Below are 45,534 nucleotides of genomic sequence, written 5' to 3'. Positions count from 1 at the left end.
AGCTGTGACTCTCGGCCACCGCAAGGTCTGATGTTGTGTCCACAACACACAGACGATCATGCGGTGGCCGTCCTCGTCCCCGCGGGATCCGAGGTCACCTCACGAACGGCGGCTGTCGTACTAGACCAGCAGACGGGCACACCGCTTGCGAGGCGAGGGCTGGGAGCAGAGCGAAGTCGCGACCCACCTGCTTCGGGGCAATGACCACCGCAGACATCCACTCATGCCCCTGACCGCCCGGACGCAGATCGCTAGCGCTTACCTCGGCGCGATCTGCGTCGAGAGTGGCTCGGCTGAAGCAACGATGACCGAACCCTGAGCGCTGTCGACGCGCAATGCTCCCCCATCAGAGTTCGTCCGCCGCCTTCGAGAGCGCCGAGGGTTCGTTGACGAACCGCCCATCGGCATACCTCTCGAACGCCCGCACGACCTCATCCTGAGACGCCCGCAGGGAATCCAGCCCCACCAAGATAATGGACAGTCGACCATCAACCTTGTTCGGATACTCCGCCGCGACACCGACGTCGACGCCGGTTGCCGGCACCAACACGAGGCGCGGAACGCCGGCACCGTCCGCCGTGCTGACCGGCGGCTCAAGGAGCACTGCGTCGATCGACACCCACGGAAGCCGGTGTCCGCGGGGTCGTCCACCGACGGCGATTCCCGTGCCCACCGCCGCTGCCTGTGAAGGCTCAATTTCCTAAAACGGACGTGAGGTGTCCGATTTAGGAGGGCTACTTCAGCCGCAACAACTCGTCCGACACGATCCACGGCGGATGCTCGACGTCACGGCCTCAACGTCGGAAGATCGCTGCGAGCTTGTACGCCCGGGCTCGGGCCAGCAGCTTGAGGAAATCCCGCTTGCGGGGTTCGGTGTAGAGGATGAAGTCGTCGAACCGCCGAACCCCCGGGTGGCCCACGGCGGACGCGGCTGCGTCGCGGATCGCCGTCAAGTGGCCCGCGGTCAGCTGCAGGGCCCGCTCGTCGGGCTGGTACTCCGCCCCGAGTGGGTAGTCGCGGCCGGGCCGGTTCCTCATCTCGATGTGGCAGCCGAGCACGTGCGTCACCGGCCGGGTGGCGGCAAAGGCGACCAGCCGGTTGAGCGTTGCGAGGTACGCCGCGGCGTCGAACGCGTACAGCCGGCCGGGCAGGACCGTGTCGCCGGTGAGCAGGATCCCGGTCCACGGGTCGTAGATGGTGATCGCCGCCTGGTGGTGGCCCGGGGAGCCGAGGATCTCCAGCGCCCGGCCGCCGAGGTCCAGGGTGACGGTCTGCGCGGGCCAGCTGTCGCCGAATCCGAAGAACGACCGGACCGCATCCACCTCCCGCGGCACCACCGTGGTGTTCGGGCGGCCGGCGAACTGCGCATCGGCGGCAACGTGGTCACCGTGCCCGTGCGAGTGCGCCACCACCAGCTCGTACCTCTCGCGCGGGTGCGCATCGAGCCACTCGGCGATGAGCCCGTCGACCGTCGCGCGCAGCGGGAATAGGTCGGAGTCGGCGGTGGCGCCGGTGTCGAGCAGAAGCGCGCGTTCGTTGCCGAACAGCAGGAAGAGGAACGGGGCCTCGTAGCTGGTGGCCTTGCTCTGCCGCAGGATGATCGTGTGCTCGTCGTACGCGTGGACCTGGATCTTCGGGTCGCGGTCGCGCCGCTTCGAGGGCACGCCGTGGTTCCAGCGCACGGCGAGCGACCCCTTCGCGGGGGCGGCGCTCACGAAGTCGATCAGGTCATCAGTCATCGGAATCACTCTCGTTGTCCACTAGGTCGAAGCTCGGCAGCGGTGTGGCCGCCATGAAGTACCGGACGTGCTGCTGGCCGGGCTGGAGCCGGACACCGCCGGCACTGATCCGGGCGATGTACGGCTCGAGGATCGACGTGACCTTCTGCTTGACGTCGGCGGCCTCCTCGGCCGACATGACCGCCACCGCGGTCATGAGACTCTTCTGCCACGCCGAGCTCTCCTCGTCATCGCGATCCACGTAGCCGAGGATCGCCTGCATCTCCCGCTCGACCACGACCCGCTCGAGCTGCCGCTGGACGACCGCATCTCCGTTAGCGGCGATCCGCAGGCGCCGCTGGGGATCGGTTACGCGCCACTTCCGCTCGCGCTTGTCACCGCCCGGCCCGGCGTCCTCCACGAACCCGTACTTGGCCAGCTGGCGCAGGTGGAATGAGCAGTTGGCCTGCGGCACGCCGAGCGCGCGGCCGCACTGGGCGGCTGTGGCCGGGCCGGTCGCGGCCAACAGCTCCAGCAGATCCAGCCGGACCGGATGGGCCAGCGCCCGGATGGCCGTGGCGTCGGTGATACGCATATGCCAAAGGATACTTTGGGGTTGCGAGATGTCAAACACTTCTTTGGCATGGCCGTTCCGCCAACTGCCAACACGTCTTGACCTCGATATCGGCCAGCAGCCCGGTCACGAACGCCGCCGCCGTCCGACGCGGCTCCATCCGCCCGAACCGGCCCGCGAACGCATCGAGCACCCCAGCAAGAACCCGCTCCCACGCGGCAGGGTTTACGCTGTGGCACGCGGCCACCGCCAGATCTGAGGTTTTGTCCACAGCAGACAGACGATCACGCGGTGGCGGCGCCTCGTCTACCCAGCCCCATCAGCAACATTTCAAACGGCGGCTGCCGTATTGGGCAGAACGCTGCGAAGGGTTCACTGGGTGCGGGTCAGCCGGTCTCGTAGGATCCGGTGCACCGCGGCGGTCTGGTCGACCAGGTAGAAGTGCTTGCCAGGTAGGACTTCAAGGACGAATGGGTCTCTGGAGTGCTGTCGCCAGGCCTCGACCTCGGAGGGCGTGGCGTACGGGTCCTGGTCGCCGGTCAGTGCGGTGATCGAGCACGGCGGCGGCTGCCCGTCGGCGGCCCACTCGTAGGCGCCGACAGCCTGGTAGTCGGCGCGCAGCGCGGGCAGGATCAGCTCGCACAGGTCGGCGTCGTCGAGCAGGTCGTTCGCCGTGCCGCCCAGCGCTCGCACATGAGCCAGCAGGGCCCTGTCGTCGTCGAGGCGGGGAGCGTCGCGGCGGCCCAGGTGCGGCGCTCGGCGGCCCGAGACGACCAAGTGCAGTGACGCGCCGGGCTGTGCCCGGCGCAGGCGGCGGGCCACCTCGTAGGCGACGACGGCTCCCATACTGTGGCCGAACAGGGTGAGCGGAAGCGCCGGCAGGCCGATCATCGCGGCGTGCACCGCGTCAGCCAGCGCGCCGACGTCGGTCAGGCCGGGCTCGGCCAGGCGGTCGTGCCGACCGGGGTATTGCACGGCCAGCACGTCGGCGACGGGGGCGAGGGCCTGGGCGGTGGGGACGAAGAAGCTCGCCGCGCCGCCCGCGTGTGGGAAGCAGACCAGGCGGTGCGCCGGGGTCCCGGTCGGCTGGAAGCGGCGGAACCAGGGGCCGAGGGCCATTACGCGGCGACTCCAAACGGATCGTCGGCCAGGACTGGCCGGGGGTGGGGCTTGGGCAGGGACACCGTGAGCAGAGTGACGCCCACGCAGCACAACAACAGGCCCGAGCCGGTGGGAAAGACCGACCGGAGGGGTCCGGCCAGGTGGGTGACAAGCGGTGTGCCGACGTACGCCATCAGCAGGCCCGCCAGCGGCAGGCCGGCCATCGTCGCGGCCTGGACGACCATTCGCCGCAGCGCGAACACGCGGCCCTGCGCGCCGGGTTCCGTAGCCTCCTGCCAGACGCTTTGACTGCTGGAAACGACAACGGGCACCCCAGCCGAGAAGACGAACGCGGCGGCGGTGAGCACCGCGGTGCCGCCGGGAACCAAGCCGGCCGCCAAAGCGGCGACGGCGCTGACCACCGTGGCCGTGCGGGCCCATACCAGGGGCATGCGAGGCTGCGGCAGGACGGCCATCGCCAGGCTCGCCGCGGCCAGCCCGAGCCCGGCCGCCGTACTGACCGCCGCGACGGCCAGGCTCTGCCGCTCGATCGGGATTCCCGCCACGATCAGCGGCAGCATGATGACAGGCGCGGCCGATTGGCAAGCGAAGAGGACGGCTGTCAGGCGCAGCAGGTAGGTGAGGCGGCGGTCGGCGCCGATCAGTCGGCGGCCCACCCGGAGCTCGGCCCGATAGCCCGGCCGTGCCCTGGGACCTCTGGTGGCGGTGCCCGGGATGCGGATGACGGCGAGGGTCAGCAGTCCGACCAGCGCCGTGGTGGTGTCGGCGACGAGGACCGCGGACAGGCCGCCGGTGTGCATCAGCGCTGTGGACAGGGTCGGGCCGAGCAACTGGGCGACCGACAGCCCGGTCTGGGTCATGGCGGCCGCGCGGCTGCGCTGGTCGGGCGCTACGAGGTCGGTGACGGCGGCGGAGAGCGCCGGCCATTGGAAGGTGGCACAGGCCGACTGGACGGCGACGACGGCGTAGATCTGCCACACCGCGAGGTGGCCGGTGGCCTGTGCGGCCAGCAGGGCCACCCCTGCTGCGAGGACTGCCGTGTCGGCGCCCGCCAGAATTGTCCGCCGGCTGTGGCGGTCGATGAGGACGCCGGCAACCGGGGACAGCAGCAGCCCCGGCACGAAGCTCACGAACAGGCTCAGCGAGAACTGCGTGATCGAGCCGGTCTGCTGATAGACCCACAGGCTGAGGGCGAACGCGCTCGCCTTGGCTCCGACGACGCCGATCACCCGGCCCAGCCAGATGACCAGGAAGGTCCTCACAGTAGACCGGCAAGGACGTCACCGATCTCGCCGAGCGGACCGCGAGCGCACATGCCCGCATGGTCGGAGGCGATCGGGTACGCCTGAACGCCGCCGGTCGCATGCGCCTGCCAGCTCTGCTCCGCCTGCTCGGGGGTGAAGCGTCCCTGCAGGGCGGTGAAGTGGACGATGTCGCCGTCGAAAAGCCCCGGCACGATGCTGTGCTGCACTCGCAGGTTGCTGCGGGTGTTGCGCAGGAAGGCGCGAACGTGCTGTTCACCGACCGGCCAGGGCAGGTCGGCGTCGCGCAGGGCTCGCACCGCCCCGGGCACCGTCAGGGTCTCCTCCCCCGGGCTCGCCCCCGCCGCGCGCAGCAGCGCCGCCAGCAGATCGTGCTCCGACGCGGCGATTGCCTCGTGGCCCTCTGCACCGGGATAGGAGTCGAGGAGCACGAGCAGCGCGACCTTTTGGCCCTGGCGTTGCAGTTCGACCGCGAGCGCGTGGGCGATGTTGCCCCCGGCCGACCAGCCGAGCAAATGGTAGGGGCCGGTGGGCTGTGCCGATCGCAGCTGCTCGAGATACCAGGCGACCGCCTCGTCCATGCTGCCGCCGGGGTGCTCGCCGTCGAGCATCGGGGCCTGCAACCCATAGATCGGCCGGTCGTCAAGATGCTCGACCAAGCCGGCGTAGCTCCAGCTCAGACCGCTCGCCGGAGGCAGGCAGAACAGCGGCGCGAGAGTGCCCTCGGTCCGCAGCGGGAGGACCGGCCGGAACGGGTCGGGCCGGCGGTGCGCGCCCAGCCTGGGGGCGAGCAGCGCGGCCGTCGGGTAGCGGAACAGGTCGGCCAGGGACGGCTCGACCCCGAGGCCAGCCCGGACTCGCTGGACGACCCGGGTGGCGAGCAGGGAGTGGCCTCCGAGGTCGAAGAAGTTGTCGTCGACACCGACCTCGTCGAGCCCGAGCACGGCAGCGAAGGCTTGACAGAGCACCTCCTCTTCGCGCGTGGATGCTGCTCGGCGGTCGATGGCCACCGAGAAGTCGGGAGCCGGCAACGCTCGCCGGTCGAGTTTGCCGTTCGCCGTCAGCGGCAGCGCGTCCAGCAGGACCACGGTCGCGGGCACCATGTATTCGGGCAGCGTCGATCCCACGTACGCCCGCAACGCCACCGGGTCGACCGCCCCGACCACGTAGGCGACGAGCCGCGAGTCACGGACCACCACAGCGGCCTGCCGCACCTCGCCGAAGCCGCGCAGCGCGGTCTCGATCTCCCCCAGCTCGATCCGGAAGCCGCGCAACTTCACCTGATCATCCGTACGGCCCAGGAACTCCAGCACGCCATCCGGCCGCCACATCGCGACGTCGCCGGTGCGATAAAGACGACCGCCGCGGCCGTACGGGTCGGCGACGAACCGTTGCGCGGTCAGCCCCGGCCGGTCCCAGTAACCGCGGGCCAGTTGGATTCCCGCGAGGTACAACTCTCCCGGTACGCCGGGGGGCACCGGCCGCAGGGACCTGTCGAGCACGTAGACGCGGGTGTTGTCCATCGGCGTGCCGATCGGGGCGACGCCGGGCTGATCGCATTCCCAGCCGGTGACCGCGATGGTCGCCTCGGTCGGCCCGTAGAGGTTCTGCACCGGCAGACCGAGTACCTTGTGGGCTTCCTCGGCCAGTTCGCCCGGTAGGGCTTCGCCGATGCAGATCAGCACTCGCAGACTGCGGCACGACGAAGCGTCCGGATCGTCGAGGAACAACCGCAGCATCGACGGCACGAACTGCACGACCGTCACCCCGGCATCGCGGATCACACCCGCCAGGTACGCCGGATCGCGGTGGCCGCCGGGCCGGGCAACCACCACCGACGCACCGGTGACGAGCGGCCAGAACAGCTCCCACACCGAAACGTCGAACCCGACCGGGGTCTTCAACAGCACCCGGTCGTCGGCGGTCAGGCCGTACGTGCGCTGCATCCACCCGAACTGGTTGACCACCGCCTCATGCGTGACCACCACACCTTTCGGACGACCCGTCGAACCCGACGTGTACATGACGTACGCCGGGTGCGACGGTCGCAGATCCACCGGGTCGAGCGAAGGGCCGTCAGCACTCAGGTCGAAGTCTTCGTCGATCACCAGCACCGGCCGGGCGTCCGCGATGACAAAGGCGATCCGGTCGGCCGGATAGTCCGGGTCGATCGGCACGTACGCGCCGCCGGCCTTCATCACGGCCAGCAGAACGACAATCAAATCCACCGAGCGGGGCAATACCACAGCCACCCGGGTCTCCGGGCCGACTCGAGCCGCGGCCAGCACACCGGCCAACCTGCTCACCCGCCCGCTCAACTCCCGATAGGTCACCGCATCCACAGCCGGCGCGTCCGGGGTTGCCGCCGCTTGGGTCTCAAAGAGCTCGGGCAGGGTCGACGGCTGACAGGACCGGGTCGTGTCGTTCCAGCCGTGCAGGATCTCGTCGCGCAGTGAAGCCGGAAGCGTCTCGGGCCGCTTCCCGTCGACCAGCCCGGCGACCGCGGTCTCGATCATGTCGCACAGCAGCCGCGGCGAGGCGGGCGCAGCCGCCTGAACGGTGACGATGAATCCCGCTCCCCCGTCCTCGATCATCACGGCGATGGGGTAGTTGGTGCGCTCCCGCACGCTCAGCAATCGGATGCCGTCGAGCCCGCCTGATCCGGGTGCCGGCGTGTTGTGCCGGTAGTTCAGCAGCGTGGTGAAAAGAGGGTTGGCGGGGGCGGCCCGCTGGGCGACGGCGAGGGGCGCGTGCTCGTGTGCCTGCAGGTCAGCCAGCTGCTCGCGCACGCGGTCCAACACGTTCGAAGCGTCGACGTCGATCCGCAACGGCAGCGTGTTCATGAACAGCCCTGGCGTCCGTTCCCCGCCCACGGCGCTCATGCGTCCGAACAGGACGGTTCCGAACACCACGTCCGACCGCCCGGTGATCGCGGCCAGCACGTGCGCCCAGGCGGCGTGCAGCACAACCGCCGGGGTGGTGCGGTGGCGGCGAGCCGTCTCCCTGATGGCGGCGGCCAGTTCGGCGGGCAGCGTCCGCGACGCCTCGGCGATGCCGGAGCCGTCGCCCTGGACGTCGGTCAAGCCGTACGGGGCGGTCGGCTCCTCGACGTCGCCCAGCACGGCCCGGAAGTGCTCCTCGTGGTCGCCGGCGCCAAGTCGGGCGCGGGCCACGAAGTCGCGGAACGGCACCGGCTCAGGCAGGTCACCGGCCGTTCCGTCGAGGAAGGCGCGCACCTCGCCGAGCAGCACGTCGAGGGCGGTGTGGTCCTGCACGATGTGGTGGATCCGCACAACCGCCCGGTCACCGACGACGTTGACCCGCAGCAACGGGGCCCGGGTCAGGTCCATCGGCACGTTCTCCCCGTACGAGACAGGGATTGTCGCCTTTTCATGTACGACCTGCACCGGCTCGCGGAAGCTGTGGATCGAGGTGCGCAGGATCTCGTGGCGGTCCACGACCTGCTGCAGGGCGGCCACGAAGGCGTCGAGGCGTTGACGCGAGTCGAAGGCGAGTTCGACCGGCAGGACGTAGACGTCGTTCTCCCGGTTCATCAGGTGGTGGAAGTACATGCCTTCCTGCAGCGGCGCGAGGGGGTAGACGTCGACCACGTCGTCGGGCAGCAGGGCCACCTCGTCGGCGATGAGGTCGACCAGCGGGAACATCTCGGGCGTCAACGGACGGGACAGCGGACGGCGCGGCGGAATCGCCACCTCGGAACGGCCCGAACTGGCGGCGAGACCTGCGGGCGTGGGGTTGAGGAACAGCGTGCGGACGTCGACCGTGACATCTCGCTCGCGCAGCCGCTCGATGAGGGTGATGGCGAGCAGCGAGTGCCCGCCGAGGGCGAAGAAGTCGTCGTCGGCACCGACCTGCTCGAGGCCCAGCACGTCGGCGAACACCTCGCACACGACCCGTTCGCGGTGCCCGCGCGGTGCCCGGCCGGTGACGGCAGCGGCGTAGTCCGGGGCGGGCAGGGCGCGACGGTCGACCTTGCCGTTGACCGTGAGCGGCAGCTCGGTCACGGCGACGACGGCGGCGGGGACCATGTAGGCGGGCAGCGTGCGGGCCACGAACCAGCGCAGCTCCTGCGGGTCGACGGCCGGCTCGACGTAGGCCACGACCTGCTGGCCGTGCACGGTCGCCGCGACCTGCCGGACTTCTGGATGCGCGGCGACCGCCGCTTCGACCTCGCCCAGCTCGATGCGGTAGCCGCGCACCTTCACCTGATCGTCGGTGCGGCCCAGGAACTCCAGCACACCATCCGGGCGCCACTTCGCAAGGTCGCCGGTGCGATACATCCGGCCACCCTCGAAGGGACACGCCACGAACCGCTCCGCCGTCAGCCCCGGACGGCCGAGATAACCACGCGCCAGACCGGCGCCCGCGACGTACAACTCCCCCGCCACACCGGGCGGAACCGGACGCAACGCGGCATCCAACACGTACACCCGGGTGTTCCACATCGGGCGGCCGATCGGCACGACGCCCTCGCCAGGGCCGTCGACCGTGAAGTCGGTACACGCCACGGTCGTCTCGGTCGGACCGTAGCTGTTGACCACCGACACCCCGGCGGGGAGCTGGTCATAGCGCAGCGCCTCGCCACCGACCATGAGCAGTTTCTCCGGAATGTCGGACAAAGCGGCCAGGTGCCCCGGGGTGACCTTCAAAAACGCCGTCCGCCGCTCCTCGGTGACCACGCGGCCACCCGCGACCAGGGCACCGAACACCGACGTCACCGTCGTGTCGAACCCCACCGACGAATGGAACCGGGCCTCATCGGGCAGCCCCGGATAGACGGCCGCAGCCCGAGCCAGATAGTTGACCATCCCCGCCTGCCGGATCACGACGCCTTTGGGACGACCGGTCGAACCCGAGGTGTAGATGACATAGGCCGGATGCTCCGGCGACACCCGCACGCCGAGGTCATGGTCGGGCCCGTCCGGCACGACGACCTCGTCGATCACCGCAATTGGTCGCGCATCGTCGAGGATGAGCCCGATCCGCTCGGCCGGATAATCCGGGTCGATCGGCAGATAGGCCGCCCCCGCCTTCAGCACCGCCAGCAGCGCGACCACGAGGTCGGCCGATCGAGGCATACGCACCGCGACGATCGACTCCGACCCGGCCCCGTCCGCGACCAGCCGCCGCGCCAGCCGGTTGGCCCGCGAGTTCAGCTCCCGGTAGGTAATCTCGTCGACGGCCAGCCCATCCGGCGCCGCCGCGACTCGCGCCTCGACCATCTCGGCTACCGAGGACCACGGAACGGCGACGGCCGTGTCGTTCCAGCTGCCCAGGATCTGCTCCCGCTCCCCGGCCGACAGCACGTCGACCGCATCCACGGGCTGCTCCGGCCGGGCGATGAGCGTGTCGAGTACGCGCACCAGCCGCCCAGCCATCGCCTCGATCACGTCGGCGTCGAACAGGTCAGTGGCGTACGCGATCCGCCCGCGCAGCCCACCGCCGGTCCTCTCGGCGAAGGTGAGGTCGAGGTCGAACTTGACTGGCGTCTTCTCCGCGGGCACGGCTTCGACGGCGAGGCCGGGCAGGTCGAGCACGGGCGTCTCGGTGTTCTGGAACGTCAGCATCACCTGGAACAGCGGGTGCCGGCCGAGCGACCGCGCCGGGGCCAACTCCTCCACGACCTGCTCGAACGGCACGTCCTGGTGGGCGAAGGCATCCAGCGTGGACTCACGCACTCGGCGCACCAGCTGCGAGAAGGTGCCGCCGACCTCGACCCGCAGGACGAGCGTGTTGACGAAGAAGCCGACCAGGTCGTACAGGGCCTCGTTGTCGCGCCCGGCCACCGGCGTACCCAAGGGAATGTCGGACCCTGCACCCAGGCGCGACAGCAGCACGGCGACCGCCGACTGCATCACCATGAACGGCGTGACGCCTTCGGTGCGGGCAAACTCGGTGAGCCGGGCGTGCAGGTTCACGTCGACCGCGAAGTCGACCGCCGCCCCACGGTGCGAGGCAACCGCCGGGCGGGGCCGGCTCGCCGGCAGTGTCAGCTCCGACGGAAGCCCGGCAAGGGCTTCCCGCCAGTACGCCAGCTGCTCCGACAGGTCCAGCTCACGCTGCCACAGGGCGTAGTCCGCATACTGCACCGGCATCGGAGTCCACGAGGGCACGGCGCCGCGCAGCCGGGCCGCGTACGCGGTCGAGATGTCCCGGGCGAGCGGCGCCAACGACGATCCGTCGCCGGCGATGTGGTGCACGACCAACGTCAGTCGGTGCTCGTCCGGCCCGCTCGAAGTCAGCCCCACCCGCAGCGGGACCTCGGTGGTCAGGTCGAACGGCTCGGCCGGCGACACCTCGCGGAAGGCGACCGACGGCGGCTCAACGCGCTGGCCCGGCACCCCGTCAACCAGCGGGAACACCGTGCGCAGCACCTCGTGGCGGGTCACCACGTCGGTCAGCGCGGCGGCGAGGGCGTCCCGGTCGAGCGGCCCGGTCAGGCGCAGCACCATTGGGATGTTGTAGGCGGCGGCTCCGTCGAGCCGGTTGAGAAACCACAGCCGTTGCTGCGCCAAGGAGAGTGGCACGGTCGAGGGCCGGGCTCGCGGCGTCAAGGCGGGCCGCGATCCTCCGGCGAGGGAGAGCCGCCCGGCGAGCGCAGCCACCGTCGGTGCCTCGAACAGCTGCCGTAGCGGCACATCCACGCCGAGGACCGACCGGATTCGGGCGACCAGGCGGGTGGCGAGCAGCGAGTGCCCGCCGAGCGTGAAGAAGTTGTCGTCGACGCCGACCCGCTCGCGACCCAGCACGGCCGCGAACGCCCGAGCGAGCATTTCCTCCTGGGGTGTCGCCGGTTCCCGGTGGCCGGTCTCAAAGGTCGGGTCGGGCAGGGCAGCGCGGTCGAGCTTGCCGTTCGTGGTCAACGGCAGCGCCTCCAGCACCACCACGGCGGCGGGCACCATGTGCTCCGGCACGGTTCGCGCCGCATGCGCGCGAAGCGCCTCCGCGTCGATGTCGCCGACCACGTAGGCGACGAGCCGGTCGGCGCGGGCCAGCACGGCCGCCTGCCGCACCCCCGCGACACCGAGCAGGGCGGCCTCGACCTCGCCGGGCTCGATCCGGAAGCCGCGCACCTTGACCTGGAAGTCGGTGCGGCCGAGGAAGTCGAGGATGCCGTTGGGGCGGCGGCGGGCCAGGTCGCCGGTGCGATACATGAGCTCGCCGCGGCGGAACGGGTCGGCGACGAAACGTTCGGCGCTCAGGCTGGGCCGACCGAGGTAGCCGCGGGCCAGTCCGAGGCCGGCCACGTACAGCTCGCCGGGCACGCCGGGTGGCACCGGCCGCAGTCCGGCGTCCAGCACGTACGCGCGTACCCCGGCGATCGGGACGCCGATCGAGGGCGTCTCCCCGGCCGCCAGCGGCTCGCTCGCGGTGGCGCACACGGTCGCCTCGGTCGGGCCGTACGCGTTGATCAACCGACGGCCGGGCCGCCAGCGCTCGGCCACGTCGGCCGGCAACGCCTCACCGGCCGAGATCAGCGTGGTCACCGTTTCGAAGCCGGCGGGTTCCTGGACGGCGAGCACAGCCGGGGGCAGCGTCACATGGGTGACGGCGTGCTCGGCGACCGTGCGGCGCAGCGCCTCGCCCGGCATCAGGTCGTCCTTCGTCCCGACGACGAGGTGGGCGCCCGCGCACAACGTCATCGCCCATTCCGAGACGGCGGCGTCGAAGCTGGGCGAGGCGAACTGGAGGACACGGCTGTCCGGGGTGACGGCGAAGTGCTCCCGCTGGGCGGCGGCGAGGGCGGCCAGGCCCCGGTGGGCGACGACGACGCCCTTGGGCCAGCCGGTGGAGCCGGAGGTGTAGATGACGTAGGCGGGATGGTCGGGCCGCACCTCGACGCCGGGGTCAGTGGCGGGGAAGGCGGACGTGTCAACCGGGCCGTCGAGGACCACGGCCGGGCGGGCGTCGGCGAGCATGAAGGCGATGCGCTCGGCCGGATAGGCGGGATCGATCGGCAGGTAGGCGCCGCCGGCCTTGAGGACCGCCAGGCACGCGACGACCTGCTCGGCCGAGCGGGGAAGTCGCAGGGCGACCAGGGCCTCCGGGCCGATGCCGCGGCCGATCAGGTAGTGGGCGAGCCGGTTGGCGCGCGTGTTCAGCTCGCGGTAGGTGAGCCGGTCGACGGCGAGCGCGTCCGGGGTCTCGACAACCCATGCCTCGACCAGTTGGGGCGCGAGGACGGCGGGGACCGGCCAGGTGCTGTCGTCGACGGCCTGTGCCCGCTCGGCGTCGGTCAGCAGGTTGAGCGCTGCGACCGGACGGTCAGGCCGGTCGAGCGCCACGTCGAGCAGACGGACGAGCCGGTCGGCGAGCGCGCGGGCCACGTCGGCGTCGTACAGGTCGGTCGCGTACACGAGCCGGCCGCGTAGCCCGCCGTCGGCCGTCTCGGCGAAGGTGAGGTCGAGGTCGAACTTCGCCGGCAGCGAGCCGGGGGTGACCGGCTCGACGGCGAGGCCGGGCAGGTCGAGCACCGGGGTCTCGTTGTTCTGGAACGCCAGCAGCACCTGGAACAGCGGGTGCCGGCCGAGTGAGCGGTCCGGGGCCAACTCCTCCACGATCCGCTCGAAGGGCACATCCTGGTGGGCGAACGCGTCGAGGCTCGTCTCCCGGACGCGGCGCACCGTATCGGCGAAGGTGCCGCCGACCGTGATACGCAGCACGAGCGTGTTGGTGAAGAACCCGACGAGGTCGTTGAGGGCTTCGTCGTTTCGCCCGGCCACCGGCGTACCCAGGGGTATGTCGAAGCCCGCACCCAGGCGGGACAGCAGCACCGCGACCGCCGATTGCATCACCATGAACGGAGTGACGCCCTCGGCCCGGGCGAAGGCGGTGAGGCGGGCGTAGAGGGCGGCGTCGAGATTCAGGTCGATCATCTCGCCGCGGTGGGAGGCGACGGCGGGCCGGGGGCGGCTGGCCGGCAGCGCCAGCTCGAGCGGAAGCCCGGCGAGGGCGTCCCGCCAGTAAGCCAGCTGGCTCGACAGGTCCAGATCGCGTTGCCACAGCGCGTAGTCCGCGTACTGCACCGGCAGTGGGTTCCACGAGGGTGCGGTGCCGCCCAGTCGGGCCTGATAGGCGGTCGAGATGTCGCGGGCCAGCGGTGCGAGTGACCAGCCGTCACCCGCGATGTGGTGCACGACCAGTGTCAGCAGGTGTTCGTCGGGGACGGTCGACGTGAGGTTTGCCCACAGCGGGATGTCGGTCGTCAGGTCGAAGACCGGCACGCCGTCGGTGAACTCGACCGGGGACGGCGGCAGAATTCGTTGGCACGGCACACCGTCGACGGTCCGGAAGACCGTGCGCAGCACCTCGTGGCGGGTCACCACGTCGGTGAGGGCGGCGGCGAGCGCGTCGCGGTCGAGCGGGCCGGTCAGGCGCAGCACCATGGGCAGGTGGTAGGTCGGGCTCGGCCCTTCGAGGCGGTTGAGGAACCACAGGCGTTGCTGGGCGGCCGACAGGGGCACGATGTCGGGGCGAGACCGTCGAGCAATCCCCGTACGGCCGGGGGCCGCGAGCCGGCCGGCCAGGCCGGCGACGGTGGGAGCGTTGAACAGGTCCCGCACCGTCGTCTCGCGCCCGAGCAGAAAGCGGATGCGGTTGACGAGCTTGGTGGCGAGCAGCGAGTGGCCGCCGAGGTCGAAGAAGTTGTCGTCGACGCCGACGTCGTCGCGCCCGAGCACCTCGCCGAAGGCCTGGCAGAGCAGCTCCTCGTCGCGGTTGGCCGGCGCGCGGCGGGTCGTGGAGGCGGTGAAATCGGGCGCGGGCAGGGCTTTTCGGTCGAGTTTGCCGTTGGCGGTCAGCGGCAACGCGTCCAGGGCCACGACGGCGGCCGGCACCATGTATTCCGGAAGTGCGGCCGCCACGTGGGCGCGCAATGCTGCCGGGTCGACGTCGCCGACGACGTAGGCGACGAGCCGGTCGTCGCGGACGGCCACGGCCGCCTGCCGCACATCGGTGTGGGCGGAGAGGATCGCTTCGACCTCGCCCAGTTCGATCCGGAAGCCTCGGAACTTCACCTGGTCGTCGGTACGGCCCAGGTAGACGAGCTCGCCGTCCAGCCGCCACGTCGCGAGGTCGCCGGTGCGGTAGAGACGGCCACCCCGGCCGTACGGGTCGGCGACGAACCGCTCGGCGGTCAGCCCCGGCCGAGCCCAGTAGCCGCGCGCCAGTTGGATTCCAGCGAGGTACAGCTCCCCCGGCACGCCCGGGGGCACCGGCCGCATCGACCTGTCGAGCACGTAGGCACGCGAGTTGTCCATCGGCGTGCCGATCGGCATCGGGTTGGCCGGCTGGGCGCACACCCAGCTCGTGATGGCGACGGTCGCCTCGGTCGGCCCGTAGAGGTTCTGCACGGGCAAGCCGAGCACGCGCTGCGCCTGGTCGGCCAGGTCGCCCGGCAGTGCCTCACCGATGCAGATCAGCACCCGCAACGAACGGCAGGACGCCGCGGCTGGATCGTCCAGAAAGTGGCGCAGCATCGACGGCACGAACTGCACGACCGTCACCCCGGCGTCCCGGATCACACCCGCCAGATAGGCCGGATCGCGGTGCCCGCCCGGTCGGGCAACCACCATCGACGCGCCGGTGACGAGCGGCCAGAACAACTCCCACACCGACACGTCGAACCCGACTGGCGTCTTCAACAGCACCCGATCGGCCGCGGTCAGCCCGTACGTGCGCTGCATCCACCCGAACTGATTGACCACCGCCTCATGGCTGACGACCACACCCTTGGGCCGACCAGTCGAGCCCGAGGTGTAGATGACATATGCCGGATGCGAAGGCTGTGGCTGCACCGGCTCGAGAACGGGCCCGTCAGCCCTCAGGTCGAACGACGAGTCGATCACTAGAACCGGTCGGGCGTCCGCGATGACAAAGGCGATCCGATCGGCCGGGTAGTCCGGATCGACGGGCACGTATGCGCCGCCGGCCTTCATCACGGCAAGCAGAACGACGATGAGGTCGACCGAGCGCGGCAGAACGACCGCGACACGTGTCTCCGGGCCCACTCCACGCGCGGCCAAAATCCCGGCCAGCTGGCTCACCCGCTCGCTCAACTCGCGATAGGTGACCGCATCCACGGCGGGCGCGTCCGGGGTGGCCGCCGCCTGAGCCTCGAACAGTCCCGGCACAGTTGACGGCTCACAGGGGCGGGACGTGTCGTTCCAGCCGACAAGGATCCGGTGGCGCTCGTCCGCGGTGAGGATGTCGAGGTCCCCGACCGGGAGATCGGGCCGATCGAGGGCACGGTCGAGCAGGTGCACGAGCCGATCGGCGAGGTCCTGTACGGCTTCGGCGTCGAAGAGGTCGGCCGCATAGGTGATCCGGCCGCGCATCCCACCGCCCGGCGGCTCGGTGAAGGACAGGTCGAGGTCGAACTTGGCCGGGGCCGAGCCGATTGGCAGCAGCGAGGCCTCGATGCCCGGTAGGTCGAGCGTCGGAGTGGCGGTGTTCTGCATGCCAAGCATCACCTGGAACAGCGGGTGCCGGGCGAGCGAACGCGCCGGGGCGAGGTCCTCGACGATCCGCTCGAACGGCACGTCCTGGTGGCTCATCGCGTCGAGCGTTGTCGACCGCACCTGGTGCACGACATCCGCGAAGGCGCCGGCCACGCGCACCCGCACGACGAGCGTGTTGACGAAGAAGCCGACCAGGTCGTTGAGGGCGTCGTCGGTGCGTCCGGCCACCGGCATGCCCAACGGGATGTCCGGGCCTGCACCCAGGCGCGACAGCAGGACGGCCAGCCCGGCCTGCAGCACCATGAAGGGCGTGGCCGAGGCACTGCGGGCGAAAGCGCCGAGCCGCGCGTGTAGTCCGGCGTCAAGCGTGACCTCGACGACGCCGCCGCGATGCGACGCCACCCCCGGGCGCGGCCGGGCGCCGGGCAGAGGCAGTTCCTCCGGAATGCCGTCGAGGGCGCGCCGCCAGTAGGTGAGTTGGGTCGCCAACACGCTGTCCGGGTCGTCGGCCTCGCCAAGCAGGTCCCGCTGCCACAGCGCGTAGTCCGCGTACTGGACCGGCAGTTCCTCGAAGTCGGGAGCGGTGCCCGAGCACCGGGCCTGATAGGCCGTCGACAGGTCGCGGGCGAGCGGTCCCATCGACCAGCCGTCGCCGGCCACGTGGTGCACGACCAGGGCAAGCACGTGGTCGTCGACGGCGAGGGTGAACAGCCTCGCGGACAGCGGGATCTCGGTCGCCAGCGCGAACGTGTGCCCGGCCTGGCGGGCGATCGCGGCGGGTAGGGCAGCCTCGGTGACCGCCTCGACCGGCATCGGGACCGACCAGTCCTCGAGCACGTGCTGGAACGGGGTACCGTCCGCCGCTTCCGGGAAGATCGTGCGCAACACCTCGTGCCGGGCGACCACGTCGGTCAGCGCCGCGTGCAGGGCGCCCGGATCGAGCGCGCCGCGCAGGCGCAGCACCATCGGGATGTTGTAGGTCGCACCTGATTCCTCGAGCCGGCTCAGGAACCACAGCCGCTGCTGCGCGAAGGACAGGGGAATCATCGGGAACGCTCTCCTGGAAAGTGGCACGACACAGCGGATGGGCGGCAACAGGGCCGCCCATCCGGACGGAAAAGGGTTTCGTCAGCTCTCAGTGGCGGCGATCAAGCTCTTGGGCCGCATGTCGGTCCAGTTCTTTTCGACGTAGTCGAGGCAGTCCTGGCGGTCGGCCTCGCCGTGCACGACCTCCCAGCCGTCGGGTACGTCGATGAAGACCGGCCACAGCGAGTGCTGGCCCTCGTCGTTGACGAGCACGAGGTAACGGCCTTCGGGGTCTTCGAACGGGTTGGTCATCACTGTCGCCTTTCGGTAGGGGTGTCGCCGCGCCGGGAGCGGGGCTTCAGCGCGGGTCGGGTGCGGGCGGGTGGGGTGTCGCCGATGGCCACGGCCAGGCCGGCGACTGTGGGCGCGTCGAACAGCGCCCGGATGGGCACCTCGACGCCGAGTTCGGTGCGCAGGCGGGCGATGAGCCGCGTGGCGAGCAGCGAGTGGCCGCCCAGGTCGAAGAAGCTGTCGTCGACGCCCACGCCGGTGACGCCGAGCACCTCCTCGAAGGCGACGCAGAGTTTCCGTTCACGGTCGGTGGCCGGAGCGCGGCGGGCGGTCGCCGTGGCACGGAAGTCGGGCGTGGGCAGGGCCTTGCGGTCGAGTTTGCCGTTCACGGTCAGCGGCAGCCGGTCGAGCACGACCACCGCCGCGGGAACCATGTGGGCGGGCAGGATCCGCGCCGCGGCGGCCCGCACCTCGTCGGCCGTCACGGTCTCTCCTGCGGCCGGCACGGCGTAGCCGAGGATGCGGTCGTCGCGGACCACCGCGGCGGCCTGGACCACCGACGGCATCGCGGCGATCGCGGCCTCGATCTCGCCAAGTTCGATGCGGTAGCCGCGCACCTTCACCTGCAGGTCGGTGCGGCCGAGGTAGACGAGTTCGCCGTCGGGTCGCTGCTTGACGAGGTCACCGGTGCGATACATGCGGCCGCCTCCGAACGGGTCCGCGACGAACCTGGTGGCGGTCAGGCCGGGCCGGTTGAGGTAGCCGCGGGCGAGACCGGCGCCGGCGACGTACAGCTCGCCGGGCACGCCGGGTGGCACCGGGTGGAGGTGCCGGTCGAGCACGTAGGTGGCCAGGTCGGGGATCGGAACGCCGATCGGGCTCTCGGCCGCGGGCGAGGCGAGCCGGTGGCCGGTCAGCGGCGCGTACGTGACGTGGACCGTGGTCTCGGTGATGCCGTACATGTTGACCAGCCGCAGCCCAGGGGCCGACCAGCCGCGCAGCCGGGTGACGTCGAGGGCCTCGCCGCCGAAGACGACCGTGCGCAGCCGCAGACCCGCTGCCACGCCCGGCCGGCGCCGCGCCTCCTCGATGAGCTGGTAGAAGGCCGACGGGGTCTGGTTGAGCACCGTCACCGCTTCGCGCACCAGCAGGTCGAAGAACGCGGCCGGCGTTCGGGCCACGTCGCCGGGCACGAGCACGAGCCGGCCGCCGTGCAGCAGCGGGCCCCACAGCTCCCAGACCGAGAAGTCGAAGGCGTACGAGTGGAAGAGGGTCCACACGTCGTCAGCGCCGAACCCGAACCACTGCTCGGTGCGCCCGAACAGCCGGACGACGTTGTGGTGGGTGACGGTCACGCCCTTGGGGCGGCCCGTGGAGCCGGAGGTGTAGATGACGTAGGCGGGATGCTCGGGCAGCACGGCGACGCCGAGGTCGGAGCCGTCCTCACCGGAGGCGTCCAATGGGCTGTCGACGACCACGAGCGGACGGGCATCGGCGATCATCGCCGCCCTGCGGTCGGCCGGGTAGTCGGGGTCGATCGGCAGGTAGGCGCCACCGGCCTTGAGCACCGCCAGGAGGGTGACGATCAGATCGGTTGTACGGGGCAGTGCGACCGCGACCAGCGACTCGGGGCCGACGCCGCGGCGGACGAGGAGGCGGGCCAGGCGGTTCGCCCGGACATTCAGTTCCCCGTAGGAGAGCCGCTCGTCTCCGGCGACGAGTGCCGTCGCTGCCGGGGTGGCCGCCGCGCGCTCCTCGAACAGACGGTGCAGGGCGACCGACCGTACGGGTTCGGGCGTGGCCGGGGCGGCCGGTGGCGGGACGACCGCGCCGATGTGGTGCAGCGGGCCGCCGTGGTCGAGGGCGGTGACCATGCGGGCGGCCGCGGCGACGAACATGGCGCGCAGCGGCTCGGGGTCGGCCGACTGCACCGTGACCGTGAAGTCGTCGCCCAGGTCGTCGACCATGACCGTGATCGGGTAGCTGGTGCGTTCATAGACGCTGCGCACCTCGACGCCGTCGAGGGCGGCGCTGACGCTGCCCGGGGTGCTGTGTCGGTAGTTGAGCAGGGTGGTGAACAGCGGGCTGATCGGGGCGGCCCGCTGGGCCACGGCCAGGGGCGCGTGCTCGTGCCATTGCAGGTCGGCGAGTTGCCGCCGCATCTCGGCCACGGCCTCGGCCGCCGTCACTGTGCGGGTGTCCAGGCGTACGGGCAGGGTGTTGATGAACAGGCCGGGGGTGCGCTCGCCGCCGCTCAGGCCCATGCGCCCGAACAGGACGGTGCCGAAGACGACGTCGTCGCGGCCGGCGATGACGGCCAGTACCCGGGCCCAGACGGCGTGGAACAGTGTGGCGGGGCTGACCCCGTGCCGGTGGGCCGTCTCGCGAATCGCCGCGGACAGTTCGGCGGGCAGCGTCTCGGACGATTCGGCGATGCCGGAGCCGTCGCCCTGGACGTTCAGCAGGCCGTACGGGGCGGTCGGTTCCTCGACGTCGCCGAGCAGCGTGCGGAAGTGTTTCTCGTGCTCGTCCTCGCCGACGCCCAGTCGGGCGCGGGCCACGAAGTCGCGGAACGGCACCGGCTCGGGCAGCTCGCCGGCCGTTCCGTCGAGGAAGGCGCGCACCTCGCCGAGCAGCACGTCGAGGGCGGTGTGGTCCTGCACGATGTGGTGGATCCGCACGAGGGCTCGGTCACCGGTGACGTGGACGCGCACGAGCGGCGGCTGGCTCAGGTCGATCGGGTCCGACGGTTCGTCTCCGTAGGTGACGGGGATTATCGCCCGCTCGTGCACCACCTGGACGGGTTCGCGGAAGCTGCGGATCGAGGTGCGCAGGATCTCGTGCCGATCCACGACCTGTTTCAGGGCGGCCACGAAGGCGTCGAGGCGTTGGCGCGAGTCGAAGGCGAGTTCGACCGGCAGGACGTAGACGTCGTTCTCCCGGTTCATCAGGTGGTGGAAGTACATGCCTTCTTGCAGCGGTGCGAGGGGGTAGACGTCGACCACGTCGTCGGGCAGCAGGGCCACCTCGTCGGCGGTGAGGTCGACCAGCGGGAACATCTCGGGCGTCAACGGGCGGGACAGCGGGCGGCGCGGCGGGACCGGAACCTCGGCGCGACCGGCACTCGCGGCCAGGCTGGCCGGGGTCGGGTGGAGGAAAAGGGTGCGGACGTCGACGGCGATCTGCCGGTCCCGGAGCCGCTCGACCAGGGCGACCGCAAGCAGGGAGTGGCCGCCCAGGGCAAAGAAGTCGTCGTCCAGGCCGACCCGGTCGAGGCCGAGGACGGCGGCGAAGACCTCGCACACGATCTGCTCGCGGGTGCCGCGTGGCGCCCGATCGGTGACGGCCGCGGCGTAGTCCGGGGCGGGCAGGGCGCGACGGTCGACCTTGCCGTTGACCGTGAGCGGCAGCTCGGTCAGGGCAACGACGGCGGCGGGGACCATGTAGTCGGGCAGGGTGCGGGCTACGTAGGCGCGCAGGTCGGCGGCGTCGACCGGGGGCACGACGTAGGCGACCAGTTGCTGGGCATGAACGGTGACCGCGACCTCACGGACGGACGGGTGTTTGGCGACCGTGGCCTCAACCTCGCCCAGCTCGATGCGGTAGCCGCGCACCTTCACCTGGTCGTCGGTGCGGCCCAGGAACTCCAGCACACCGTCCGGGCGCCACGTCGCAAGGTCGCCGGTGCGATACATCCGGCCACCTCCGCCGAACGGGCACGCCACGAACCGCTCCGCCGTCAGCGCCGGACGGCCGAGATAACCACGCGCCAGACCCGCGCCCGCGACGTACAACTCCCCCGCCACACCGGGCGGAACCGGACGCAGCGCAGCATCCAACACGTACACCCGGGTGTTCCACATCGGGCGGCCGATCGGCACGACGCCCTCGCCAGGGCCGTCGACCGTGAAGTCGGTACACGCCACCGTCGTCTCGGTCGGGCCGTAGCTGTTGACCACCGACACCCCGGCGGGGAGCTGGTCATAGCGCAGCGCCTCGCCACCCACCATGAGCAGCTTCTCCGGAATGTCGGACAAAGCAGCCAGATGACCGGGCGTGACTTTCAAGAACGCCGTCCGCCGCTCCTCGGTCACCACCCGGCCACCCGCGACCAAGGCACCAAACACCGACGTCACCGTCGTGTCGAACCCCACCGACGAATGGAACCGGGCCTCATCAGCCAGCCCCGGGTAAACGGCCCGAGCCCTCGCCAAATAGTTGACGACACCCGCATGCCGGATCACGACACCCTTGGGACGACCGGTCGAACCCGAGGTGTAGATGACATAGGCCGGATGCTCCGGCGACACCCGCACGCCGAGGTCATGGTCGGGCCCGTCCGGCACGACCACCTCGTCGATGACGATGTGCGGGCGCGCCTCGTCCAGGATGCGCTCGGCTGGCTGGGCCGGGTCCAACGGCAGATACGCCCCACCGGCCTTGAGCACCGCCAGCAGCCCCACGACCAACTCCGGCGACCGGGGCAGTCGCACGGCGACGATCGACTCCGGGCCGACGCCCTCGCTCACCAGGTGCCGGGCCAGCCGGTTCGCCCGCGAGTTGAGCTCCCGATACGACAGGTCGTCGACCGCGAGAGCCTCCGGGGTCGCCGCCGCCTGCGCCTCGACCATGCCGTGCAGGGTGGTCTCGCCAACCTGGCGGGCGGTGTCGTTCCAGCCGTACACGATCTGGTCGTGTTCGGCCGGCGACAGTAGGTCGAGGCCGTCCACGGGCCGGTCCGGGTCGGCCACCACGGCGTCGAGCACGCGCGTCAGCCGGTCGGCGACCTCTTGCGCCGAGGCTGCGTCGAACAGATCGGTCGCGTACGTGACCCGGCCGTCCAGTCCACCGCCGGGCACCTCGGCGAACTCGAAGGACAGGTCGAACCGCGACGTCACCGGACCGACCTGCTCCAGCGGGATGGGCGACACCCGCACCCCGGGCAGGTCGAGCACCGGCGCCGGCTGGTTGCGAACCGACAGCAGCACCTGCACGAGCGGGTGGCGGGCGGTCGACCGGGACGGCGCCAACTCCTCGACGAGGCGCTCGAACGGAACGTCCTGGTTGGCGTACGCGGAAAGCACTGTCTCGCGCACCCGATCGAGCACTGTCGCGAAGGTGGGCCGCCCGGTCAGGTCGGTGCGCACGACGAGCGTGTTGACGAAGAAGCCGACCAGGTCGTCGAGGGCCTCGTCGGTGCGCCCGGCGATCGGCGTGCCGACCGCGATGTCGGTGCCGGCCCCGAGCCGCGACAGCAGCACCGCCAGCGCGCCCTGCAACGCCATGTAGAGCGTGACGCCCCGGGCACGGCACAGTTCGGTGAGGCGCCCGTGCTGGTCGGCGTTCACATGCAGCCGCAGGATTCCGCCCCGGTGCGAGGTGATGGCGGGCCGCGGCCGGGCGAGCGGCAGGGTCAGCTGCTCGGGCAGCCCGTCGAGTTCCTTGCGCCAGTACTCCAGTTGGCCGTCGACGGGCAGGTTGTGCTGCCACAGGGCGTAGTCCGCGTACTGCACCGGCAGCGGCGCCCGGTCCGGCTCGTGGCCGGCGAGGCGGGCCCGGTAGGCGTCGGACAGGTCGCGGGCGAGCGGCCCCATCGACCAGCCATCCCCGGCGATGTGGTGCAGCACCAACACCAGCACGGTCTCGTCGCCGTCACCGCGCAAGAGCCACGCCCGCAGCGGCAGATCGTGCGCGAGGTCGAACGGCTTGCCGATCGCGTCGGTGATAGCGGAATCGTCGAGCGCGGCGACCACAATCCGGACGGCCGGTTCCAGGATCCGCTGACTGGCGGGCCCGTCGACGACCGTACGCAGCACCTCATGCCGGGCTACGACATCGTTCAGGGCGGCTTCGAGGGCACTCTCGTCCAGGGAGCCGGTGAGGCGCAGGACGATCGGCATGTGGTAGGCCGCGCTCGTCTCGTCCAGGCGGTGCAGGAACCAGAGCCGCTGCTGCGCGTGCGACAGCGGGACGACCTCCGGCCGGGGCCGGGCCGTCAGCGGCGGGCGGGACGCACCCGCCCCGCTGATCCGGGCGGACAGCCCAGCCACGGTGGGCGCCTCGAAGACGTCGCGGATCGGCACCTCCACGCCCAGCATCGCGCGCAGCCGACTGACCAGGCGGGTGGCGAGTAGCGAATGCCCGCCGAGTGCGAAGAAGTCGTCGTCCAGGCCGACGCGTTCGGTGCCGAGCACCTGCGCGAAGGCCTGACACAGCAGCTCTTCGCGGGCGTTGGCCGGTGCCCGGTAGGCGGTGGCAGCGGCGAACGACGGCTTGGGCAGCGCCCGCCGGTCGAGCTTGCCGTTGACGGTGAGGGGCAGCGCGTCCAGGCCCACCACCGTGGCCGGGATCATGTACTCGGGCAGCGTCGCGCGCAGCGCGCCGATCAGCTCGGCATCGTCGACCGGGGGTGCCACGTAGGCGACGATCCGCTGGTCGTCCACGGCTGCCGCGGCCTGGCGCACGCCGGGCTGGGCGGCCAGCGCGGCCTCGATCTCGCCCAGCTCGACGCGGAACCCGCGCACCTTCACCTGGTCGTCGGTGCGACCCAGATATTCGAGGTTGCCGTCGGCGCCCCAGCGGGCCAGGTCGCCGGTGCGATACATGCGGCCGCGCCCGAACGGGCAGGCCACGAACCGTTCTGCGGTCAGCGCGGCCCGGCCGAGATAACCGCGGGCCAGCTGCACGCCGGCCAGGTAGAGCTCGCCGGGCACACCGGCCGGGACGGGCCGCAGCCGGGCGTCAAGCACGTAGGCGCGAGTGTTCCAGACCGGACGGCCGATCGGGATCACCGCGGGTCGTTCGCCGGGGTCGGCGGTCCACGCGGTGACGTCGACGGACGCTTCGGTCGGGCCGTAGAGGTTGTGCAGCGACGCGGGCAGCAGCGTGCGGAAACGATCGTGCAGGTCGGCCGGCAGCGCCTCGCCGGAGCAGAAGACCTGACGCAAACCCCGGCACGCCGCGGCGGCCGGCTCGTGCAGGAACTCCCGCAGCATCGACGGCACGAAGTGGGAGACGGTCACCCCCTCACGAACGATGAGGTCAGCCAGGTAGGCGGGGTCGCGGTGCCCGCCGGGCCGCGCGACCACCAGGGTGGCGCCCTCGATCAGGGGCCAGAAGAACTCCCAGACCGACACGTCGAAGCCGTACGGGGTCTTCTGCAGCACCCGGTCGGCGGCGGTCAGCCCGTAGGTGGCCTGCATCCAGGCGAGCCGGTTGACGATGCCGCGGTGGTCGATGACCACGCCCTTGGGGCGGCCGGTGGAACCGGAGGTGTAGATGACGTAGGCCGGGTTCTCTGGCAACACGCCAGCGGCCAGATTGCTGTCGTCCATCATGGACGCGTCGACGAGTCCGTCGACGACCACGGCGGGGGCGGCGTCAGCGAGCATCGCCGCGATCCGCTCGGCCGGGTGGTCCGGATCGACCGGCAGGTAGGCAGCACCGGTCTTTAGCACGGCCAGCAGCGTGACGACCAAATCGACCGACCGCTCGAGCACGACCGCGACGACGCGCTCGGGGCCGGCGCCCTGCGCGGCGAGCAGGCGGGCCAGGCGGTTGGCCCGCTCGTTCAGCTCCCGATAGGTGACCGGTTGCCCGTCGAAGATGACCGCGACCGCGTCGGGCCGGGCGGCCGCCCGTTCCTCGAACAGGTGCGACAGCGTACGGCCGGGAACCTCGACGGTTGTGTCGTTCCACTCGTGCAGCACCAGCGCGCGCTCGGCCTCGTCGAGCACGTCGAGGTCGCCGGTAGCCCGGCCCTCAAGCCGAGCCACGACACCGTCCGCGGCCTTCGCGACCATCACGCCCAGCGGAGCCGCCACGGCGCTCTGGACGCCGATGGTGAAGCCGTCCCCGGTGTCGTCCACCGACAGGGTGAGCGGATAGTTCGTGCCGCCGCCCCGCTCCACGATCTCCACGCCGGCGAGGCCGTGGCGGTCGTCGCCGGTGGCCGCGCCGGCGTGGCGGTAGTTGAGGATCGCGGTGAACAGCGGCGCGGGCGGCGTGACCCCGCTGGCTTGCTGGGCAACGGCGAGCGGCGCGTGCTCGTGCGCCATCAGCGCGGCGAGCTGGTCGCGCATCGCGGTCACCGCAGCGGCGATGTCACCATCGGCGCGCATGCGTACGGGCAGGGTGTTGACGAACGGTCCGGGCACCCGGTCGGCACCCGCCCCGGCCTGCAGGCGGCCGAGCAGCACGGTGCCGAAGACGACGTCGTCGCGGCCGGAGACAGCGGCGAGCACCTGCCCCCAGACGACGTGGAAGAGCGTGGCCGGGCTGACCGAGCGCAGTCGGGCCTGTTCGCGCAGCCGAGCGGCCAGCCCAGCGTCGAGGGCGAGACTGTCGTGGTGAAGGCCGGCCGGGTCGACGCTGGTGTCGGTCAGGCCGAACGGGGCGGTCGGCTCGGTGACGTCGCCGAGCAGGGCGGCGAAGTGGTGGCGGTGCTCGTCCCGGGAGACCCGCAGCCGGGTCTGCGCGACGAAGGTGCGGAACGGCAGCGGCTCGGGCAGCCGGTCGGCTTCGCCGTCGAGGAAGGCGCGCACCTCGGCCAGGACGGTGTCGAGCCCGGTGCGGTCTAGGACGAGGTGGTGGATCCGCAGCTGGGCGACCACCCGGCCGGTCCTCGACTCGTCGATCGCCTGCACGCGGATCAGCGGCGCCCGGCCGAGGTCCATCCCGGTTTCGGCGCTGAGGTGGGCTTCGCGCTGCACCACCTGCATCGGCTCGGGCAGGCTCTCCCACACGATCGCAGTGCGCAGGATGTCGTGCCGGTCGATGACCCGTTGCAGGGCCGCGGCGAAGGCGTCGAACCGGGCCCTGCTGTCGAAGGCCAGCGTCACCGGGATGACGTAGACGTCGTCGCGGCCGCCGCCCATCAGGTGGTGGAAGAAGATGCCTTCCTGCAGCGGGGCGAGCGGATAGATGTCCGCGATGTTGGCCGCGCCGCCGGGAATGTGGGCGGCGATCCGGTCGAGGTCGGCGGTGTTCAGGCCGGCCAGCGGGACCATCTCGGGGGTGATGCGCTCGGCGTCGGCCGGGATGAGGGTCGGCGGTACGTCGATGTCGCCCTGGCCGGCCGCGGCGGCCAGGCCGGCCGGCGTCGGAGTGGTGAAGAGGGTGCGGATGTCGACCGCGACGCCGCGCGTGCGCAGGCGTTCGACAAGCCGCACGGCCAGCAGAGAATGGCCGCCCAGCTCGAAGAAGTTGTCGTCGACGCCGATGACGTCGTGGTCGAGGACCTCGGCGAACACCTGGCAGAGCAGTTCCTCGGCCGGTGTGGCGGGCGCCCGGCTGGCGGCGGTGGCTGCGAACTGCGGAACGGGCAGAGCCTTGCGGTCGAGCTTGCCGTGAACGGTGAGCGGCAGCGCGTCGAGCCCGACCACCGCGACGGGCACCATGTGGGCGGGCAGAATGCTTCCCACGTGCGCGATCACCTCAGCCGGGTCGACGGCCGGGACCACGTACGCGACGAGGTTCTGCCCCTGCACGACGACGGCGGCCTGGCGCACGCCGGGGTGCCCGGCGACAGCGTCCTCGACTTCACCCAGCTCGATGCGGAAGCCGCGGACCTTGACCTGCGCGTCGGCCCGCCCCAGGAACTCGAGGCGGCCAGCGTCGTCCCAGCGGACGAGGTCGCCGGTGCGGTACATCCGCTCCCCCGGGCCGCCGAACGGGTCGGCCACGAACCGTTCCGCGGTCAGTCCCGGACGACCCCCATAGCCGCGCGCCAGGCCGTCACCCGCGACGTAGAGTTCGCCCGGCGCCCCCGGCGGCACCGGCCGCAGACGCGAATCCAACACATACACCCGGGTGTCGGCGATCGGGCGCCCGATCGGCACCCCGGACGCCGTCTCGTCGGCGCGCACCTCGTGAGCGGTGACGATGACCGTGGTCTCAGTCGGTCCGTATGCGTTGAGCAGGCGCACCCCGGGCAGGGCGGCCAGCGCGCGGCGGGCCCGCGGCCCCGACAGCGTGTCGCCGCCGGCCAGGACGGTGCGCAGCCCGGTCAGGGCCGCCGCGTCGGTGTCGACGATCTCGTGGAACAGCCCGGTCGGCAGCAGCGCCGTGGTGACGCCCGCGTCGGCGATCCACGCGCGCAGCGCGGCGCCGTCGAGCACCCGCTGCGGAGCGAGCGCCAGAGCCGCGCCGTTCAGCAGCGCGCCCCAGATCTCGAACACCGCGGCGTCGAACGACACCGAGGACAGCTGGCCGACGACGTCGCGTGGGCCGATCGTCACGTAGTCGGTGTCCCGCGCAAGCCGGGCGACGCCCCGGTGCGCCACGGTGACTCCCTTGGGCCGCCCGGACGAGCCAGAGGTGTAGATGACGTAGGCGGGGTGGTCGGGCCGCACGTCGACGCCGGGGTTGCCGTCGTCCTCGTCGCCCAGTTCGGGCACCGCGTCGATCACCACTGTCGGTCTCGCGTCGTCGAGCAGGTAGTCGATGCGGGCCTGCGGATAGCCGGGGTCGATCGGCAGGTAGGCGCCACCGGCCTTGACGATCGCGAGCAGGCTGACGACCAGGTCGGCCGAGCGGGGCAGCAGCACGGCCACCACGGTCTCCGGGCCCACACCCTGGGCGATCAGGCGGTGGGCCAGCCGGTTCGCCCGGGCATTCAGTTCCCCGTACGACATCCGCCCGGCCGGCCAGACGAGGGCGGTCGCGTCGGGCGTCGCGGCCGCGTGCCGCTCGACCATGGCGGGCAGGACGGCCGGCGGCACGTTGCGGCGGGTCCCCTGCCCGGCGGCGACCAGCTCGGCGCGTTCGGCGGCGGTGACCACGTCAGCGCTGTCCAGCGGCGTGCCCGCGACCACTGCCGCGACGACGGTGTGCAGCATCGCGCAGAGCTTCTCGGCGTCGGCGGGTCGGGTCGCCTGGACGGTGAACGCGAAGTCGTCGCCGTAGTCGTCGACGGTCACCGCGATCGGATAGTTGGTGCGCTCCTCGGCGCGCAGCACCTCGACGCCGTCGAGGGCAAGGCCATCGCGGGTGCTGTGCCGAAAGTTGAACAAGGTCGTGAACAGCGGGGCTACGCCGGCGGTGCGCTGGGCGAGGGCCAGCGGGGTGTGCTCGTGCACCTGCAGGTCGGTCAGCTGTCGTTGCAGGTTTTCGAGGGAGGCGGTGCGCGTGTCGACGCGTACCGGAAGGGTGTTGATGAAAAGGCCGGGGGTCCGCTCGCCGCCGCCGGCGCCACTCCGCCCGAACAGGACCGTGCCGAAGACGACGTCGTCGTGTCCGGTGATCGCCGCCAGCACGCGCGCCCACACGGCGTGGAACACCGCGGCGGGGCTGACCCGATGCTTGCGCGCGACACCTCGTATGTGCGCGGACAGGTCGGCGTCCAGGGGCAGTGAGGCCTCATCGAGGCCGGTCCCGTCACCCTGGACATCGAGCAGCCCGTACGGCGCGGTCGGCTCGGTCACGTCGCTGAGCAGCGCCGCGAAGTGTCTCTCGTGCGCCTCCTCCGAAACGCCCAATCGCGCCCGGGCCACGAAGTCACGGAACGGAACGGGCTCAGGCAGCTCGGCGGCGGTCCCGGCGAGGACGGCGCGCACCTCGCCGAGCAGTACGTCGAGGGCGGTGTGGTCCTGCACGATGTGGTGGATCCGCATCAGCGCCCGGTCTCCGGTGACGTGGACGCGCAGCAGCGGTGCCCGGCTCAGGTCGATCGAGGCGGGCGGCTCACCGCCGTAGGTGACCGGCACGATCGCCCGCTCATGCACCACCTGCACCGGGCGGCGGAAGCCCTGGCTGTGGATCGAGGTGCGCAGGATCTCGTGCCGGTCGACCACCTGCTGCAACGCCGCGAGGAAGCCGTCAAGTCGGGCCGACGAGTCGAACCGCAGCTCGGCCGAGAGGACGTAGACATCGTTGTCCGGGTTGATCAGGTGATGGAAGTAGATGCCCTCCTGCAGCGAGGAGAGGGGGTAGACGTCCACGATGTCGGCGGGCAGCAGCGCCACCTCTTCGGCGCTCAAATCCACAAGCGGAAACATGTCCGCCGTCAACGGACGGGACAACTGACGACGCGCAGGCACCGCCACGTCGGCGCGAGCCGTGCTTGCCGCCAGGCCGGCCGGAGTCGGGTGCAGGAACAGCGTGCGCACGTCGACCGCGACCTGCCGCCCACGGAGCCGTTCGACCAACGGGACGGCCAGCAGCGAATGGCCGCCGAGCTCGAAGAAGTTGTCGTCCACGCCGACCCGTTCCAGACCAAGCACGTCGGCGAAGACTTCGCACACGATCTGCTCACGCACGCTGCGGGGGGCACGCGCGGTGACGGCCGCGGTGAAGTCGGGGGCGGGCAGGGCGTGGCGATCGACCTTGCCGTTGATCGTCAGCGGCAACGCGTCCAGAGCGACGATCGCGCCGGGGACCATGTAGGAGGGCAGGATGCCGGCGGCGTGCTCGCGCAGGTCGGCCGGGTCCACCGATGGCACCACATAGGCCACCAGTTGCTGGCCGTGCACACCAACCGCCACCTGGCGCACGGACGGGTGCGTGGCCAGCGCGGCCTCGACCTCACCCAGCTCGATCCGGTAGCCGCGGACCTTTGTCTGGTCGTCGGTGCGGCCCAGGAACTCCAGAACTCCGTCCGGGCACCACTTCGCAAGGTCGCCGGTGCGATACATCCGGCCGCCTTCGCCGAACGGGCACGCCACGAACCTCTCCGCCGTCAACGCCGGGCGGCCGAGATAGCCGCGAGCCAGGCCCGCGCCCGCGACGTACAGCTCGCCCGGCACACCGGCTGGGACGGGTTGCAGTGCGGCGTCCAGAACGTAGACGCGGGTGTTCCACATCGGGCGGCCGATCGGCACCACCCCGCCGTTCGGGCCGTCGACCGTGAAGTCGGTGCAGGCCACGGTCGTCTCGGTCGGACCGTAGCTGTTGATTACCGGCACACCGGCCGGCACCTGGTCGTAACGCAGAACCTCACCACCGACTATCAGCAGCTTGCCCGGCGCTTCGGACAGAGCACTCAGGTGGCTCGGCGTGACCTTGAGGAAGGCGGTCGTGCGCTCGTCGGTGACAACCCGACCACCGGAAACCAGTGCCCCGAACACCGACGTGACAGTGGTGTCGAACCCGATCGATGAGTGGAACCGCACGTCGTCGGAGAGGCCGGGATAAACCTCGCTCGCCCGGGCCAGGTAATTCACCACACCAGCGTGGCGGATCACCACACCCTTGGGGCGGCCGGTCGAGCCGGACGTGTAGATGACGTAGGCCGGATGTTCGGGTAGCACACGTATGTCGAGGTTGTGGTCCGGGCCGTCGGGCACGGCGACATCGTCGATCACCGTGACGGGCCGGGCCTCCTCGATCAGCAGCGCGATCCTTCCCGGCGGATAGTCCGGGTCGATCGGCAGGTAGGCGCCGCCCGCCTTGAGGACCGCCAGCAGCGCCACGACCAGTTCCGGCGACCGCGGCAAACTGACCCCGACGATCGACTCCGGCCCGACACCGTCGGCCACCAACTGACGCGCCAACCGGTTCGCCCGCGCATTGAGTTCCGCGTACGACATGCCATCGACAGCAAGCGCGTCAGGCGACGCCGTCACCTGTGCCTCGACCATTTCCGCGAGGGACGCCGGCGGAACGTCGTGGGCCGTGTCGTTCCATGCGTGCAGAATCAGGTCACGCTCGCCGTCCGCCAGGAGCGTAAACTGGCTGATCGGCCGCTTCGGGTCATTCCTCTCCAGCCAGGCCAGAGCCGTCCGGAAATCACGCGTCAGCCGCCTTGTCGACGACTCGTCGTAGAGCTCAGGATTGACATCGGCGACAAGGCGCAGCGCACCATCCGACGCTCGCCGGTAGATGGATATTGATGCGTCGTCGAAGTGCAACCCGGCCACGTTGTGGGCGTCGGTGCGGGCTGCTCCGAGGCGGAAGTCGTAGTCGAATTCCATGACGTTGACGAGCAGCGGATAAAGACCGTGCCGGCTGCCCACCGGCCGGTCGCGCACCATATCCTCGTAGCGGTAACGCTGGTGCCTCAGCGCGCTGCGGACGACCCGCGAGGTTTGCCGCACCAACTCGGCCGCCGTGTCACCGGGGGCGACCGCGAGGCGGATCGGCAGCACGTTGGCCATCATGCCCGGCGTGCCTCGCTGGAGATTGCCCGTACGCGCGACGACCGGAAGCCCGACCACGACGTCGCGGGCCCCGGTCGAGCGGTGCAGCAGCAGCGCCGCCGCTGCTACCGCCAGCACGGTCAGCGCGGTGCCGTGACGGCGCGCCGCGGCCCGTAGCTCGCCCGCCTCCGCAGGCGGCAGCTCGTCGGTGTGCCGCGCGAGGCGGTCCGGAAACGGGACCATCCGCCGGCCGCTCAAGCTCTTCGGTTCCGGCGCTCCGACCAGTGCTCTCGACCAAAACTCGCGGTCGGCTTCGAACGCGTCCGAGCTGCGGTAGGCGGCGTCCGCCTCGGCCAGGACACGCATCGAGGGCGGTGCCAGCAGGTCCGGCTCGACACCCGCGAGCAGCGCCGAGTAAAGGTCGGCGACACGGGCAGCCACAATGGCTCCGCCGAACCCGTCGCCGATGATGTGGTGGGTGCGCTGATACCAGTAGTGATGGTCGGCTCCGACCGTCAGGAGCGCCAGCGTAAACAGCGGCCCATCATCCAGACCGGCGGCACGGACCACGTCGGCGCGCATCCACGCCTGCGCAGCGGCCTCGGGGTCCGCTTCGCCGGTCAGGTCGACAAGCACCGGCGACCAGCCGGCAGGTGGCTCGAACCGCTGGCGCGGCCGCCCCAACTCGTCCACGTCGAACCGAAGGTGAAAGGCGTCGACCTCAGCGACCACCCGGCGCAGCGCATCCTGGAAGGTGCCGACGTTCAAATCGCCGCGGATTTCAATGCATTCGGCGATGTGATACAAATTACTTTCGGGGCGCATTTGCTGGGCATGCCAGATCCCGAGCTGACCGGCCATAAGCTCGAAATTGCGGTCTGGCATGCAACTCTCCTCGGCGACACGAGACGGAGCCACCATCCTTCTAGCGGTCAGCTGGAACTCCACAGACGAAAGATGAACACTAGGAAAACGGGCGTCGGCCCCGCCCGCTTACGTTCCTGGATATTTAGCTGCTGGTTATCGCCTCCAGTTTCGCCTCCTCGTGAATAGTTCGAGGCATCAATACTTGATTGCCGCCCGGCGAGGACGCTTCGCCCTCCGACCACAGCTCGCCACCGTCGGTTCGAGTCATGTCCGCCGTCTCGGTCACACCCTCCTATGACCGCCGCGCCCGTCGAATACCACTGCGATACCCGGCGAAATATCGTCAGCCAGACTTCGCCAACAATTGCGGACCAACGTCCCTCCATTGTCTCTGGCGAGGGGTGGCGTGCCGGATTCGCGGCCTCCTGGGTGCTCCAGATCCGATCCCGCTCGTTCCCGGCGGCAACCCTGGCGGACGAGGCCGCGCGGCGCCGCTGGCTCGGTGTGGCCTTCTCGATCGTCATCCGGACGAAGTTCCTGGACGACCTGCTGGATTGGGCGGTCGCGTCCGGCGTACGCGGTTTTTGCAGACCGCTCCCTGACCACTCGGGCATCCGATCCTGCGTACCCCGACTGGATTCGCACCAGCGGCACCCGGCTCCGGATGAGGTCTAGACCTCTCGCCTCGGATGCCCAACCGGACCGCCGGGACGCGAGACAAGTACGGGCGTGGGCTCGCGTCTGGTTGGGCTTTCTCGACGCGGTGGGCTGCTCATGGTCGGCGGTGACGCAGAGCGAGGCTGACGGGTCCACGTTCTGGCGCGTGACCGATGTGGACGAGCTACGACGGCAGGGCGTCGGACCTTGTCGGATCGCCTATAGAACGCTACCGTTTCACTATGAAACGCTACCGTTCTACAGTGGTGTTCGCATGCGGAATCCGGTGATCCTGCCGCGGTCGATGCGTCGGGGGCCGCAGCTTGCGGGCTGGTCGCCCACCGCAACCGGGGTGGCCGGGTTCAAGGTGCGCGCCGAGTGCGATGTGCCGATCCCGCTTGCGGACCGCACGGTGCTGCGCGGCGATGTGTACCGGCCCGATACCGACCAGCCCCGACCGGTCCTGCTCGGCTGGAGCCCATATCAAAAGGACCTGATGCCGACCGGGTTGCCGGCACCATTCAACGAACCCGGTGACGTCCGGCATCTAGCGCGGCGTGGCTATGTGGTAGCGGTGGTGAACGCCCGCGGCACCGCCCGTTCGGGGGGAACGTTGCAGCCGATGCTAGGGGCTGCGGAGATCGACGACCTGTGCGAGGTCATCGCCTGGCTGGCGACCCGGCCGTGGTCGAACGGTCGCGTGGGCATGACCGGGATGTCGTACTTCGCGATCAGCCAGCTTTTCGCGGCGGCGCGGCGGCCGCCCGCGCTGGCGGCGGTGGCACCGTTCGGGGCGGCGACCGACCTGTACCGGATGGTGTTGACGCATGCCGGCGTTCCGCACCCCGGCTTCCTCGGTCGCTACGCCGCGCTCAACGGAGCGGTCCAAGGCGTGCGGCTGCCTCCGAACGTGCGACACGCCCTCGGCTACGTCGTCGGTACCCGGCCCGTGCAGGCGCTGACCCGAGCCGTCATCTCCCGCCAACTGCCGCGGCTGACCCGCCGGGCCAGCCCGCCACAACCGTGGCTGGACCGGTGGGTAGATTTGCAGCTCGACAGCGGGGTCGACCGGCCGGACGTCCCGGCGCCGGATGTGGAGCGCATCGCGGTACCGGCCCTGATCGGCAGTGAGTGGAGCATGGTGGGGCTGCACCTGTTCGGCGCATTCGACGCCTGGCACCGGATCAGCGGCGAGAAAAAGATGTTCATCGGCCCTCGGCGCAACGACTGGCCGTTCACCCGCTACCAGGACGAGATCCTGGCCTGGTACGACCGGTTCCTCTGCGGAGTGGACAACGGTGTGGACGCGCTGCCACCCGTGCGGTACTGGCTGCACGGCGCGGAGCGGTGGGAGAACGCGGCCGACTGGCCGGCACCCGACGCCGGCACATGGCGACTGTTCCTCACACCGACCGCCTGCGGCGGGCTCGCCGACACGTACGGCGGCCTGGCTGCCACACCGCCCGCAGCCGGGGGGACAACCCGCTGGTGGGCGGCGATTCCGACCGGCATGGAGTGCCCGGGCGCCTTCATCCGCTCCGACCGGCAGGTGCTGCGTTACCTCACCGAGCCGCTTCCCCGCGAGGCACACCTCGCAGGCCCGGCTCATCTGACGCTGCGCCTGGCCAGCACCGCACCAGACACCTACCTCCAGGCCAGACTGTCCACGATCGGGCCGGTCGGTTCACCGGCCCGGGTACTCAGCGTCGGCTGGTTGCGGGCCGCGCACCGGATCGTGGACGACTCACGCACCACATCCACCGAGATCGTGCACGACCACGAGCGGCTGGCACCGCTCGTACCGGGAGAACCGAGCACCGTGCGGTTCAGCCTGGCGCCGTTCGCCGAGATGGTGCCGGCCGGAGCGCGGCTGCTACTGGAACTGGGTAGCGACCCGTCCGCCCTGGAAGCCCCCGCGGCCCAGGGCTATGTGTACTTCGCCACGGCCGGCCCCCCGTACCCGGCGCGCAACACCGTCGGCCATGGCGGAACCGAACCCAGCCGGCTGGACCTGACCGTCCGCGGTGCTACACCGTGGTGACCACCGAGCCCGACCCACGGATCACCCGGACCCGCCAGCGGGCCATGGCCAGCGTGCTCCAACTGCTCGCCGAGGGCGGCTTCGATGGACTCAGCATGGAAGGGATCGCGCAGCGATCAGGTGTCGCCAAGAGCACCATCTATCGACACTGGAATACACTTCCGCAACTCGTGCTCGACGCCTTCGCATCGATCAACCCAACGCCGCCGGCCCTCGTATCCACCGGTTCACTCCGCGACGACCTGCACGCCTTTCTGACACAACTCGCCGCCGGAGTCACCACCGGTCCGTGGGCGTCGCTGATGGCACCCCTCGTCGCCGCGGCAGAGCGCGACGAGCAGTTCCGCGCCCTAATTCACGACTTCGTAGAGAGCCGCCGCCGGCACCTGAGCAACCTCTTCCAAGCGGCCATCGACCGCGGCGACCTGCCGCCGGACAGCGACCCGGACCTACTGGCCGGCCTCATCGGCGGAAACCTGTTCTACCGCCGCCTGATCAGTCGCGAACCCATCGATGACAAACTGATCGCCCAACTCACCGAGGTACTGACCCCGCGCCGGCAGCGGCACGCTTGACAGCGGACAGGCCGGGGTACGCGGTGGTGTCAACCGGCGTGGCGTTACCGACCGCTTGGCCACCGTTATAGCTTCATCACCGATATATTGAGGCCGTGGCTGTTCTTCGTCAGGACTGATCTGGCGGGGACAGCCATCCGCCCATTGAGGGTCCAGACTAGACATCCCGATCTCGTTGAACAGGTGGATGACCTGCCGAATCGTGTCCTCATCGGCGTGGACGAGGCGGGCGATGGCAGCCACTGTGATCCCACCGGCCGAGGCGAGCACGACCATCGCCCGCCGCAGTCGCAGCGGGGAAACGGTTCCCCGGCGGGTGATTCTGAGCAGCTGCTGACCTTCCTGGTCACTCAGCCGCCGCACGCGTACAAGATCTGCCACCGCCTGACCGCCGCGACGCCGCCTGGCCGACAGGCCGGACGGCGTGTCGGCCAGGCGGCGTGAGCTTTCGCGGTCACGGCACTAGCGTACGTAGATGAGCACTACTCCGATGGCCGGACTGCGGCTACGGTTCCTCACCGATCCGGGCGAATTCCTGGCCGCAGCGGGTGACTACCTGGGCGCCGATCCGGTCGTCAGCACGGTTGTGACCACCATCGCGCACCGGCGGTTGTCGCAGCGGGCCGAGGAGATCTCGCAGCCCGACCGCAACTGGTGGCTGGTGGTCAGCGACGATTCCGGCGCCGTGGTCGGTGCCGGGATGCGCAACGCGCCGTATGCCCCCTACCCGCCATTCCTGCTGCCCATGCCCGACGAGGCGGCCGTTGCGCTCGCCCACGCACTGCACGAGCGCAGGGAGGAGGTACTCGCGGTCAACGGGGCCCTACCTGCCGTTGAACTGTGCGCCGGCGAGCTGACCCGGCTCGGTGGAGGTCGAGTCCAGGTCAGCCAGCAGACGCGGCTGCACGAGCTCGGCGAGTTGGCGTGGCCGTCACCTGTGCCTGGCGGCTTGGTGGCCGCGACCCAGGACGACGTCGGACTGGTCACGGAGTGGTTCGCCGCGTTCATGGGCGACGCCGACGAACAGGCGGGTCGCCCGCGCGGTTCCAGTGCGCACGCAATGCCCGACCGGGCGGAGATGCTGCGCCGGCTCCAAGCCGGACGGCTGTGGTTCTGGGTCGACGAGACTGGGGAGGCGGTGCACCTCACCGGTGCCAACCCACCGTCGTTCGGGGTGGCCCGTGTGGGCCCGGTATATACGCCGCCAGCCCAGCGCGGGCGTGGTTGGGCCAGCAACGCGGTCGCCGAGGTTTCCCGCCGAATCCAGGCTGAGGGTGCGCGGGTTTGTCTGTTCACCGACCAAGCCAACCCGACCTCGAACAAGATCTACGCCGCCCTCGGCTACCGGCCGGTCGTCGACATGGCCAACCTTGTCATCGTCCGCTGACGCCAAATGCATCGCGGCAGAGGCGTGCGACATTGATCCCCCATTGTTCCGGTCTGTACCCGTGACGACGCCTGGGTCTTCCACGGGTGGTGCGACACGCGAGATCTGCTGAGAATGCCACCGACCTCTTGGTCACTGCATCGAACTGGTGTCGCGTCATCCGAACTCGGCATGACCGCGCCGCTCTGCGGAATGTGCGGATGCGCGGATGCGCGAATGCGCGGTCTGCCGAGGCGGACGGTTTCGGTGTGGGCGTGAGCGTCGTGGGAGCAGCGACCGCTCAGTGTCGTTCGATCCTTGCCTATGTCTCGACGCTCTTGATGATTAAGTTACGTAGTGTGCTGGTCAGTCGGCGGGCGGCGTTCAGGTCGAAGGCCGGGCCGGTGACGTCGATCGTGCGGCGTACCTGAAAGGCGGACAGTGCGGAGTCGGATGGTGTGTCAATCCGGTCGGCGATCGGCTCGATCGCCTTATCAACCGGCGTGGCGAACAGCTTTGCCATGACCCTTACCGCAGTTCGGGTCGGTTGCCTGAATGGTTCGGCGAGTCCCGTGTTCACGAACAAGGGGTTGTACAGCATGTACCGGATGGGGCTGTCGGGATGCTCGTCGGTGAAGGCGACGCCGAGCAGGTCGTTGGCGCGGGCGCCCTGCATGGTGGCGACCAAGGGCCGGTAGCGTCCCCGGAGTTGGAGGTCGTCCCAGTGCAGCCGGCCGGCCTTGCTGCCGGTGCCGCACAGGTTCACGATGACTGGGTGTGGCGCACGTTCCAGTGCGGCGCGTAGTTCCTCGGCGAGCAGGTACCGGCTGAGCACGTACAGTGCGAAGGTGCGCTCAATTCCCTCGGCAGTCTCCTGACGCTTAGTCTGATAGCGGAAGGCGCCGAACACAAGGGCGTCGATACTCGGGTACCCCGTGCGTAGGTGGTCGGCGACCCGGATAGTCATCGTCGGCGAGCTGAGGTCGGCGGGCAGGAACGAACACCGGTCGCCGGCGGCGAGCCGATCGGCTTCGGCGAGTAGCGTTTCACCCTTGATCTGGTTCGTTCCGACGGCGATGACTCGGTCGCCTCGGCCCAGATAGTGCAGAGCCAGCGCCTTGCCGATGCCCTGGGTTCCGCCGGTGATGACCAATGTGCGCACAGGATGTCCCTTCCACTTGCCGGTACGCTCGATCTTCGGCTGACGGTGAGGACGGCGAAAGAAGGAACATTGATGTCTCCACTCCTCCCGGTGCCGGTTTCGGTACAGGACCGATCCTCGTGCGCGGCCGCGGACGTGCTACGGCGCACCGGCGACAAGTGGAGCGTGTTGCTGATGGCGGTGCTCGCGCATCGGCCGTACGGGTTCAACGAGCTCGATCGGGCCGTGGACGGGTTGAGCCGACGGATCCTCACCAGCACGTTGCGGGCGCTGGTGCGCGACGGGCTGGTGGACCGGACACCGAATTCCGGCCCTGCTGCGCATGTTGACTACGCCCTCAGCGACCTGCGGCGATCGTTGTTGCCACTCATCATCGAGGTCGGCCGCTGGGCGGAAACCCACGAGCACGACATTCGCAACGCACGCGCCCGTTACGACGCCGACGGCGGAGCTTGCTGATACGGGCATCCGCATCTCGCCATGAGCGGACGTCGCCCGGCTGACGACCGGGAGCACCATGGCTGAAATCTTCGGGTCCGTCGAAGTGGTCGTTACAGCGGATGCGCTGGTTAGGGCACCACCGGGTGGAATTGGTGTCTCAGCAGGGGGCGGGGGTTACAGGATGCGGGTCAGCTCGTGCGTTGCGGCGAACTGCGTGTCCGGGCGTGGTGGTGGCAACCGCAGAAGGTTATCGGCGTCGCGGTCGCGCTGTTGGCTGCCCAGTACGATCCCGGCGCGCTCCAGTGTCGGGTGCTCAACAAAGGGGAGGATCGCGTCGACTGGCAGATGCGGCGCTGTGACCATAAGCTCCCGCAACTGCGGTGCGGCGGCGAGTCCTTGGAGGGCTGCCGGGTGGCGGAGGTGACGCATCCCGAGGCATTCGGCCCGTATCAGCAAAGTGTTGGAGCCGAAGTCCGGAAGCCGTTCGGCGGTGAGCGTTTCCAGCCAGAGCCACTGCAGTGCCAGCAAACGTGTCACCGGGGTGAGGTCGCTGAGCTTTCGAACCCGGCGCAGGGCCAGGTAGCGAAGTGTGGGGATCTGGGTCAGCCATTCGGTGTTCGTCAACGAGCCGAGGGTCAGCGCCAAAGCCTGCAGGTGTGGCAAGGAAATGACGGGCAGGACGTGGTTGACGGGAAGCCGCCACAGCGACAGCTCCCGCAGACCCGGGTTGACGTGAAGCAGTTCGGGAAGCCCGCGCCGGTGCTCGGCGACCCTCAGCCGGCGAAGCCGACGAAACTGGGCAACAGGAGCGAGGTCGAGAGGCCTTCGGGTCTCGCCGATGTCAAGGAACTCCACGTCAGCACTCAACTGATCCAACGGGGCCAGATCAGTCAGGCGCCACAGACCCGCGACGCTGAACCGGCGAACATGTGGAAACCAACGCAGGAACCGCAGCGTCGCAAGGTCGTCATCGAACCCGTAGACCCGCAGCGGAACCATCGGATGATCCCCAGGAGCGCGGCCACCGACCGATACTCCGCCTCGGTGAGCGGCGACTGGAACTGGATGACATCCGCATCCCCCAGCCGGGCGCGGAGCTGCGCAACGTCGACCGGACTCCGCAGCTCCACGACACTGCCCATCCCCCACATGATCCTCCACCGCCTACCGCCCGCAGCAACCGGAACATGCCGGCGATCTGAGCCGCCGCAGCGGCAGTAGGGTCAGCCGGTGACCGCGTACGACATCGCCACCAGATTGCCGAACATCGGACGGCTGCGGCAGCGCTGTAAAGCACTGGCCGTGCTGGAAAGAACCATCGATGGTGGAGCACCGTACTACGCCTATACCTCAACATGGGGTTCGGACGAGGCGGCGCTGATGAGCAACGGAAGTGGCGACGAGTGGGCGGTCGTCTTCACCGTCGACGGAGCGTTCATCCGGGTCTTTGACCATGAGTCGGCCATGTCGCCCTACGGCGGCCCGGACCATGAATTGTGGCCGGGTCTACTTGACGGCATCCCCGCCGTACTACGTCCGCAGGTGGATGAACCCGCCTTCTGCGATGAGCACGGGCAGTTCATCGCGACCGCCGTGCTGTGGCGGCTATCCGATGACGACCGTTGGCACGCCGGCGACGGCATCACCTTCCCACTGCTGCGCGGACCGTACGACGACACCGGGCCGGACGGTTCCGGCATGCTCGAAATCCTGCTCGACGACATCGTCGACCAATACATCGAGTTCGCCAGCGACTACTACGAGATCGAGCTGAACCGGACCGCAGTGGAGGACATCGTCGCTCACCGGCCGCTCACCGACACCGTGATACGCACCCTGAACCCGCAACTCACCCTCGATGACCTGCGCAAGGACATCGCTACCATCGGCTACCCGACCGCCGCCACGTAGCGGCAGGCGGACCAGGCTGCTCGCCTGCAAGCGGGTATCCGTCACGGACCAGGACTCATCCGCCAGCGACAGACCCGAAAGTCGCCGCGCTGAACTCGGTCCGGGCAAATCAGCGGTCCCTGGCCAGGGACGCCGGGAGACCCTTCGAGCGGTTCTGGGCCTGGTCCCGATGGCGCCGGCGACGCCAGCACCCGGCACCCGGCACCCGGCACCCGGCACCACTATGTACAGCGACCGGTTCCGCTGGCCGCAGTTCCTGAACACCCCGGCACGAGCGACAGCGACCTCCCTCGATCCGCAGGAGCTTGACTCGTACACCATGCTGGAACCGGAAGCCGCCCGCCCGCATCTTGCGAGGAGGACCTGTGCGCAAGCCGGCCAAGACTGCCGCCGCCCTGTTCGGGCTCGGTGTGGGTGCCACGGTCGGCCCGTCCCTCGGGCCGGCCGCCCTCTGGTCCGGCGTCGCGGTGGCCACGCTCGGCGTCGTGCTCTCCCTGGTCGGCACGAAGGAATCCGATCTCATAGGGGACGGCCTGGCCGATCGTGACGAGAAGACCGAACTAGCAGGCGCCGATGCGGCCACAAAAACCGTGGATCGACGGCGGGATCGGGAACGGCCAACCCTCAGCGGCCTGGGCACTCGGGTGGAACAGATCCTCCGACTCGCCGAGGAGCAGGCTGAGGGAATCATTACCTCTGCCCGACGGGAGGCGGAAGCGATCCTGCACCGAGCGAACGAACAGGGAGCCGGACACGGGCCGGAATCCGTCTCCGATACCACCCATCGGAACGGCGCTACCTGACGAAAGTCTGAGCGCTCTTTGACTGACGGTGGCAGGGCCGAGTCCGTTGTCTGCACGCTGATCGCGCCTGCTTGGCCAGTAGCCCCACGACGGGCGAGCGCCGTCGTCGCCGTCCTACTCGACCCGACCGCGGGAGTCGGCGGAGAGGTCACCGCCAGGGGATTCCGGCTCGGCAGCCACTCTCCAAACAGCGATTCGTAATCACCGTCTCGGCGGCGGTCCGGTAGGCACTGTCGGTGATCATCAGGCGGGCGTGTGTCGGCGGTCGCCCCTGCCCCCGGGCTGCGGCAGCCTCAAGCCGGATTTCCAGCTTGCAGGCGGTTCAGGATGGTCTGGGCCAGCGCGGCGAGCCGGGTTCGTAGGTCGTCGTCGGCCCGCCCACCGAGGTCGTCTTCGAGATGTGCGGCCAGGGCGGCGACCGCCGGGAGCAGGTCGTCCAACGGGCTGCCCTCGTATCCGACCACGTAGAGACGGTGGGTTCCCACCTCGGCGGGGATGCTGCGCTTGAGGATCCGCTCGCAGGTGTCGGCGGCGATCAGCGCCACCGCAGTTGGCAGGGCCGGCTCCGGGAGCCCGAGTTCATCGGTGACCGCCGCCAGGCGCCGATTCGCGGCGTGCGCCGGCAGTGTCCGAGCTGACTCGGAGGCGAGCGCCACCACGGCATCGCCGTCGACGCCGGCCACAAGCAGGTCGCAGGCCAGCATCACCGCCTGGTACGGGTCGGCGCCGTCGAGCAGCGCTCGGGCCTGTTCGGTCCGAAGCCGGCGAAGAAGTTCGTCATCCACGCGCCGAGGCTAAGGGACGCCTCGTAGCCCCGCGCGTCTGTCTGGCGAGGATTGTTGGGCAGGATGCCTGGGCGGTTTCGTCCTGGCCGACCTGATCCTGTTCGTCGTCATCATCGGCCTGGCGGCCGTGGAGACCGGCCAGACCGCCGGGAAGCTGGTGCTTCGTCTCTCGGCCCGACCAGCCCGGCGACGCCGCTGCCGGGGCGCGGTCGCAAAGCCGCACCCCGGCAGGGACGCCGATCGGGACAAACATCATGACGGCATGTGTCGAGAGCCTCCGAGCCACCCGGGGCTCCAGTCAGCAGCCGAGCCGCTTACTCGAAAGGGCGATGTCGTCGATCCAGAGGTCGAACGCGCCGGGTGTTGTGCCGCCCTGGTAAAGCTGCCAGCCGATCTTCACCGTGTCGACCGTCGGCAGGACGAAGGGAACATCGTTGCCACCGTGGTTGCTCGTGGAGGCGGTCAGCTCCGGGTTCGCCACGCCGTCGATCCACACGGCGACTCGGTTGTCCGCGGCGTCGATTTTCCACTCGAAGCACTGCCAGGTGTCCTCAGCGACCGGGGCGGACTCCCGCCAGTTGGTCCAGTCGCCGGTCGGACCGCCGTCGGCGCCAACCCCCCAGAAGGTTCCGGGGACCGTGGGCGCGTACTGGCCACCGACTGGACGAACGACCTCCGCGCTGCCGGTGCCGGTCGCTTCCACCAGCGTGAAGTGCGCCCAGTCCGGGGCCGTGGGGAAGGCGTCGACGCGCAGACGCATCCGGCCGTAGAAGCGGTTGCTCGGCGCGGCGAAGTCGTCGACGCGCAGGAAGGCGCGCCCGTTGTCAACCGTGTGGATGTGTAGCACCTGGTTGCCGCGGTGGGCACGTTCGACGGTGAGCGTGCCGTGGCGGGTGTCGACGCCCCAGTTCAGCGTGCTGGGCCCTCCGGGAGGCAGTCGCTCGAAGTCCTCACAGAAGAGCAGACCACGCGGGCACGAGGGCGGGGAGGCCCCCGACGCACCGGCCGGAACGCTGCCGACTGCGGCACCGAGGATCAGTGCGGCGCTGAACACCGCGAGAAGTTTGCGCATAGTCATCCTCCATCACAACTGGTCCCCCACCACAGGGGCCGGGGCAGCAGGAAGTTTTTGGCCATCCGACGCTGTGGTGCTCCCGCTCGCACCGCTGCGGCGCGGTTGCCCCCGCGCTACGGCGATCCGAGCCATTCCGGCACGACCGCGCCAGCTCCGGCTATATAGATTTAAATGAGTATATGCGAAGGGGTTAGTTTCGGTCGACCGTCGTAAACCGGGTTCGACCGACCACGACGGCACCCGGGCCCGGAGCCGGTGGCTCCGGGTCCGGTCTGCGTCCTGACGCGGAGGGCCGGTGCGTGTCGCCGGTCAGGGGCTGGTGCAGGAGAGGCCGCTGGGCGCCACGTTGCTGCTGCCGTTGACCAGGAAGCCGAAGGTGGTCGAGGTGTTCGCGCCGAGGGACCCGTTGTATTCGGCGTTACGGACGCCGACCGCCCCACTGGTGCCGGTGTTGATGCCGTTCCAGACGTTGGCGATGGTCTGCCCACCAGCCAGCGTCAGCCGTACGGTCCAGCCGCTGACGGTGGTGGAGCCGTTGTTGGCCACGGTGACCTCGCCCTGGAAGCCACCGCTCCAGCTGTTGACCATGCGGTACGTCGCGGTACAGGCACCCGGCTGCCCGGTGCTGGGCGGCGTGGTCGGTGGAGCGGTGGTTGGTGGAGTGGTGGTCGGTGGAGCCGTCGTCGGTGGAGCGGTGGTCGGTGGAGCCGTGGGCGTTCCCGGCACGGTGGTGGAGGCGGCGTTGAGAGCGTTGAGGACGGCGGTGTACGCCGCCTTGGGGTTGCTGTTGCGGTCGAAGAGCAACGGGTTCTCGCTGCCGCGCCAGGAGTCGCTGTCCCGAATGCCCCACGTCGTGATGCCGACGCAACGGGGGACGTTCATGCAGGCCTGGGTCAGGCCCTGGTACTGACTGGTCGAGGCGTTCGTGACGTCGGCCTCGGTCAGCGCCACGTCAACCCCGAGGGCGGCGAAGCTGGACAGTGTCTGCTGGAAGTTGCCCGGCAGCGAGCTGCCACCGGTGAAGTGGGTCTGGAGGCCGACGCAGTCGACCGGGACACCCCGGGACTTGAAGTCCCTGATCATGTTGTAGACGCCCTGGGTCTTGGCGTACGTCCAGTTCTCGATGTTGTAGTCGTTGTAGCACAACTTCACGCTCGGGTCAGCGGCGTGCGCGGTCCTGAAGGCCACCTCGATCCAGCCGTTTCCAGTGGACTGCAGGTTCGACGACCGCCGGCTGCCGTTCTCGGCGAAGGCCTCGTTCACCACGTCCCAGTAGGCGAATTTGCCCTTGTAGTGGGCCATTACGCCGTTGATGTGGTCGATCATCGCGGTCCGCAGGGCGCTGCCGCTGAGACTTCCCCAGAACCGAGGTTGTTGAGCGTGCCAGGCCAGGGTGTGACCACGGAACCGCATGCCGCGCTGGGTGGCCCAGTTGTAGATTGCGTCACCGGCACGGAAATCGAACTGACCCCGGTTGGGCTCGGTCGCGTCGGGCTTCATCTCGTTGACGGCCGTCATCATGTCGAACTCGCGGTTCGCGATGGTCAAGAAACCCGAGTCGTTGAGACGGTCCGCCCCCATGGCGGCGCCGAAGTACCGGCCGCTGCGCTCGGCGGCAGCTTTCAGGGTGGTCCCGGGTGGTCCGCTGAGATCCGCGCGGGCAAAGGGCGCCAGGGCCATCGACGACACGGTGATCGCCAGGGCGCAGGCCCCGCCCAGAAGCAGCCTGGCGGCACCCCTGGTTCGGCGTTTCGGTTGAGCGGGTACGTCGTTCATCTGTGCCTTCTCCTCGGTGTTCTGCCTGGTCCATTGCCAATCCGAGGCACGGAACCGACGATCGCTGCACGGCCGACAATCGGAGCGCCGCGCTCGCCGCTGGACCAGCACGCCGCAGGTGACGCCGAGCCGGCGTCAACCCAGCCGCGCCCGAATCGGTGACCACCGCCGGCTGCCCGGTCCGCCCGGTGATGGCGAGCACTCCGCGCCGTACGCCCCTGCGGAGTGACACTGCCCTGCCGTGATGCTATATCGAATCCATTCGATTGGTACGGCGGCGGCCCATGCGTTGTCCGGCGAGCGACGAGCGTTATACCGACGGCGACGTGACGGGATCGTCGCGGTTCGGCGAAGCCGGATCGTGCCGTGTCCACCCCGGCGCACGATCTGCGGCGGCTTGCGGCCTTCCTCGTCGGTCAGCCGTCATGCCCGTGCCGGCTCCGCCATCCACCCCGCCGACCCGCCACGCCGGCCGGGCGCAGCTCGGCGTGTCACCGACCCGGTGAACGTTCATGGTCAGCGCACTA

The 45,534-nt window shown here is 70.0% G+C and carries 20 protein-coding genes and 2 pseudogenes; 8 read left to right on the top strand and 14 right to left on the bottom strand.

Going from position 1 to position 45,534, the window contains the following annotated elements; all coding sequences use genetic code 11:
• Nucleotides 1-346 precede the first annotated feature (346 nt).
• The 8 genes from ACLQ28_RS26695 to ACLQ28_RS26660 form a co-directional block, all read right to left on the bottom strand.
• Nucleotides 347-619: a hypothetical protein gene (locus tag ACLQ28_RS26695; protein WP_425689011.1), complete on the bottom strand. Its 273-nt coding sequence runs from the start codon at nt 617-619 to the stop codon at nt 347-349.
• A 175-nt stretch (nt 620-794) separates the two neighbouring features.
• Nucleotides 795-1,739 carry an MBL fold metallo-hydrolase gene (locus tag ACLQ28_RS26690; RefSeq protein WP_425689010.1) on the bottom strand — a complete coding sequence of 315 codons (945 nt, stop codon included), beginning with the start codon at nt 1,737-1,739 and terminating at the stop codon, nt 795-797.
• Nucleotides 1,732-2,313, bottom strand: a complete 582-nt coding sequence (locus ACLQ28_RS26685) for an ArsR/SmtB family transcription factor (RefSeq protein WP_425689009.1) — start codon at nt 2,311-2,313, stop codon at nt 1,732-1,734. The genes ACLQ28_RS26690 and ACLQ28_RS26685 overlap by 8 nt, the downstream gene beginning before the upstream one ends.
• 351 nt (nt 2,314-2,664) lie before the next feature.
• On the bottom strand, nt 2,665-3,411 hold the full coding sequence (locus ACLQ28_RS26680) for a thioesterase II family protein (protein ID WP_425689008.1): 747 nt from the start codon (nt 3,409-3,411) through the stop codon (nt 2,665-2,667).
• Nucleotides 3,411-4,676 (bottom strand): MFS transporter, encoded by a 1,266-nt coding sequence (locus ACLQ28_RS26675; RefSeq protein WP_425689007.1) that lies wholly within the window; start codon nt 4,674-4,676, stop codon nt 3,411-3,413. The genes ACLQ28_RS26680 and ACLQ28_RS26675 overlap by 1 nt, the downstream gene beginning before the upstream one ends.
• Nucleotides 4,673-17,203, bottom strand: coding sequence for an amino acid adenylation domain-containing protein (locus ACLQ28_RS26670; protein ID WP_425689006.1), 12,531 nt, complete (start codon nt 17,201-17,203; stop codon nt 4,673-4,675). The genes ACLQ28_RS26675 and ACLQ28_RS26670 overlap by 4 nt, the downstream gene beginning before the upstream one ends.
• Nucleotides 17,204-17,284: 81 nt before the next feature.
• Nucleotides 17,285-17,494, bottom strand: a complete 210-nt coding sequence (locus ACLQ28_RS26665; protein ID WP_425689005.1) for an MbtH family protein — start codon at nt 17,492-17,494, stop codon at nt 17,285-17,287.
• The gene (locus tag ACLQ28_RS26660) at nt 17,494-32,433 is read right to left on the bottom strand and encodes an amino acid adenylation domain-containing protein (protein ID WP_425689004.1); all 14,940 of its coding nucleotides are present in this window, start codon (nt 32,431-32,433) and stop codon (nt 17,494-17,496) included. The genes ACLQ28_RS26665 and ACLQ28_RS26660 overlap by 1 nt, the downstream gene beginning before the upstream one ends.
• A 411-nt stretch (nt 32,434-32,844) precedes the next feature.
• Here ACLQ28_RS26660 and ACLQ28_RS26655 point away from each other — a divergent pair, with 411 nt between their 5' ends.
• The 3 genes and pseudogenes from ACLQ28_RS26655 to ACLQ28_RS26645 all read left to right on the top strand — a co-directional run.
• Nucleotides 32,845-33,090: a hypothetical protein gene (locus tag ACLQ28_RS26655; protein ID WP_425689003.1), complete on the top strand. Its 246-nt coding sequence runs from the start codon at nt 32,845-32,847 to the stop codon at nt 33,088-33,090.
• A gap of 148 nt (nt 33,091-33,238) precedes the next feature.
• On the top strand, nt 33,239-35,113 hold the full coding sequence (locus tag ACLQ28_RS26650; RefSeq protein ID WP_425689002.1) for a CocE/NonD family hydrolase: 1,875 nt from the start codon (nt 33,239-33,241) through the stop codon (nt 35,111-35,113).
• Between the two features lie 44 nt (nt 35,114-35,157).
• A pseudogene (locus ACLQ28_RS26645) lies at nt 35,158-35,643 on the top strand (TetR/AcrR family transcriptional regulator); the annotation flags it as partial.
• Here the strand turns inward: ACLQ28_RS26645 and ACLQ28_RS26640 are convergent.
• Nucleotides 35,563-35,964 (bottom strand): helix-turn-helix domain-containing protein, encoded by a 402-nt coding sequence (locus ACLQ28_RS26640; RefSeq protein ID WP_425689017.1) that lies wholly within the window; start codon nt 35,962-35,964, stop codon nt 35,563-35,565. The pseudogene ACLQ28_RS26645 and the gene ACLQ28_RS26640 sit on opposite strands and share 81 nt — an antisense overlap.
• Here ACLQ28_RS26640 and ACLQ28_RS26635 point away from each other — a divergent pair.
• Together ACLQ28_RS26635 and ACLQ28_RS26630 are read left to right on the top strand one after the other, a co-directional pair.
• Entirely contained in the window at nt 35,872-36,132 is a 261-nt protein-coding gene (locus tag ACLQ28_RS26635) for a hypothetical protein (RefSeq protein ID WP_425689019.1), read from the top strand. The genes ACLQ28_RS26640 and ACLQ28_RS26635 overlap by 93 nt on opposite strands.
• Nucleotides 36,133-36,163: 31 nt before the next feature.
• Nucleotides 36,164-37,075 carry a GNAT family N-acetyltransferase gene (locus ACLQ28_RS26630; protein ID WP_425689001.1) on the top strand — a complete coding sequence of 304 codons (912 nt, stop codon included), beginning with the start codon at nt 36,164-36,166 and terminating at the stop codon, nt 37,073-37,075.
• Nucleotides 37,076-37,376: 301 nt separating this feature from the next.
• Here the strand turns inward: ACLQ28_RS26630 and ACLQ28_RS26625 are convergent, their stop codons facing one another.
• Nucleotides 37,377-38,216 carry an SDR family NAD(P)-dependent oxidoreductase gene (locus ACLQ28_RS26625; protein WP_425689000.1) on the bottom strand — a complete coding sequence of 280 codons (840 nt, stop codon included), beginning with the start codon at nt 38,214-38,216 and terminating at the stop codon, nt 37,377-37,379.
• Nucleotides 38,217-38,288: 72 nt separating this feature from the next.
• Here ACLQ28_RS26625 and ACLQ28_RS26620 point away from each other — a divergent pair, with 72 nt between their 5' ends.
• Nucleotides 38,289-38,675 (top strand): winged helix-turn-helix transcriptional regulator, encoded by a 387-nt coding sequence (locus ACLQ28_RS26620; protein WP_425688999.1) that lies wholly within the window; start codon nt 38,289-38,291, stop codon nt 38,673-38,675.
• Nucleotides 38,676-38,831: 156 nt separating this feature from the next.
• Here ACLQ28_RS26620 and ACLQ28_RS26615 read toward each other — a convergent pair whose 3' ends face one another.
• The gene (locus ACLQ28_RS26615; RefSeq protein WP_425688998.1) at nt 38,832-39,656 is read right to left on the bottom strand and encodes a hypothetical protein; all 825 of its coding nucleotides are present in this window, start codon (nt 39,654-39,656) and stop codon (nt 38,832-38,834) included.
• Nucleotides 39,657-39,887: 231 nt separating this feature from the next.
• On the opposite strand from ACLQ28_RS26615, the gene ACLQ28_RS26610 reads away from it, so the two are divergent.
• Both ACLQ28_RS26610 and ACLQ28_RS26605 read left to right on the top strand, forming a co-directional pair.
• Nucleotides 39,888-40,568: a hypothetical protein gene (locus ACLQ28_RS26610; protein WP_425688997.1), complete on the top strand. Its 681-nt coding sequence runs from the start codon at nt 39,888-39,890 to the stop codon at nt 40,566-40,568.
• A gap of 605 nt (nt 40,569-41,173) precedes the next feature.
• Nucleotides 41,174-41,302: pseudogene (locus ACLQ28_RS26605) on the top strand (cell division protein DivIVA); the annotation flags it as partial.
• A gap of 362 nt (nt 41,303-41,664) precedes the next feature.
• Here ACLQ28_RS26605 and ACLQ28_RS26600 read toward each other — a convergent pair.
• From ACLQ28_RS26600 to ACLQ28_RS26590, 3 genes are all read right to left on the bottom strand, one after another.
• Nucleotides 41,665-42,156, bottom strand: coding sequence for a hypothetical protein (locus tag ACLQ28_RS26600; RefSeq protein WP_425688996.1), 492 nt, complete (start codon nt 42,154-42,156; stop codon nt 41,665-41,667).
• A gap of 298 nt (nt 42,157-42,454) precedes the next feature.
• Nucleotides 42,455-43,228: a hypothetical protein gene (locus tag ACLQ28_RS26595; RefSeq protein WP_425688995.1), complete on the bottom strand. Its 774-nt coding sequence runs from the start codon at nt 43,226-43,228 to the stop codon at nt 42,455-42,457.
• Nucleotides 43,229-43,540: 312 nt separating this feature from the next.
• Nucleotides 43,541-45,007, bottom strand: coding sequence for an endo-1,4-beta-xylanase (locus tag ACLQ28_RS26590; protein WP_425688994.1), 1,467 nt, complete (start codon nt 45,005-45,007; stop codon nt 43,541-43,543).
• Nucleotides 45,008-45,534: the final 527 nt, after the last annotated feature.

Source organism: Micromonospora sp. DT201, from assembly GCF_049841575.1.
Taxonomy (GTDB): domain Bacteria; phylum Actinomycetota; class Actinomycetes; order Mycobacteriales; family Micromonosporaceae; genus Micromonospora.
This window is presented reverse-complemented; position numbering and strand designations above follow the sequence as displayed.

Bases quoted from the DNA above. Each gene is read 5' to 3' on its own strand.
- ACLQ28_RS26690 (WP_425689010.1), bottom strand. From the start codon at position 1,739: ATGACTGATGACCTGATCGACTTCGTGAGCGCCGCCCCCGCGAAGGGG.
- ACLQ28_RS26685 (WP_425689009.1), bottom strand. From the start codon at position 2,313: ATGCGTATCACCGACGCCACGGCCATCCGGGCGCTGGCCCATCCGGTC.
- ACLQ28_RS26680 (WP_425689008.1), bottom strand. From the start codon at position 3,411: ATGGCCCTCGGCCCCTGGTTCCGCCGCTTCCAGCCGACCGGGACCCCG.
- ACLQ28_RS26670 (WP_425689006.1), bottom strand. From the start codon at position 17,203: ATGATTCCCCTGTCCTTCGCGCAGCAGCGGCTGTGGTTCCTGAGCCGG.
- ACLQ28_RS26665 (WP_425689005.1), bottom strand. From the start codon at position 17,494: ATGACCAACCCGTTCGAAGACCCCGAAGGCCGTTACCTCGTGCTCGTC.
- ACLQ28_RS26660 (WP_425689004.1), bottom strand. From the start codon at position 32,433: ATGCCAGACCGCAATTTCGAGCTTATGGCCGGTCAGCTCGGGATCTGG.
- ACLQ28_RS26640 (WP_425689017.1), bottom strand. From the start codon at position 35,964: ATGGTCGTGCTCGCCTCGGCCGGTGGGATCACAGTGGCTGCCATCGCC.
- ACLQ28_RS26630 (WP_425689001.1), top strand. From the start codon at position 36,164: ATGAGCACTACTCCGATGGCCGGACTGCGGCTACGGTTCCTCACCGAT.
- ACLQ28_RS26620 (WP_425688999.1), top strand. From the start codon at position 38,289: ATGTCTCCACTCCTCCCGGTGCCGGTTTCGGTACAGGACCGATCCTCG.
- ACLQ28_RS26615 (WP_425688998.1), bottom strand. From the start codon at position 39,656: ATGGTTCCGCTGCGGGTCTACGGGTTCGATGACGACCTTGCGACGCTG.
- ACLQ28_RS26595 (WP_425688995.1), bottom strand. From the start codon at position 43,228: ATGCGCAAACTTCTCGCGGTGTTCAGCGCCGCACTGATCCTCGGTGCC.
- ACLQ28_RS26590 (WP_425688994.1), bottom strand. From the start codon at position 45,007: ATGAACGACGTACCCGCTCAACCGAAACGCCGAACCAGGGGTGCCGCC.